The sequence below is a fragment of the Blastococcus xanthinilyticus genome, assembly GCF_008124835.1.
Taxonomy (GTDB): Bacteria; Actinomycetota; Actinomycetes; order Mycobacteriales; family Geodermatophilaceae; genus Blastococcus; species Blastococcus xanthinilyticus.
On sequence record NZ_VNHW01000001.1, the window covers coordinates 1 to 55,647 of the forward strand.

Below are 55,647 nucleotides of genomic sequence, written 5' to 3' on the forward strand. Positions count from 1 at the left end.
ATGAGCGAGCTGCGCGCCGTCCTCCCGCATCCCGACGCCGCCGCCTGCCGGGACGCCGTGGACCGGTACGCCCGCGCCGCCAAGGACGCCGGTGACCCCCGCCCGATCGGAATGCTGCGCGCCGGAGCGCTGGCCGATCTGCTGCTGCGCCCGTGGCAGCAGCGGCCGTCGGTGACCGCACACCTGACCGTCGTCGCGCCGCTGACCGCGCTCACCCCCGCCGGCTTCCTCGCCGCCGGCGCGCCGCTGCCGGCCGCCTTCACCGGCCCCGACCCTGCCCCCGACTCCGGCGCCCACACACCGCCCGCCCCGGCGGCGCCGGTCGGCGAGGTCGACGGGGAGCCGATCACCGCCGCCCACCTGCGCGAACTCCTCGCCCAACTCGACGCCCTCGGGGTGCGCGCCCCGGCCGGCGGGAGCCTCGAGCTCGCGATCACCGACGCCACCGGAAAGCTGCTCGCCCTCACCACCCCCGGCGAAGCGGCCCGGCTCGCCCGCCGCGGCTGCACCGCCCACCCCGACACCGCAGCCCGCCCAGACGCCGCAGCCCACCCCGACAGCACAGACGCCCCCGACCACGGCTGCGGCTGCCCGGTGATCGGCGTGCCCGACCCGGTCGACCGCTACCGGCCCTCAGCAGCCCAGCAGCGCTTCCTCACCGCCCGCGACCGCACCTGCCGCCACCCCGGCTGCACCGCCCCCGCCGCCCGGGCCGACCTCGACCACGTCATCCCGCACGCCGACGGGGGCGAGACCGCCTGCGACAACCTCTGCTGCCTGTGCCGCCGCCACCACCGGCTCAAGACCTTCGCCCCCGGCTGGACCCACACGATCAGCGACGACGGCGTGCTCACCGTGATCACCCCCACCGGCGTCACCCGGATCAGCCGACCACCCGGCTACCGCGTCCTCACCGGACCACCGCAACCACCGCCGGACCCGGCGGACGACCCGCCGCCCTTCTGACCCGACCGTTCCCGCGACCGCCTCAGCGGTAGCTGAGCAGGTGCCGGCGCGCGCCGGTGACGTGCGCGTGGTCGTTGAACGACAGCAGCGACAGCCCGCCGGCACCGGCCACCACCGAGGTGATCCCGACGTTGACCGCGGCCCGGTTCAGCGCGACCACGCCGTCGGCCGGCGCGGCGAGCAGCGCGGCCGTCACGGCGGCGATGACCCCGGCGGAGGTGGCGATCACCGCGTCCTGCCCGGGCGCCAGGCCGGTGACCACGTCGTCGACGGCGGCGAGCGCCCCGGCGGAGAAGGCCGGCCAGCCGTCCGCGTCCCCGGCGGCGATCCACGAGCGCAGCGCCGCATCGAGCAGCCGCTGCACCTGCCGCGACCGGGACTCCCCGGCCGGGGCGGCCCCGGGCGCGGCGTCCCCGGCCTCGATGGGGTACCGCTTCAGCAGGTCCAGGTGGTCGTACTCGTCCAGGCGGGGGTCGGGTGCGGGCGCCACCGCCCAGCCGGCCGCTCCGGCGAGCAGCTCCGCGGTGTCCCGCTGGCGGCGCAGCGTGCCGGAGACGACCAGCGGGTTCCGCAGCTCCCGCCGGCGCAGCTCCTCGCCCAGGCAGCTCGCCTGCTCCCGGCCCAGGTCGCTGAGCACGTCGTAGTCGTCGGCCCCGAACGAGGCCTGGCCGTGCCGGACGAGGCAGATCAGCGGCATCCGGACAGCTTCTCGGCGCGCTGGAGCAGGACGGCGGCGGCGATCCCGAAGTTCGCGAAGCGTGGGTTGGTGCTGTGCCCGGAGCTGTAGCGCGCCCAGATCTGCTGGATGATCACGGCCAGCCGGAAGAGGCCGAACACCTCGTAGAAGGTCCAGTTGTCCGTGCGCAGGCCGGTGCGGGCCAGGTACCGCTCGACCAGCTGCTCGCGGGTCGGCATCCCCGGCAGGATGCTCGGCTGGGTGGACACCAGCCCGAACTCCTCGTCGTCGTCGGCGGTCACCCAGTAGGCGAGGGAGGACCCGAGGTCCATCAGCGGGTCGCCGACGGTCGCCATCTCCCAGTCGAGGACGCCGGTGATCCGCGGGGCCCCCGAGAGGTCGAGCACCAGGTTGTCCAGCTTCCAGTCCCCGTGCAGCAGGCTCGCCCGCACGTCCGCCGGCTGGTGCTCGGCCAGCCAGCCCATGAGCTCCTCGGCCGCCGGCACGTCGTCGGTCCGCGCGTCGCGGAACCGCCGCGACCAGCCCTCCACCTGGCGGCGCACGTATCCCGGGCCGCGGCCCAGGTCGGCCAGGCCGGCGGCGTCGACGTCGATGGAGTGCAGGTCGGCGAGGGTGTCGTAGGCGGTCTCGCCGAGCACCCGCGCCCGCTCCGGCGGCAGCTGCACCCCCTCGGGCAGCCTGCGGGTGAGGATCGTGCCCTCCAGCCGCTCCATCACGTAGAAGTCGCTGCCGATGACCGCCGGGTCCTGGCAGAAGCCGTGGATCTCGGCGACGACGTCCAGGTGCGGTCGCAGCCGCTGCTGCACCCGCACCTCCCGGCCCATGTCGTGCGCCGAGGCCGCCTTGTGCCCGTGCGGCGGCCGCCGGAGCACCAGCTCCAGGTCGCCGTAGTCCAGCAGGTAGGTCAGGTTGCTGGCCCCGCCCGAGAACTGTCGCACCCCGGGTGCGGACCGCCCCGCCAGCGCCGGCACGCGCGGCGCCAGCCACGCGTGCACGGCCTCGACGTCGAAGGCGTCCTCGGGTCGGACCTCGCGCAGCCGGCTGGCGTTCTCGCTCATCGGCCCCATCCCACCACGGCCCGGCCGGGCGCCGCCGGGTCGGGGCCGGGACGCGGATCAGGCCGGATCCGGCCCGGAACTGCTAGCCTCGCGCCGGGTCGAGGTTACGGCCCGACCTGCGCCGTCAGGGTCCCGAGTGCGCCGGAGTGCTCCGGGCAGCACCCGCCCCAGGTGGGAGACCCGCATGGATCCGCACGATGCCGCGCCATCGGAGCTGCCCCCGTTCGAGCTCTCGGTCGATCTCCCGGCCGGCCGGGTGTGCGTGGCCGGGGAGCTCGACCGGGAGCAGGCGCCGCTCGTCCTCGACGCGCTCGCCGCCCTGTCCGACAGCCCCGGTGCCCGCTGGACGCTGGACGCCCGGCGGGTCACCTTCTGCGACGCCGAGGGCCTCCGCGTGCTCGTCACCGCCCACCGGCGGGCGTTCAGCCGCGGCAAGGAGCTCGCCGTGCTGCCGAGCCCGTGCATGCACCGGCTGGTGCTCATGGTGGGCCTCGACCAGCTGCTGCGGGTGCCACCCGCATCGGCGGCGGTCCTGGCCGACGTCGCGGCGAGCCGGCGGACGGTGCGGACGCTCGCCTCCGTCCGGGAGCACCGGCATCCGGCCACGACGCCGCCCCCGGAGGAGTCCACCGGCTGAGCCGGCCCGGCCGGAGGGCTGCCTGCTGGACCGGCGCGCTACTGGACCGGCGCGCCCGGAGGGGGCAACCTGTGGACGAGCTGCTCGTCGACCGACGCGACCCCGGCGACCGTGGTGAGCGCACCCAGGGCACCGTCGGGGGCCGAGCCGGTGATGATGCCGAGCGCGTCCAGCACCTGGTCGACCTGCATGCCGCGGGCGCGCAGGCCCTGCACGACGCCGTCGAGGGCCGCCAGGTGCCCGTCGTCGACGGTCACGCTGACGTGGGTCATGCCCGGGGAGGCTACGCGGCGCCGCGCGTCGCGGGAACCGCTTCTCCCGGAGCCACGCCCAGCCCGCTGCCCGCATCGACCGACGCCAGGAGCAGCCGCTCGCTCTCCTGGCACAGGGTCGCCCACAGCTCGAGCCCGCGCCGGCCGGTCGCCTCGGCCCAGAGCGCGGCCAGCCCCGCGACGTGCGGGGTGGCCATGCTGGTGCCGCTGATGGTGCGGTAGCGGTCGGGCAGCGGCCAGGCGGAGAACACCTCCCAGCCGGGCCCGGCGACGTCGACCTGCCCGCCGCGGCCCGGAAGGCTGCGCGCCGAGAAGTAGGCCATCTCCAGCGCCTGGTCCACCGCCCCGACCGCCAAGATCTCCACGCTGTTGGCCGGGGTGCCGACGAACCCGGGGTCGCCGGACCGCCGGTCGGCGTTGTTGCCCGCGGCCGCGACGATCAGCGAGCCCTGCTGCAGCGCCCGCCGCCCGGCGGCCGAGTACGGCGGGTGCACCGTCATCACGTCGGCCCCGAGCGACATCGAGATCACCGGGCAGCCGCTGGTCACCGCCCAGTTGATGCCGGCCAGGATGCCGGCGTCGGTCCCGCTCCCCCCGTTGCCGAGCACCTTCCCCGCGAAGATGTCCGCCTCCGGCGCGACGCCGTAGCGGGGGCCGCCGGCCGGCGTCCGCGGCCCGCACGCGGTGCCGATGCAGTGGGTGCCGTGCCCGTGCCCGTCCTGGGCGTCCTCCCCGGCGACGAAGGAGCGCGCGGTCACCGTGCGGCCGGCGAAGTCGGGGTGCGCGAGGTCCATGCCGGTGTCCAGCACCGCGATCCGGACGCCCCGGCCGGAGTACGGGGAGACGTCGGCGCGCACCGCCTGGATCCCCCAGGTGGCCTCGGGGGTGTCGGCGAAGCGGGCCGCCGGCTCCGTCGCCGGGCCGCCCGGCGCGAGCAACCGCCCGGTCAGGTCGGCGACCCCGTCCCGGTACCCGAGTACATAGCCGGGTTCGGGGTCCAGCGCTTGATGGACCAGTTCCGGTGACACCGAGAGCACCGGCCGGGACGACGCCGCCGCCAGGGCCCGCAGCTGCCCGTCGTCCGCGGCGACCACGGCGATGCCCAGGGCGGCGAAGACCGTGGCACCGGCTCCCCGGAGCGTCTCGGGGGGCACGTCGCCGTCGGTGAAGTCACGGGAGTCCGCGACGTCCCGGACCCCGGCGCGCGCCCAGTCCACCTGCTGGTCGCCCCCCGGCGCGTCGCCGAAGACGACGACCCGGCGGCCGGTGGTCAGCGCTCCGCCGCCGGGGAGCCCGGCCTCCGGAACGGCCGGTCGGCGCGGATCGTCCACTGTTCCCCCTCGGCGACGTGGCGGCCGCACCCTCACGGAACGTCGTGGTGCGGTCCTCCTCCGTCAGCGTCGTGCTGCCGCCGCTCCCGGGCAACCCGGAGCCGGCTGCCGGGCCGAACCCGGGCCGCTCAGCCCTGGGTGACCGCCGGGTCCATCCACATGACCTCCCAGACGTTGCCGTCGGGGTCGGCGAAGCTGGCGCCGTACATGAAGCCGGAGTCCTGGGCGGGGAGCCACGGCTTGCCGCCGGCCGCGATCGCCGCCTGCACGAGCCGGTCGACCTCCTCGCGGCTGCCGGCCGACAGGCAGTTGAGCACCGAGGTCGCCTGCGCCGGGTCGCCGACCGGGCCGGTGACGAAGTCGGCGAAGCGCTCGCGGGTGAGCAGCATGACGACGATGTTCTCCTCGACGACGTAGGAGACGCAGCGCTCGTCGGAGAACTGCTCGTTGCGGCGGAAGCCGAGCGCACCGTAGAAGGCGTCCGCGCGGTCGCGGTCGGACACGGGCAGGTTCACGAAGATCATGCGCACGAGGACTCCTCGGGGAGGGATGTCACCGCCCGCCGGCGGCGGAGCGGTCAGCAGGAGGGACCGGCGGTCCACGGAGAACTCATCGGTGCTCCGGTGGCACGGTGCCGTGCCGCCACGGGGCTCCACGGTGCTGTGGCGCGTGCCGCCCGCGCGGCACACCGGGTCAGCCGGGCAGCGCGGCGGGGCCCCCGGGCCGGGCGTGCACGTCCCGCGGCCCGGCGACCTCGTGGCCCTCGTCGCACCGCAGCGCCACCCGGACGGGAGCTCCGCACCCGCGGTGGTCGAGGGCCAGCGGCGGCGGGCCGTCGGCCAGGTAGCGGTCGCCCCACTCCATGAGCGCGACCAGCGTCGGGTACAGGTCCCGCCCCTTCGGCGTGAGCCGGTACTCGTGCCGCAGCCGCGCCCCCTCGGCCTGGTAGGGCTCGCGGCGGAGCACCCCCTCGGCCACGAGCGTGCCCAGGCGGTCGGTCAGCACCGCCTTCGGCGCACCGAGGGCCTGCTGGAAGTCGGCGAACCGGCGGACCCCCAGGAAGGCCTCGCGGAGGACGAGCAGGCTCCACTTCTCCCCCACCACCGCGAGCGTGCCGGCCACCGAGCACCGGGAGCGGTCGAAGGAGTCCTGGCTCACAGGTGTGAGCATAGCCATGCTGGGTTCGCTTGACGAACCTTGCTCGGCGGAACAGAGTTCAGGTTGCGAACCCAGGAGGCGGACGGTCTCCGGCCGGCCCGCCCGGCCCCCTGCAGCGCTCGCGCACCACCCGCTGCTCCGGAGAGGAACCCGTCATGACCCGCATCCGCACCGCCCTCGCCCGCCGGCACGCCGCCCGCACCCAGCTGCGCGACGAGCGCGCACTGGCCCGCGCACTGGCCGCGGCCCCCACGCTCGAGTCCGCCCACGAGATCGCCGTCCTCGGCGCCCGCCGCTGACCTCGGGCACGGGCTGACCGGCGCGCGCCGCCGGTCAGCCCCCTCGCGCCCGGCCGGGCAGCCGGCTCACTCCTGCGGCTCGACGATGGTGGCGTCGAGGAAGGGCTCGCCCTCCCAGTCCGCGTAGGCCTCGTCCGGCAGGTCGGCCCCGATGGCCTCCTCCACCTCGGCCAGCTCGAACTCCTCCCACGGCTGCGCCGCCACGGCCACGGTCTGCCCCGGCGCGAGGTTCCCCGGCTCCTCCTGCATCACCACGAGGATCGGCTCGACGCCGTCGGTCCCGGCGAGCGTGAACGCGATCGGGGACACGATCCGCTCCACCTCGCCCACCAGCGAGACCTCCAGCCCGTTGTAGCCCTCGAGGTCGTCGCGGAACTCCTCGGTGTAGGCCCCGTCGTACGGGTCCTCCAGGTCCTCGGCCGGGCGGACGTCGACGTCCGCCGGCGTGGTCGGCGAGGTGTCGTCCTCCCCGCACCCGGTCAGGACGGCGAGCCCGAGCGTCGCCGACAGCAGGGCGCCGGCCATGGCCGGCCGCCGGGTGGCGGGCGGGCGGATGCCGGTGGCGGCTGCCTGGGTCGATCGCCGGCTGGTCGTCATCGCCGTCGTTCCTTCCGTGCCGTGGTCCCGGCCGCGGAACCGCGCAGCCGGGTGGGTTCGCCGGTCCATGCCCCGATAGCACGCCGGTCCCCCTCCGCGGCCGGATTCGTCACCGCTTCGCAACAGGGGTAGCGCCCCCGGACGCCGGGCGTTGCGAACCGATGACAGGGCCCGCGGCGCCGCGTCCGACCGCCCGGGCGGTGGGCATGCCAGGCGCCTCACCCCGACCCCCGGAGGCCCGCCCACCGTGAAGCACTGGATCCGCCGCGCCGCCGCCGTCCTCGGTGGGCTGGTCGTGCTGCTGCTCGTCTACGGGGTCCGGATCGAGCCGCGGCTGATCCTGGACGTGGAGCGGGCCGACGTGCCCCTCCCCCGCCTCGACGAGACCGCCGACGGCACCAGCCTCGGGATGATCGCCGACCTGCAGGTCGGCATGTGGTGGTCCAACGACGGGATGATGAACCGCGCGGTCGAGGAGCTGGTGGACGCCGGGCCGGACATCGCGCTGCTCGGCGGCGACTACGTGTACAGCGAGGAACCCGGTATCGCCGAGCAGGTGGACACCGTCCTGGAGATCCTCGACCCGCTCCTGGAGTCGGGCATCCCGACCTACGCGGTGCTGGGCAACCACGACTACGCGGTCGGCGCCGCCGAGGAGCTGACCACCGCCTTCGAGGAGGCGGGGATCACCGTGCTCCGCAACGAGGCGGCCCCGGTGCCCGGCACCGGCGAGGGCGCCGACGCGCTCTGGGTGGTGGGGGTCGGACCGGTGTGGCCGGGCGAGACCGACATCGACGCCGCCCTGGCCGAGGTGCCCGACGGCGCCCCGCGCGTCGTCCTGAGCCACAACCCGACGGCCTTCCCCGACTTCCCGGCGGGCACCGCCCCGCTCGTGCTGGCCGGCCACACGCACTGCGGCCAGGTGGCTCTCCCCGGCACCCCCTCCTGGTCCTACCTCGGACTCACGGCCGAGGAGGAGATCGTCGCCGACGGCTGGGCCCCCGAGGGCTACGGCGCGGAGGGCAACCGGATGTACGTCTCCTGCGGGCTGGGCTTCAGCACCGTGCCGGTCCGCATCAACGCACCGCCGCAGCTCGTGCTCTTCGACCTCCGCGCCGGGGCCTGAGCCACGGCGGTCACGCCTCCCAGTCCCACCCGGCGTCCTCGACCAGCCGGCGCAGCCGGACCCGCCGCGGCGCGGCCTCCTCGACCGCGCACCGCCAGCTGCCGGCGTCGGCCAGGGGCATGCCCGCCGCGGCCAGCCGGCCGACCTCCGGCGGCGGCGGTGGCTCCTCCTCCTCGGCGGGCCCGTCGTGCCCGGCCGTCGCCGTCGCCAGGTAGCGGTCCACGACCCGCCGCACCTGGTCCACCGCCGGCCCGGGCGGACGCACGTGCTCGGCGACCGCGAACCGCAGCAGCAGCGCGGCGTCGTCGAGCCGCGCGATCGCCAGCGGCGCCTCCGCCTCGGCCCGGCGGCTCCGGAAGAAGTGCAGCACCGGGTAGGCCAGGTGCTGCTCGGCGACGGTGGCCAGCTGACCGGGGAGGGCCAGCAGCTGCTGGGTGAGGACGGGGTCGAACCGGTCGCCGTCCCAGCTGCCGAGGAGGAGGTCCTGGGCGCTGCCGCCGAGAGCGTGCAGCTGGGTCGCCAGGGCGCGCCGGGTGACGACGGCGGACATCACCGAGAACAGGTAGGTGATGGACAGCGTCAGCAGCGCCAGCCCGCTGAAGCTGGCCACCGCCGTCGCCACCCGCCAGCCCGGCACGGTGGAGACGAAGTCACCGACCCCGAGGCTCGAGACGGCGAAGCCGGCGTAGTAGAAGACGTCGGCCACCGACGCCGACCGGCCGCTGCTGAACTCGACCACCGAGCCGCTGCCGACGAACACCAGCGACCAGCCGGTCCAGAACGCACCCACCCAGAGGACCACCGTGGTCACCATGAGCACGGGGCCCCCGGCGGTGAGCAGCGACGCCCGCCCGTCCGCGCGCCCCCGGTGCAGCCGCATGAGCTGCCGCCACCCGGAGCTGAGCACCCGCCGCGTGAGCGGCCCCGCGCCCTCGCCCAGGGTCAGCGTCGTGGAGACGACGTCCCAGGCGACCAGGACGACGACCGCCGCGCCCAGGACGATGCAGAGCGCCGCGACGGCGGAGCTCACCGGGCGGCCCGCCCGGCTCGGGCCGGCCGGACGGCGGTCGCGGGCGTCCGCGCGGAGGGGCTGGGCGGTACGACGGGGGGCGTGCGCACGGTTCCTTCCTGGGCGCCGGGGACGGGGCCGGCGTCCTCGGGGCCGGTAGCCGGTGCCGCCCGCGACCACCCGGATGTCACCGGAACGTCATCTGCGTTCCGCCCGCCGTGACGGCCGTGCGGCGACCCGGCAGACTGGTGACATGTCGCGGTCTGTGCTGATCATCGAGGACGACCCGCGGATCCGGCGCATGCTGCAGCTGACCCTGCAGCGCGAGGGGCTCGAGGTGACCGAGGCGGGCAGCGGGGAGGACGCGCTCGAGCGGCTGGCCGAGCACACCTTCGACGTGATCCTGCTCGACCTCATGCTGCCGGGCAAGGACGGCTTCGAGGTCTGCCGCGAGATCCGGAAGACCTCCAACACCCCGGTCATCATGGTGACCGCGCGCGCGGACAGCCACGACGTCGTCGCCGGGCTCGAGGCGGGGGCCGACGACTACGTCTCCAAGCCCTTCGTCGTGAAGGAGCTCTCCGCCCGCATCCGCGCGCTCGCCCGGCGCACCCGGGCGCCGGAGGCCCGGGTCCGGCTCACCGTCGGCGACCTCGAGGTCTCCCCGACCGAGGGCACGGTCGTCCGCGACGGCGAGCAGCTCAACCTGACCCGCACGGAGTTCCGGCTGCTGTGCGAGCTGGCCGCCGAGGCCGGCCGCGTGCTCAGCCGCGAGGAGCTGCTCGAGCGGGTCTGGGGCTACGACTACTTCGGCGACTCCCGCCTCGTCGACGTCCACGTCCGCCGGCTGCGGAAGAAGATCGAGCCGGATCCGGCGAACCCCACGCTGGTCACCACCGTCCGCGGCATGGGCTACCGGGTCCCGGGGTGACCGCTCCGGCTCCGCCCGCCGACGGGGCGCCGCCGGCCGCCGCGGGAGCGGCTCCTCGCGGCACGTCGTCGGCGGCCCCTGCCGCCGCGGCCACGTCCGGCACGCGGGCCCGCCCCCCGGCGTTCCGGGTGCGCACGCTGCGCGCCCGCGCCACCGTGGCCTTCGCCGCGGTCACCCTGCTGCTGTCCACCGTGCTCGCCGTCGCCGTCTGGGTGGCCGTGTCCCAGTACCTGCTGGGCCAGCGGGAGCGGGTCACCCTCCACCAGGCGTCCAGCAACGCGGCGCAGGTGCAGCGGTCGCTGGCCACCCAGGGGCTCAGCATCCCGCAGCTGCTCAGCCAGCTGCCGCGCGAGACCGGCTCCACCTCGCTGCTGGTCGACGACGGCGCCTGGAGCACCACCTCGCTGCGCATCGGCCGGGACGACCTGCCCGAGGAGCTGCGCGAGACCGTCGTCGCGGGCACCCCGGTGCGGCAGCGGATCGAGGTGAACGGCGAGACGATGATGGCCGTCGCCGTTCCGCTCGCCGAGCTCCGCCAGGCCTACGTCGAGGTCTTCCCGCTGCAGGAGCTGGACAAGACCTACCGGGTGCTGGCCACCGTCCTCGCGGTGTCCGTCCTCGGATCCGTCCCGCTCGCCCTGGTGGTCGGCTGGTGGGTCACCGGGCCGACGCTGCGCCCGCTGGACCGGATCTCCGCCGCGGCGTCGGCGATCGCCGGCGGCGCCCTGGACACCCGCATCGACCCGCGCGGCGACCCCTCGCTCATCCCGATCGCGACCTCGTTCAACCACACCGCGGACACGCTGGAGGAGCGGGTGCGCAGCGACGCGCGCTTCGCCGCGGACGTCAGCCACGAGCTGCGCAGCCCGCTCACCACCATGCTCGGCGCGCTGGACCTGGTGGAGGCCACGGCCGCCCCCGGCGACGCCGACCAGGCCGAGGCGCTCGGTCTGCTGCGCTCGGAGGTCGTCCGGTTCGAGCGGCTGGTGGCCGACCTCCTGGAGATCTCCCGGGCCGACGCCGGCAGCAACGACGCCGCGGTGGAGCCCGTGCGGCTCTCCGCCCTCACCCGCGAGGTCATGTCCCGGTACCGCGGCGACGGCGCCGGGGGCGCACTGCTGACGGTGGCACCGGATGCCGAGGAGGTGCTGGTCTGCGCCGACAAGCGACGCCTGGAGCGGGTGCTCAGCAACCTCATGGAGAACGCCGACAAGTACGCCGGGGGCGTCACCGCCGTCGCCGTCCTCCGGGCGGGCGAGGTGGCACGGATCCTGGTCGACGACGCCGGACCGGGCGTCCCGGAGGCCGACCGGACCCGCATCTTCGAGCGGTTCGCCCGGGGTGCGGGGAGCATCCGGACACGTACCGAGGGGTCGGGGCTCGGCCTGGCCCTCGTCGCGCGGCACGTGCGCGCGATGGACGGCCGGGTGCACGTGGAGGACAACTCCTCCGGCGGTGCCCGGTTCGTCGTCGAGCTGCCGATCGAGGAAGGCCCGTGAGGGCCCTCCTCGCGCTGCTGTGCGGCCTGGTGGTGCTCGCCGGGTGCGGCGTCGAGCCGCAGCCGGTGCCCGAGCCGCTGCCCATCCCGGCGCCCCCGGTGCCCGAGCAGGGGCTGCCCGAGGGGGAGACCAGCACGGTCGTGACGGTCTTCTTCGTGCGCGGCGCCGAGCTCGTGCCGGTCGAGCGCCCGGTCGAGCGGGTGACCCCCGCGGAGGCGCTGGCCGTGCTCACGGCCGGCCCCACCCGGAGCGAGGTGATCGCCGGGCTGCGGACCGCCCTCGCACCCCAGCCGCTGACGGTCGACGTGGGCCTGCCCGGCGGGATCACCTCGGTGGACGTGACCCCGGAGTTCACCGGCATCACCGGCGGTAACCAGCTCCTCGCGGTCGCCCAGGTGGTCTGGACGCTGACCGGCCTGGAGGACACCAACCAGGTGCGGTTCCTCCTCAACGGGGTGCCGGTCGAGGTGCCCACCGACAGCGGCCTCACCAACGACCCGGTGGGCCGGGACCACTTCCCCTCCGTCGTCCCGGTGCCCGAGTGACGCGCGCCCTCCGGCGGGTCTGGCAGTTGGCCAGCGGCTCGCTGTGGCCGATCCCGCTGGCCGGCGTCACCGCCGCCGTCGCCCTCGGCATCCTGATGCCCCTGGCCGACGCGCTGCTGGGCACCGCGGGCACCGCCTCCCCGGTCTCCGTGCTGTTCGGGGGCGGGCCGGCCGCGGCCCGGGACCTGCTGGCCGCCATCTCCGGCTCGCTGATCTCGGTCACCGGCGTGACCTTCTCGCTCACGGTGGTCGCGCTGCAGCTGGGCAGCAGCCAGTACTCGCCCCGGCTGCTGCAGACGTTCGTCACCGACCGGGTGGTGCAGGTGACGCTGGCCCAGCTGGTCGGCACGTTCGTCTACGCGCTCACCGTGCTCCGGACGGTGCGCACGGCCGACGAGTCCGGCGGCGGCGGCACGTTCGTCCCCCGGCTGTCGATCACCCTGGCCTTCCTCTTCGCCCTCGGCTCCGTCGCCGCCCTCGTGGTCTTCCTCGGGCACCTGGCGCGCTCGCTCCGGGTGGAGACCATGCTGCGCAACGTCCACGACGAGGCGACGCAGGCGGTCCGGCAGATCGACGACGACCAGCCGCGCCACAGCGGCGAGATCCCCAGGGAGCCGGGCACCCCGGTCGAGGCGATCCGCAGCGGGTTCGTCGTCGACGTGGACGTCGAGCGCCTGCTGCGAGCCGCCCGGGACGCCGGCGTGGTCATCGCCCTGTCGCCCCGGATGGGGGACGCCGTCGTCGTGGGCACCCCGCTGGCCGAGGTGTGGCCGGCCGGGGACGGCCCGGTGCCCGACACGACCTCGCTGCACCACGCGATCAACCGCAGCGTGCGGCTGTCCTACGAACGCACGCCCGACCAGGACGCGGCGTACAGCCTCCGCAAGATCGTGGACATCGCCGGCCGGGCCCTCTCGCCGGGCATCAACGACCCGACGACGGCGGTGCACGCGCTCTCGCACGTCTCGGCGATCCTCGGCGACCTCCTCCCCCGCCGCACGGCCGTCCGGGCCTGGCGGGACGACGCCGGGGCGGTGCGGGTGCTGCTGCCCCGCTGGACCGCGGAGGAGCTGATCACCGTGGGGCTGGAAGAGCCCCTGCAGTACGCCTCCGGTCAGCCGGCGGTGCTGCGCCGGATCGCCGGCCTGCTGCAGGAGGTGGCCTGGCGGGTGCGCGGGGAGGGCCTCGACGAGGTGCTCCGCGGGCTGCTCGACCGGGCCGTGGAGCAGGCCCTGGAGACGACGTCGATCGGGCCGCGGGAGACCGACGCCTGGCGGTCGGCGGTCGAGGACGCCCTCACCGGCACGTGGGCACCGGCGCGCCGGCTCAGCCCCCGATCGCCGACATCGGGCGAGCCGGCCGGCTGAACGCCGGCGCAGGCGGTCACAGCTGCGGGCGCACCCCGGCCTCCTCGACCAGCTCCTCCGGAGCCAGCGGCCCCTCCCCCGCCATCGCGGACCGGCCCGGCCCGCGGCGGCCCAGGGGCAGCACCGTCTTCTCCTGACCGCCCTCCAGCTCCAGCGCGAGCGCGGCGTAGAGCGCCAGCGCCGCGAGCGCCACGCCGACCCACCCCGCGGTGGCCTTCCACGCCGAGGACGACGTGAGCTCGTAGACGCCGGTCACGATGAACCTCGTACCGGCCAGGCCCATCACGGCGGCCGGCACGATCTTGCTGCTGAGCGCGACGACGGCCGGGACGAACATGGCCGCCCCGGCCACGATCAGCAGCACGCCGAGCCCCTGGCTGGCGGCGCCGGGCGGGTTGGTCAGGGTGGTGAGCCCGGCGATCGCCCAGGTGCCGCTCAGGATCCCCATCCCGGTGGCCGCGACGGGGTCGCGGCTGAGGAACCCGAAGACCGAGGCCAGCAGCTGCAGCGGGACGGTGGCGAACAGCGCCGTGTAGCTCGCCACCCGTCCCTGGTCGGCGTCGATCCAGCCCAGCTGCACCGCGCTGAACATCGTGGTCGCCAGCGCGAGGGCGAGGAACCCCAGGGGCAGCGGCGTGGCCAGCGGCCGCAGGACGACCCGCGTCCCGGCCGCGCCGGCTGCGCCGTCGGCGGTCAACCGACCAGCACCTGGGTGGCCGACTCCTTGAGCTTGCCGTTGGCCCAGCGCACCTGGCGCAGGGTGTCGGGGTGGCAGCGCTTCGCCAGCTGCAGCAGCTCCTGCTTCCGCGCTCCCTGGGCGGCCTGCGCGAGCAGCTCCCAGTCCAGCGAGACGCCGGAGGCCTCGCGGTAGACGTGCCGCAGGTCGGCCAGCAGGAGCAGGCCCGGGGCGCTGCTGCGGCCCATCAGGTCCGAGGCCTTCTGCCGGGCCTTCTCCAGCACCGTCGGGTCGCCCTTCGGCTCGGGGTCCAGGTCGAGACCGAACTCCTGCCCGGCCGCGGCCAGCCGCTGCACGTGGTCCTGCGACCAGCGGGCGATGTCCCGGGCCACGTGGAAGACCTCGTGGTCGGCCTTGTGCCGGTCCGACATCGCCAGCAGCACCCCGGCCAGGTGGTTCTCCGAGCGGTGCAGCTCCTCGATCGCCAGGTCCAGCTTCATCGGGCACCTCCGGCCACGGTCGCGATCTCCTCGGTGCCCAGCGTCTCGGTGCTCAGCGTCTCGGTGGACATGGCGGCCGGGCCGCCGGTGGTGGGCGGCACCCCGTCCACGACCGGCCGGGAACCGGTGGTCGTGGGCGCCGCCGACGGGCCGTCGGCCTTCGCCAGCCGCCGCACCGCGGCGGCCGCGGTCTTGAAGATCGGCTGCTTGGACGCCGGGTCCCAGTCGGTGATGGTCAGCTCGTTGGCCGCTCGGCCGCGCTTGCCGTCGGGCTCGTGCCCGGAGGGCTCGTCCCAGTAGCCGTAGTGGAAGGGCAGGAAGATCGCGCCGGGACGGATGCCGCTGATCCGGAGCTTCGCCTCGACCCGTCCGCGGGCGGTGCTGACCTCGAGCAGGTCGCCCTCGGCGAAGCCGCGGTCGGCGGCGTCGCTCGCGGACATCTCGACCCAGACCTCCGGTGCCGCCTTCTGCAGCTGCGGCGCCCGCGCGGTCTTCGTGCGGGTGTGGAAGTGGTAGAGCGTGCGCCCGGTCATCAGCTGGAACGGGTAGTCCTGGCTAACCACCTCGTGCGGCGGCAGGTACTCGGCCGCCTTGAGCACCGCCTTGCCGCTGGGGTTCATCGCCTTGTACTCCACCGGCGACAGCGGCGCGCCGGTGACCAGGTCACGCCCGTAGCTCTCGCAGTAGTCCGGAGCCGACCAGAACTGCCCGTCGACGTAGATGTGCTCGGTGCCGTCGGGGTGCTCGTCGTTGCACAGCCACTGGATGCCGGAGCCGCCGCGCAGCTTGTCGTAGCTGAGGCCGGTGTAGTCGCACGGCCGGCCGCGGGTGCACTCCTTCCAGCCCTCGAACGCCTCCTCGGGGGTCGACCACTTGACCAGCGGCCGGCCGTCCTTGTCCTTCAGCCCCATGCGGCGGGCGAAGTCGAGGAAGATGTCCAGGTCCGGCTTGGCCGCACCGGGCGGCTCGACCGCCTTCTCCGACAGGTGCACGGTGCGGTCGACGTTGGTGAAGGTGCCGGTCTTCTCCCCCCAGGTCGCGGCCGGCAGGACGACGTCGGCCAGCTGGGCGGTCTCGGACAGGAAGATGTCCTGGACCACCAGGAAGAGCCGGTCCTGGGCGAGGATCTCGCGCATGCGGCCTAGCTCGGGCATCGACACCGCGGGGTTGGTGGCCTGCACCCACATGAACCGGATGGAGCCCTCCTCCGCATACCGGAACATCTGCATCGCGTGGGTGGGCGGCGAGTAGTGCGGGATGTCCATCGGGTCGATGTTCCAGACCCGTGCGAGGTCCTCGACGTGCTCCTCGTTCGACCAGTTGCGGAAGGCCGGGAGGTCACCGTCGGCGCCGCACTCGCGGGTGTTCTGCGCCGTCGGCTGGCCGTTCATCTGCAGGATCCCGCAGCCCGGCTTGCCGAGCATGCCGCGCAGGATGTGGATGTTGTTGATCTGCACCGCGGCGGCCGTGGACTGGTTGGCCTGGTAGAAGCCCTGCAGCGCCGAGGACAGCAGCCGCTCGGCCGTGCCGATGATGCGGGCGGCCTCCCGGATCTGCGCCACGGGCACGTCGCAGATCTCGGCGGCGAGCTCCGGCGGGTAGTCCTCGACCCGCTGCACCAGCTCGTCGTAGCCCACGGCGTGCGCCTTCACGTACTCGGCGTCGATCCAGCCGTTGGCGAGGATCTCGTGCAGCAGGGCGTTCATGAGCATGACGTTCGTGCCCGGCCGCGGGGCCAGGTGGACCGTGGCGTGCCGGGCCACCGGCGTCTGGCGCGGGTCGACGCAGATGACCTTCGGCGGGTTGGGCCCGGCCAGCCGGTCGAGGATGCGGGTCCACAGCACCGTCTGCGTCTCGGCCATGTTGTGGCCGTAGAGGGCGATGACGTCGGCGGAGTCGATGTCGGTGTACGAGCCCGGCTGCCCGTCGCTGGCGAAGGACTCCTTGAGCGCCGCCGCGGCGGTGGCGGTGCACAGCCGGGTGTTGCCGTCGACGTGGTTGGTGCCGATGCCGCCGTGCGCGATCAGGCCGAGGGTGTAGTACTCCTCGAGGAAGAGCTGCCCGGTGGTGTAGAAGCTGATCGCACTGGGCCCCTGCTCGGCGAGCAGTTCCTTCGCCCGCCCGACGACCGCGTCCATCGCGGTGTCCCAGTCGGTCTCGACGAGCTTGCCGTTCCGCCGGATCAGCGGCGTGGTCAGGCGATCCGGGGAGTTGTTGGCCTGCCAGCCGAAGAGGTCCTTCGGGCCCAGCCGGCCGTGGTTGACCCGGTCGACCGCCCGGCCGCGGACGCCGACGATGCGGTCGTCCTTCACGGCGATGTCCAGGCCGTCCCCGTTCGAGTGCAGGATCGACGCCGACTGCTCCCAGCGGTCGACGTCGTCCTCGGTCAGCCCGTCGGCGAGATGGACGTCCACCCGGGTGGGCCACTCCTCGCCCGGTCCGTACGGCGTGCGGGTGCCCCAGGGCTCCGCGATCCGGTCGGTGCGCGCCACAGTGCCTCCTCCAGGAGATCGGTGTCGTGCGAGCGGTGCCTCCGTGCCCCCGGCCGCCCCGGCTCGAACCGCCCCCGTCGGAGAAAGCCGGTGCGTGACACAACTTCGTCATGTTCTGCCGGGCACCCGGTGGACACGGGCCGACATTCCGACCGGTGCATGACGGCCGCGCGCCGGGCTTCCCCGCGCGTGCCGCGGACATGGTCCGCGGCACGGTCGAGGCGCTGCGCCGCAGTGGTCACGAGACCGTCCTGCTCGATCTGCGCGGGGTGCGGCAGGTCGACATCGACGGCATGCGGACCCTCCGCACGCTGCAGGAGGCGGTCGGTTCCACCGGCGGCCGGTCGACCGTGGCGAACACCCCGGCCCCTCAGGCCTGGGCGCCGCGGGAGACGTCCTCGGCTCCCATGACCCCCTCGAGTGCGGAGCCGGTCCCGTACTTCTTCGCCGGGATCACGCTCAGCGAGCCGTCGCTCTCCAGCACGACGGCCGCCACGTCGGCCAGGTCGCCGGCACCCGAGGAACGCACCGCCTGGTGGATCTCGCTGACGCCCACCCGCACCTCCCGCATCCGGTCGTGCAGCGGCTCGCCGTCCCGCAGCACCAGCGTCGGCCGGGAGGTGACCACCGTCCGGAGCCCGGGCCACCGGACCGTCAGCCACGCGACCACCGCCTGCAGCAGGGCGAGCAGCCCCAGGGCGACGGCACCCTCCGTCCAGGCGACGTCGCTGCTGAGCAGGATGGTGGCGAGGGTGGAGCCCAGCGCCACGGTGACCACCAGGTCGAAGGCGTTGAGCTTGGTCAGCGTCCGCTTGCCGGACAGCCGCAGGATCACCACCACGGTGGCGTAGGCCGCCGCCCCCACCAGCAGTACCCGGATGACATCGGACCACGTGTCGAACCACATGCAGGGCCCCTACCCCTCCGCACCCGGCGATGACGCGGAACGCTGCCGATCGTCATCCGGGCCCCCGTCGCCGCCTTCCTTGCCGCCACCGTCCTCGTCGCTGCCCTTCGGGCGCGCGACCTTCCGGTAGAGCACCCGCCCCGGCGTCGCCGTCAGGCCGTGCACCACGGTGCTCACCGCGACGACGAGCGAGCCGGCCACCAGCACCACCGGGTCGATCGGCAGCCGCTCGGACTCCAGGGTCAGGTAGAACAGCGCCGACACCCCGATGGGGCCGAACCAGCCGAGGTAGACGGCGTCCGGGCGGTCCAGGTGCAGCGGGCGGCGCAGCAGGGAGACCACCGGGGGCCGTCGGAGGAGCAGCACGGCGACCGCGAAGAGCAGCCCCGCCCAGCCGAGCGCGTGCCACTCCGCCCAGGGCAGGATCGCGCCGAAGGCCAGGAACAGCGGCAGGACGACGAACCGGTTCACCGCCTCGTCGATCCGCACGTCGGCCGACCGCTCCCGGCCGGTGCTCACGGCGTTGAAGGCCAGCCCGCAGATGAAGACGGCCAGGATGCCGTCGACGTGGATCAGGCCGCCCACGCCGAGGGTGGCGAACGCCAGCACGACGGTGAACACCAGCTCCGGCCCGGGGTCGGTCGCGCCGTGGTCGGCGCCGGCCCGGAGCGCCTGGCCGCCGAGCCAGCCGAGCAGCGCGCCCAGCAGGACCGCTCCGGCGACGTCCCAGAGCGACTCGAGCAGTGCATCCCCCATGGCGAGCGGCCCGGCCAGGGCCACCGCGACGAGGACCAGCGGCAGGGCGAGCCCGTCGTTGGCGCCGGACTCCAGCGACAGCACCTGCCGGTCGCGCCCGGGCAGGTCCTGCTCGGCGGGCTCCCCGGTGGTGACGGTGGAGGCGAGCACCGGGTCGGTGGGCGTCAGGGCGGCGCCGATGAGGGCCGCGGCCCCCAGGCCGACGCCGAGCGCGAGCGCGGCGAGGCCCGCGGTCACGACCGCCATGACGGGCATGACCACGGCGAGCAGGAGCAGCACCGGCCGCCAGCGCCCCCGGGCGGTCCGGAAGGGGTACCGCAGCGCGACGGACATGACCGAGACCGCCAGGAGCAACCGGGCCGCGGTGTGCAGCCACGCGTGGTCCTCGAGCAGCTCCGGCAGGTCCAGCACCCCGAGCACGGCGGGGCCGAGCAGCACGCCGAGGGCCAGGGCGAGCAGCGGCTCGCTGACCGGGATGCGCCGGATCCGCTCCGACCACGCGGCAGCGACGAGCGCGAGCGCGCCCGCCGCCGTCAGCAGGATGTCGACGGTCACCGTCGCTCCCCCGGCGTCGGCGAGAGCGACCTCATCCGGCTCAGCCCAGCGAGCTGATGAGGTCGCGGCAGGCGGCCTCGCAGCGGCGGCACGCCTCGGCGCAGACCCGGCAGTGCTCGTGCATCTCGGCGTGCTGCCCGCACTCGTCGCCGCAGGCCTTGCACGCGGCCGCGCAGGCCTCGAGGACGGCGCGGGTCAGGTTGGCGTCGTAGCCGGTGTGCCGCGACAGCACCCGGCCGGTCGTGTCGCAGACGTCGGCGCAGTCGCTGTTGGTGCGGATGCACGTCGTGAGCTCGGCGACCATGTCCTCGCTGAGGCAGGCGTCCGCGCAGGCGGTGCACGCCTGGGCGCACTCGACGCAGGCCTCGATGCACTCGAGGAGCTTCTGCTTGTCCACCCCACCGAGGTCCTTCGGGTACGTGTCGAGCATCTGTGCGGCGACGGTCACGGGTTCTCCTCCGGTCGATCGGCCCGGTCCGCGGGTGCGGCCGGGGCTGCGCTCCCGGCCCCCTACCCGGGTCCGCGCCGGCTCTCCATGACGATCACGTGACGACCGCCCTGTGGCCCCGTCGCGGTCAGCCCCGCTCGGCCGGCTCCGCCGCGGCCTCCTGCGCCGAGGGTTCCGGCCGGTCCTTCAGGAACAGGTACCAGTACGACGTCGCGACGAAGACGACGGCGCCGACCAGGTTGCCGGCACCGGCGAGCAGCCAGTTGAGCCCGACGTCGCCCCAGCCGATGTCGTCGACCCCGGCGAAGATGGCGGCCGGGAGGAAGAACATGTTGGCCACGACGTGGTCGAAGCCCATCGCGACGAAGGCCATGATCGGGAAGAAGATCGCCAGGATCTTCCCCGACACCGACGTGGCCGCCAGCGACATCCACACCGCCAGGCACACCAGCCAGTTGCAGCCGACCGCGCGCAGGAAGGTCTGCCACGGCGACTCCCCCAGCGCCTTGCCCTCGGCGATGCCGGCCAGCCGCTCGAAGGTGAGGGCCGCGGTGCCGGTCGCGTCCGCGTCGCCGATGACGCCGGTCTGCACCGCGAGGAAGTAGGCGACCACCAGGGCACCCAGCACGTTGCCCAGCAGGACGAGGGTCAGGTTCCGCGCGACGTCGCCGAGCCCCAGCTTGCCGTGCATCGCGCCCAGCGGGACCAGCAGCATGTTGCCGGTGGCCAGGTCGGAGCCGGCGATGAGCACCAGCACCAGGCCCAGGGTGAACGCCGCGCCGGTGAACAATGTCGGCAGCGTGCCCCAGGTGGCGGGGTCCAGCCCCGAGGAGACGGTGATGGCCACGAGCCCGCCGAAGGCGATGTAGGCCCCGGCGAGGAAGGCGCTGACCAGGACGCGGTCCCAGGTCCGGTGCACCTTCTTGGCCCCGGTCGCGACCGCGACCTCGGCCATCTCCTGCGGATCGCGTGCCGCCATCGTCGCCCCCTCCGGTGGTGCCAGCCCTCCGGGCAGCCTCCCGCCGGGCGGCCCCGGCAGCAAACCGGGACGGCCGGCGCCCGGCTCACGCCAGAGTCACGGCGACTCCTCGGGAGCGCTCAGCCAGCGGCGCAGCTCCGCCCCGTGCTCGTCGAGGCCCGGCGGCGGCAGCCGGTAGGCCGGCGGCGTCCCCGAGAAGGTGATCGGGTTCCGGACCGTCGGGACGGCGGCCGCGCCCTCCCCCACCGGGACCACGGGCTCCAGCCCCACCTCCTCGGCGAAGGCGACCCCCTGGTCGACGGTGTTGATCGGCCCGCACGGCACCCCGGCGGCGATGATGTCGCGGAACCACTCCTGCTTGCTGCGGGTCCGGAGCCGGTCGGCGAGCAGCGGCCGGAGCTCGTCGCGGTGGGCCGTGCGGTCCTCGTTCCGGCTGAACCGCGGGTCGTCGGCGAGCTCCGGCACGCCGAGCACCTCGACCAGCCGGCGGAACTGCCCGTTGTTGCCGGCCGCGATGATCAGGTCGCCGTCGGCGCAGGGCAGCGGTTCGTACGGGTACAGGCTCGGGTGGCCGTTGCCCATGCGGAAGGGCACGACGCCACCGGCGACGTACGCGCTGGTCTGGTTGACCAGCCCGGACAGCGCCGAGGACAGCAGGTTGACCTCGACGTGCTGCCCCTCGCCGGTGCGGTGCCGGTGGTTGAGCGCCGAGAGGATCCCGACCGTGGCGTGCAGGCCGGCCATGACGTCGAACAGCGCGACCCCGCCCCGGTAGGGCGAGCCGTCGGGGTCGCCGGTCAGGCTCATGAAGCCCGAGATCGCCTGCACGATGAGGTCGTAGCCGGGCAGGGCGGCCCCGCCGGGACCGCTGCCGAACCCGCTGACCGAGGCGTACAGCACGCCCGGGTTCGTCTCGGCCACCGTGTCGTAGTCCAGGCCGAACCGGGCCAGGCCGCCGGGCTTGAAGTTCTCCACGAGCACGTCGGCCCGCCGCGCCAGTTCGCGGGCGACGGCGACGTCGCCGGGGTCGGCGAGGTCGAGGGCGATCGACCGCTTGTTGCGGTTCGTCCCGATGTAGTACGTGGAGACCCCGTCGCGGACCGGAGGCTGCCAGGTGCGGGTGTCGTCGCCGTGCGGCCCCTCGACCTTGATCACCTCGGCGCCGAGGTCGGCCAGCAGCATGGTCGCGTACGGCCCGGCCAGGATGCGGGAGAAGTCGGCGACCAGCAGCCCGGCGAGCGGTCCGGGAGCGGCCGCCCCGGTGTCGTCGGGCCCGGTTCCGTCGGCAGTCATCGGTGGTCGGCACCCCTCGTCGTCCGGATCGAGCGGACCGCTGTCCGCATCGCGGGCAGTGTCCGACGGCCCGTCGCGCCCTGTCCACCGCACCGACCTGCCGGAGGAGGGCGGCGGATGTGCCAGGGTGCCTGTCGTGACCGCCGTCCTGAGCATCCAGTCGCACGTCGCCTACGGCCACGTGGGCAACTCCTCCGCCGTGTTCTCCCTGCAGCGCCTCGGGGTGGAGGTGTGGCCGGTGCACACCGTCCAGTTCTCCAACCACACCGGCTACGGCGCGTGGACCGGCCGGGTCTACGACGGGCAGTCGATCGACGAGCTGGTGCAGGGCGTGGCCGACCGCGGGGTGCTGGGGAGCTGCGACGCGGTGCTGTCGGGCTACCTGGGCTCGGCCGACATCGGCCACGCCGTGGTGGGCACCGTCGCGCGGGTGCGGGAGGCCAATCCGCAGGCGGTCTACTGCTGCGACCCGGTGATCGGCGACGTCGGCCGCGGGGTGTTCGTCCGCCCGGGCATCGCGGAGTTCATGCGGGAGGTCGCCGTCCCCGCCGCCGACGTCGTGACGCCGAACCACTACGAGCTGGACCTGCTCTCCGGCGCGACCACCCGCTCGCTGGCCTCGGTGAAGGACGCCGTCGCCGCCGTGCAGGCGCTGGGCCCGCGGGCGGTGCTCACCACCTCGCTGGTCGCCGAGGACACCCCCGACGACGCGGTCGACCTGCTGGCGTCGGAGGGCGGCCGGCACTTCCGGGTGCGCACGCCGCGCCTGGGGGTCTCGGTCAACGGGGCGGGCGACGCCATCGCGGCGCTCTTCCTCGCCCACTGGCTGGACACCCGCTCGCCGGCCGAGGCGCTCGGCCGGGCGGCGGCCTCGGTGTTCGGGCTGCTCCAGCGCACGGAGGACGCCCGCTCCCGGGAGATCCTGCTGATCGCGGCGCAGGAGGAGCTGGTGGCGCCGTCCCGCTCGTTCCCGGTCGAGGAGGTCTGACCCTCGCTCAGAACTCGGCGAGGGTGGCCTCGATCCGGGTGATCGTCGGCTCCTCGACCGGCAGGTGGGGCAGCACGCTGGTCACCTCGTCGGGCTCCAGCCCCGCGTCGCCGAGCGCGGCCAGCAGCAGGTCGGCCTCCTCCGGGGGCACCGGCACGGTGGCGCCGGAGGAGTCCAGCGCCGCGCGGGCGAGGAAGAGCGCGCCGGCCAGGCTCTCGTCGGGGCCCGGCGGGGGCTGCGGTGCCGCGGCGCGGGTGGCCGCCTCCGCGGCGCGGGTGGCCGCCTCCGCGGCGCGCACCAGGGACAGGGGCAGCCCCTCGGCCTCCACCGCGATCAGCGGGGCGTCGCGGAGCGCGGCGAGCACCAGGTGCTCGGCGTCGATGCGCAGCGGCGCCGCCCAGCCGCCGGCCCGCACGACGTCGGCCACGTCGGCCGGGTCCTCCCCCAGGTCGTCGGCCAGCTCCGCCCAGTCCGCCGGCCGGTCCGCCCGCGCCCGCTCCCCGGCCAGGCGGCAGGTCTCGGCCACGAACGGCACCAGCACCTCGTCGTCGAAGCGCTCGGCCTCCAGCCGGCCGTCGGGGCCGATCATGGTGAGCGCATCCAGGAAGCTGCCCGGGCGGGCGTCCTCGAGGTCGACCCGGGCGTCCTCCTCGCCGCCCAGCGGTTGCCCGCCGGCCGCGCGCTCGCCCACCGTCAGCCCGCTGGGCACCACCCGCCCGGAGCGGCGCCGGTAGTGCGGCCGGTCGGAGAGCCCCACCGCCCAGGCGCAGCTCTCGGCGATCAGCGCCGCCCCGCGCTCGCGGAGCACCTCGCGGGTCAGCAGTCCCATCCAGTCGACGTCGAACACGCGCTCCACTGTCCCCGACCGGTCAGCCGGTGGCACCTGTCGATTCGGTCACCGGGAGCAGGACCTGGAAGCGCGTGTCCCCGGGCACCGAGGTCACCCGGAGGTCCCCGCCGTGCCGCTTGACGACGATCCGCCACGACACGTCCAGGCCCAGCCCGGTGCCCTGCCCGACCGGCTTGGTGGTGAAGAAGGGCTCGAACACGCGGGGCCGCAGCTCGGCCGGGATGCCGGGGCCGGTGTCGGCGATCTCCACCAGCGCGCGGTCGCCCTCCCGGGCGGTGCGGACGGTGAGGGTGCCCGAGCCGGCCATCGCGTCCAGGGCGTTGACCACCAGGTTGGTCCACACCTGGTTGAGCTCGCCCGCGTAGGCCGGCACCTCGGGCAGCCCGCGGTCGTAGTCCCTGACCACGGTGACGCCCGGGCCGATCTTGCCGCCGAGCATCACCAGGGTCGCGTCGAGGCCCACGTGCAGGTCGGTGGGCCGGTGCGGCGTCCGGTCCATCTGCGAGTACTGCTTGGCCGCGTCCACGAGCTCGGAGATCCGCCGGGTGCTGTCGGTGATCTCCAGCAGCAGCGTCTCGGTCTCGACGGTGTAGGCCAGCCAGCGCAGCGCCGGCTCCAGGAAGCCCGGGGCGAGGGCGCCGGCCACGCGGTCGAGGTCCACCGACCCCAGCCCGGCAGCCACGAAGACGCCGGCCAGCTCCCACGGGCGGGCCACGCCGTGCCCGTCCAGCCAGTCCCCGAGCGCGTCCTCGAGGTCGGAGCGCTCCAGCGCGGACAGCTCCCGGGACCCGGCGATGCGCCCGACGAACTCCTCCTGCAGCCCGGTCAGCGACCGCAGCACCTCGCCGTCGAGCGTGCCCTCCGACAGCAGCGCCAGCTTGTGCCGCATGCCGGCGAACCGGTCCCGCAGCGCCTCGGTGGCCCGGGCGGCCGCGGCGGCCGGGTTGTTCAGCTCGTGCGTCAGGCCCGCGGTGAGCTTGCCGAGCGCGAGCAGCCGCTCCCGCTGGCCGACCAGCTCGGCGGCGTTGCGCTGGCCCACGAACATGCCCTCGAGCAGGTGCACCGCCATCGGGTACCACCGCCGGAACACCGCCGCGAACGGCCCGGCCGGCAGCGCGAGGAAGCGGCAGTCGGTTGCCGCGCGGACCGTCGCCGGGTACCGCTGCTCCAGCCGGTCCTCGAAGTAGAACTGCACGGCGCCGGAGTACACCCCGCGGGCGGACGTGCGGACGGTCTCCACCTCGGCCCCGCCGACGAGGCGGGACATGGTCATCGTGCCGTCGAGCAGGACGAAGAAGCACTCGGCCGGCTCGCCCTCGACCGACACGTCCGAGCCGGCCGGGCAGTCCACGACGTCGCCGTTGGCCGCCACCCAGGCCAGCTGGTCGTCGTCCAGGTCCTCGAACAGGAACAGCTCGCGCAGCTCCTCGGGCGGGAGCCGCCGCTCCGTCGTGGTCACCGCTCCCCCAGGTACCGGTGCACCAGCGTGACCGCCATGGCCCCCTCGCCGACGGCGGAGGCCACGCGCTTGACCGAGTCGGAGCGGGCGTCGCCGGCCACGAAGACGCCCGGCAGGCTGGTCTCCAGGAGGTAGGGGTCCCGGTCCGGTGCCCACCCCGCCGGCCGCCGTCCGTCGGTGAGCAGCGCCGGGCCGGTCGGGATGAACCCGTGCTGGTCGCGGACGACGGCACCGTCGAGCCACCCGGTCCGCGGCGCGCCGCCGATGAAGACGAACAGGTGGCTGGCGGGCAGCGTCTCCCGCTCCCCCGTCGTCGAGTCCTGGACGGTGACCGCCTCGAGGTGCCCGTCGCCCTGCGCGCCGGCGACCGTGCAGCAGGTCCGCACCGAGATGCTGGGGATGCCGGCGATCTGCTCGATGAGGTACGCCGACATCGAGGCCTCGAGCGATCCACCGCGGACCAGCAGGCACACCGACCGGGCGAAGCGGGACAGGTACACGGCGGCCTGCCCCGCGGAGTTGGCGCCGCCGACGACGAAGATGTCGCGGTCGGTGCACTCCACGGCCTCGGTCATCGCCGACCCGTAGTAGACGCCGCGCCCGGTGAGGTCGTCGACGCCGTCCACCCCGAGGCTGCGGTAGGAGATCCCGGTGGCCAGGACGACGGCGTGCGCGGCGAGCACCCGGCCGTCGTCCAAGCGCACCACCCGCTTGGGACCGTGCGCCTCGAGCGCGACGACGTCCCGGGTCAGCAGCAGCTCGGCGCCGAAGCGCACCGCCTGCCGGCGGGCGCGGTCGGCCAGCTGTCCACCGGAGACGCCGTCCGGGAAGCCGAGGTAGTTCTCGATCCGGCTGCTCTGCCCGGCCTGCCCGCCCGTCGCCTCGCGCTCCACGAGCACGGTGCGCAGGCCCTCCGACGCCCCGTACACCGCGGCGCCCAGGCCGGCCGGCCCGCCGCCCACCACCACCAGGTCGTAGAACACCTCCCGCGGGTCCACGGCCAGGCCGGCGACGGCGGCGAGCTCGGACTCGGTGGGGTGCAGCAGCACCTGCGCGTCGGGGGTGACCACGACCGGGATGTCCTCCCTGCCCGCCCCGGCGGCGGCCAGGATCCGCTGGCCCTCCGGCTCGTCGACCGAGAACCAGGTGTAGGGCACGGCGTTGCGGGCGAGCAGGTCCCGGGCCCGGAACGACGGCGCCGACCAGCGGTGGCCGACGAGCTTGACGCCCTCGACCTCCGGGTCGGGCGTCTCCCGCCACGCCGCCAGCATGGCGTCGACGACCGGGTAGAGCTTCTCCTCCGGCGGGTCCCACGGCTTGAGCAGGTACGCGTCGACGTCGACCACGTTGATCGCCGAGATGGCGGCGTCGGTGTCCGCGTAGGCGGTGAGCAGCGCGCGGCGGGCCCGCGGGAACAGGTCCATCGCCATCTCGAGGAAGTCGATGCCGTTCATCTCCGGCATCCGGTAGTCGGCCAGCAGCACCGCCACCGGGTCGCCGCGCAGCTTGAGCTCGCGCAGCGCCTCGAGGCCCTCCGCGGCCGACGACGCCCGCAGCACGCGGAACTCCTCGCCGTACCGCCGCCGGAGGTCGCGCGCGACGGCCCGGGAGACCCCGGGGTCGTCGTCGACGCTGAGGAGCACCGGCTTGCCCATCACGACTCCCCTCGGCAGCTGCCGGGCAGGACGCTAGTCGGCCGTGGTCCCCCGGCACAGCCCCGCCTCCGGACCGGCCGGTGCACCTGGACAGCGGTCGTAGCGTCGTCCCCGTCGACCTCGCCCCTCTCCCCGGAGTCCAGCCATGACCGAACCTCCCATCGATCCCGCGGCCCTCCCCAGCGGCCCGGGCTGCGTCGAGTGCGAGCAGACCGGCGGCTGGTGGTTCCACCTCCGCCGCTGCGCGCGCTGCGGCCACATCGGGTGCTGCGACTCCTCCCCCCAGCAGCACGCGCGGGCCCACGCGGCGTCCACCGGGCACCCGGTCATCCGCAGCTTCGAGCCGGGAGAGGACTGGTTCTGGCACTTCGGGGAGGAGCGGGCCGTGGCCGGGGCGGCACTGGCCCCGCCCCAGCACCACCCCCACGACCAGCCCGCGCCGGGGCCGCGCGGCCGGGTGCCCGCCGACTGGGCCACCCGGCTGCACTGAGGGGCGCCGGCACCTACTCCGCGGCGGACCCGGCGGTGCTGCGCTCGGCCTGCTCGCTGCTCGGGCCGCCGACCCACACCGTCTTGGCGTTCATGAACTCCCGCATGCCCACCCCGGTCAGCTCCCGGCCGTAGCCGCTCTGCTTGATCCCGCCGAAGGGCAGCTCCGGGTAGCTGGCGGTCATCCCGTTGATGAAGGCCATGCCCGAGGCGATGTCGCGGACGAACTGCGCCCGCTCGTCCTCGTCCTCGCTCCAGAGGTTGGAGCCCAGCCCGTACACGTGGCTGTTGGCGATCCGGATCGCCTCGTCGAGGGAGTCGACCGAGTAGAGCGCGGCGACCGGCCCGAAGACCTCCTCCGAGTGCACCTTCATCTCCGGGGTGACGCCGGTGAGCAGCGTGGGGGCGTAGAACCAGCCGGGCCGGTCCAGCCGCTGCCCGCCGACCGCCACCGTCGCGCCCTTGGCGCGGGCGTCCGCCACGTAGTCCTCGACGTCCTGCACGCCGGACTCGGTGGCCAGCGGGCCCACCTGGGTGTCCTCCGCCATCGGGTCGCCGACGGTGAGCGCACCGATCTTCTCGGCGAACAGCCGGGTGAACTCCTCGGCCACGTCGCGGTGCACGAAGAACCGCTTGGCGGCGATGCAGCTCTGCCCGTTGTTCTGGTTGCGGGCGGTGGTGGCCACCTCCGCGGCCCGGTCCAGGTGCGCCGAGGGCATCACGATGAACGGGTCGGACCCGCCGAGCTCCAGCACCGTCTTCTTCAGCGCGTCCCCGGCGATCGCGGCCACCGACTGCCCGGCCGGGCCGCTGCCGGTGAGGGTCGCGGCCACGACCCGGTCGTCGCGCAGCACCTTCTCCACGGTCGAGGAGCCGATGAGCAGCGTCTGGAAGACGTCGTCGGGGAAGCCGGCCTTGCGGAAGAGCTCCTCCATGTACAGGGCCGTCTGCGGCACGTTGCTCGCGTGCTTGAGCAGGCCGACGTTGCCGGCCATCAGCGCCGGGGCGGCGAAGCGCATCGCCTGCCAGAGCGGGAAGTTCCACGGCATGATCGCCAGCACCACGCCCAGCGGCTGGTGGACGACGTAGGCGCGCTGCGCCCCGACCGCGCCGGCGTCCTTCTCCTCCGGCTCGAGGAAGGCCGGGCCGCGCTCGGCGTACCAGCGCAGCGCCGTCGCGCACTTGCCCACCTCGGCCTTGGCCGAGGCGAGGGTCTTGCCCATCTCGGTGGTCATGAGCTCGGCGACGGAGTCGGTGTCGGCCTCCAGGACGTCGGCGGCGGCGGACAGCCACCCGGACCGCTCCTGCGGTGAGGTCGTGCGGTAGCTCGCGAACGCGCGGTCGGCCCGGGCGATCTTCTCCTCGAGCGCCTCGTCGGTGAGCGGCTCGAAGGTCGCGAGCGTCTCTCCGGTGGCCGGGTTGATCGTGGCGATGGCCATGGTGTTCTCCCCTCCTGGTCGGTCCGTGCCCTGCCCGTACGAGGCCCGCCGAAACCGCCCGCCGGGGGCCCGGGTGCCCGGCGGGCGGCGCCCCCGGGGAGACCCGGGGCAGGGACTGGCCTACCGTGGTGCCACGGTCCAGCAGGGGGCGGACAGCGGGAGCACACGTGGACGGGACGACGACGGGCGGAGCCGGGCAGCCGGCTCCGGACGAGTTCCCGCACCAGTTCCCGCACGAGTTCCCGCACGAGGCCCTCCTCTACGACTCGACCGACGAGCTGGTCGCGATGGCCGCCCCGTTCCTGCGCGAGGGGCTGGAGCGCGGTGAGGCGGCCGTGGTCGCCGCCCGGCCGGACTCGGCCGCCGCCCTGCGCGAGGCCCTCGACGACGACCCGCGGCTGCTGGTCGTCGATCGGCACGAGGTCTACCGGCCGCGCACCCCGGAGGCCATCACCACCTTCCGCCGGCTGGCGGCGCGGTGCACGGCTGCCGGCGCCCCGCGGGTGCGGGTGCTGGGTGAGGTCGACTACGGCCTGACCGAACGCGAGTGGCTGGAGTGGGAGCGCTACGAGTCGGTCATCAACGTGGCGCTCTCCGGCTGGCAGCTCTGGGGCGTCTGCGCGTTCGACACCCAGCGGCTACCCGGGCCCGTCGTCGAGTCCGCCGGCCGAACGCACGGCTGGCTGGCGACGCCGGACGGGCACCTCCCGAGCCCGGGCTTCACCGATCCCGCCTCGTACCTGCGGGCGCTGCCGGTGCCCGACGAGCCGCTGGAGCGCACTCCCCCGCTGCTCGCCGCCGCGGACGTCGCCGACTTCATCGGACTGCGGCACACCGTGGGCGCGGCGCTCGCGACGGTCGCCGCGCCGGCCGACCTGGTCGAGGACTTCCTGCTCGCCGTCGACGAGATGACCTCCAACGCCGTCCGGCACGGCGTGCCGCCGGTGGGGCTGCGGCTGTGGACCGCGCCCGACCGGATCGTCTGCACGATCAGCGACGGCGGCCCCGGCTGGGACGACCCGTTCGCCGGCTACGGCCCCGCCCACGGCGCGGACCTCTCCCGCGGCGGGATGGGCCTGTGGCTGGCCCGGCAGCTGTGCGACCACGTCGACATCTCCGGCGGGCGGCACCACCCCGGCGACGGCGGGGTCGGCGTCCGGCTCACCACGCTGCTGCCCTGAACCGGGGCCTCAGCCGAACAGGTCGCCCAGGAACGACTCCTTCTTCCGCCGCTTCGAGTACGGCGACGAGTGCGACGAGTGCGAGGCGCCCTGCACCTGCCGGAGCACCTCGCCCACGACGCCGCTCAGCCCGGCGGCGGACCCGGCCCCCGGCTGGGAGCCGGTGTGCTGGCGGCCGTGCTCCCCGTGCTCCCGGTACTCGCGCTCCCGGTACTCGCCCTCCCGGTGGTCCCGCTCCCGGTGGTCCCGCTCCCGGTGGTCCCGCTCCCCGTGCTCGGGGCGCCGGGGGGCGTCGTCGCCGTGCCAGGCGTTCTCCGCGTCGATCAGCCGGTCCAGCTCCCCCCGGTCGAGGAAGATCCCCCGGCAGTCGGCGCACTGGTCGACGTGCACGCCGTTGCGCTCGTAGGTCCGCATCGCCCCGTGGCACTTCGGGCAGGTCAGCTCCATGCCCGCGCAACGGGCTCCGGTCCGCCGGAGTTCCCGGGGCGGGCGCCGGGCGCATTCCGTCCAGTGGGCCTCCGCGTCGTCACCGCCGATCCCGGCGTAGATACTGGCCGGACCGCAGCCGGACCGATGGGAGCAGTTGGTGGATCGGACGCACACGCACTCGCCCCGGGTGGCCGTTCCCCCGGCTCCGCCCACCCGGGAGGCCTGACGTGGACAAGGTCGTAGCGACTCCCCGCGATGCCGTGGCCGACATCACCAGCGGATCGGTGCTCGCCGTCGGGGGCTTCGGGCTGTGCGGCGTGCCGTTCCAGCTCATCGACGCGCTCCTCCAGCAGGGCGCCGACGAGCTGACCACCATCTCCAACAACTGCGGGGTCGACGACCAGGCCCTCGGCGTGCTGCTCTACGCCGGCCGCATCCGCCGGACGATCAGCTCCTTCGTCGGCGGAAACGCGGAGCTGGCCCGGCTGTACCTCTCCGGCGAGCTGGAGGTGGAGCTCACTCCACAGGGGACGCTCGCCGAGCGGCTGCGCGCCGGCGGCACCGGCATCCCCGCCTTCTACACGCCCACCGGCGTCGGCACGCTGGTCGCCGAGGGCGGCATCCCGGTGCGCTACGACGCCGAGGGAAACGTCGTCCAGACCAGCGCGCCCAAGGAGGTGCGCGTCTTCGACGGCGAGCAGTACGTGCTCGAGACCGCGCTGACCGCGGACTTCGGGCTGGTGCGCGCGGCGGTCGGCGACCGGCACGGCAACCTGGTCTTCGCCGAGTCCGCGCGGAACTTCAACCCGCTGGCCGGCATGGCCGCCCGCGTCACCGTCGCGGAGGTCGAGGAGCTGGTCGAGCCCGGCGAGCTCGCCCCGGGCGACGTGCACCTCCCCGGGGTCTTCGTCGACCGCGTCGTGGTCGTGGGCGGTGCGGACAAGAAGATCGAGAAGCGGACGACGCGGCCGCGCAGCCAGGCCCAGCTCGACGCCCCCGCCGCCGCCGGCGACGAGGGGCCGACCGACCCGACCTTCGGAGGACGTGCCTGATGGGTCTCACCCGTGAGCAGCTCGCCGCCCGGGTGGCGCTGGAGCTGGAGGACGGCCAGTACGTGAACCTGGGCATCGGCATGCCCACGCTGGTGCCGAACTACGTGCCCGACGACGTCCACGTCGTCCTGCACTCGGAGAACGGCGTGCTCGGGGTCGGCCCGTACCCCTTCGAGGGCGAGGAGGACCCCGACCTCATCAACGCCGGCAAGGAGACCGTGACGATCCTGCCGGGCGCCAGCTTCTTCGACTCGGCGCTGTCGTTCGGGATGATCCGCGGCAAGCACCTCGACGTCGCCGTCCTGGGGGCGATGCAGGTCAACCCCCGCGGGGACCTCGCCAACTGGCTCATCCCCGGCAAGATGGTCAACGGCATGGGCGGCGCCATGGACCTGGTCCACGGCGCGCGGCGCGTGATCATCATGATGGAGCACGTCGCCCGGGACGGGTCGCCGAAGATCGTCGAGGAGTGCACCCTGCCGCTCACCGGCAAGGCGTGCGTCGACCGGGTCGTCACCGATCTCGCCGTCATCGACGTGACGCCCGACGGCCTGGTCCTCCGGGAGACCGCCCCCGGCGTGACCGTCGACGAGGTGGTGGCGGCGACCGGCGCCCCGCTCACCGTCGCCGACGACGTCCGCGAGATGCCGCTGCCCGCGTCGGTCTGAGCACCCGGCCGCCGGGGCGGTGCCCTTCCGGCCACGGCATGATGCGGGCGGGGAACGACCGCGGCCGCACCGGGCCCACCAGCGGCGCGCCGTTCCAGGGCACGGCGGAGGGCTGATGACGGAGCGCGGTGCGGGGGCGTCCCCGAAGCCGCAGGACCTCCTCTTCGCGCTGGGGGGCGCGCTGGTCCTGGAGCACCTCGACGAGCCCGTGCCGACGCGGGTCTTCCTGGAGGTGCTCGGCAACCTCGGGGTTGGGCAGGCAGCCACCCGGGCGACGCTGACCCGGCTGACCGAGCGCGGTTTCCTGGCCCGCAGCCAGGAGGGGCGGGTGGTCAGCTACGCGCTCACCGCCTCCTCCCGGCGGCTCCTCGAGGAGGGCCGGGACCGGGTCCGGGCGGAGGCCCCGTTCCACCAGGAGAGCAGCGACTGGACGCTGCTGAGCTTCTCCCTGCCGGAGGCGCACCGCGACGTCCGGCACCGGCTGCGCTCCCGGCTGGCCTGGGTCGGCTTCGGGTGCGTGCGGGACGGGCTGTGGATGGCGCCCGGCCAGGTGCCGCTCGACCGCGTGCTCACCCTCCCGGTGACCGACGAGAGCGTGCAGATCGACGGCTTCGTCGTCCGCCCGGCACCGGGTACCGATGTCGGCCGCCTCGTCCGGCGCGCCTGGGACCTCGACGCGCTGCGCCGGGAGCACGAGGCCTTCATCGCGCGCTGGGAGGGGCCCCCGGCGCGCGACCTGGACCCCGTCGCCGCCTACACGCTGCTCGGCGCGCACTGGATCCGCCTGCTGCGCCAGGATCCGGTCCTGCCCCAGGTCCACCTCGGCGAGGACTGGCCCGCCGCCCGGTCCGCGGCGGTCCACCGGAGCGCCTCCGAGGCCCTGGAGCCGTCCGCGCGGGCGGCCTTCACCGAGCTCATGGCGTGGGCCCGCACCCTGCGCTGACCAGCGCTCCCGCCCCGGCCTCCCGGACGGCGATCCGGGCAGCTGCGCCGGTCGCGCCGCTACGGTGACCGGGTGCCCATCCCCGGCGTCACCCCCTTCGCGATCTCCGTGCCCGACGAGGACGTCGAGGACCTCCGGCGCCGGCTGCGCGCCACCCGCTGGCCGGACCCCGCCACCGTCGGGGACTGGTCGCAGGGCGTTCCGCTGGAGTACCTGCGGGAGCTGTGCCGCTACTGGGCCGAGGACTACGACTGGCAGGGCCGGCAGGCCCGGCTGAACGCGGTCGAGCAGTACACGACCGATGTGCAGGGCCTGTCCGTGCACTTCCTGCACGCGCCGTCGGCCCACCCCGGCGCGCTGCCCCTCGTGCTGACGCACGGGTGGCCCGGGTCCGTGGCCGAGTTCCTCGCGGTGCTCGGCCCGCTGACCGATCCGGCCGCGCACGGCGGGGACCCGCGCGACGCGTTCACCGTGGTGGCGCCGTCCCTCCCCGGGTTCGGCTGGAGCGGCAAGCCCACCGGGCCGGGCTGGGGGATCCCCCGGGTCGCCGACGCCTGGGCCGAGCTCATGTCCCGGCTCGGTCACGAGCGCTTCGGCGCGCAGGGCGGGGACCTGGGCTCGTTCGTGTCGGCCAACCTGGCCGCCCGGCACCCCGACCGCGTCGTGGGCATCCACCTCAACATGGCGATCGGCGCACCCCCGGCCGGCCGGACGGAGTTCAGCGAGCGGGAGCAGCGCGCCAACCGGGCCGCCGAGCGCTTCCGCACCGTCGACTCCGCGTACCACATGCAGCAGCGCACCCGGCCGCAGACGCTGGCCTACGGCCTTGCCGACTCCCCCGCCGCGCAGTGCGCGTGGATCCTGGAGAAGTTCTGGTCCTGGTCCGACTGCGGCGGCGACCCGGTCGCCGTCCTCGGGGCCGACCGCATCCTCGACCACGTGGCCACGTACTGGTTCACCGGCTCGGCCGGCTCGTCGGCGCGGATGTACTGGGAGATGGCGCAGGACCCGGCGAGCCGCGCTCCCACCGTCGACGTCCCCACGGGGGTCTCGCTGTTCCCCCACGAGATCCTGCAGCCGACCGAGGAGTGGGCCCGCGCCCACTACCGCGACCTGCGCATGTGGCACGAGCACGACCGGGGCGGGCACTTCGCCGCCATGGAGGAGCCCGACGTCCTGGTCCGCGACATCCGGGGGTTCTTCCGCCCGCTGCGGTAGCCGGGCCGCCGGCGCGTCACGCTGGACGCACCGATGACGGGCGTCAGCGCGACGGCGAGTGACGGCGGGGTGTCAGCCCGCCACCGCGCGGCCCAGCTCGTCGTCGAGACCGCGTGCGGCCGCGGGCAGGAGCGCCTCGTAGCAGCGGCGGTAGACAGCGGTGCTCTGGGCTGCGGGCCAGTCGGCGGAGAGGTGGCGCGCCGGGAGCCCCGGATCGGTCCGCAGCAGCTGGAGCCAGTCGGCGCCGAGCCGGGTGATCTGGCCCAGCGGGTCGCCCTCGTGCGGGCCGGCCCACCAGGCGGCGATGAACTGGTCGTGCCGCTCGCGGATGCGGTCGACCGACCAGGCCCGGCGGATGAGCTCGTCCACGCGCACGCCCGGCAGCGGCGTGGCCGCGAACCACTCCGCGAGCTCGGTGACCTCCTCGAGCCCGCCCTCGGCGAACACCTCGGCCACGTCCACCGTCCCCGGGGCGATCCAGACCCCGTCGCGCAGGCCGCCGAAGCCCGCCCAGGTCAGCGCGGCCCGGACGCGGTGCCGCAGGTCCCGGCGGCTCTCCGGCATGGAGTAGCTCAGCAGCGTCCAGGTCTCGTCGGGGTGCTCGAACGGCGTCGCCGAGGCGACCCGGACCCCGGCCCGCTCCACCAGCGCGCTCGTCTCGGGACTGAGCCGGTAGTACGCCGCCCGGCCGACCTGGGTGCGCTCCAGCAGGCCCTTGCGGGTCATGCGGGCCAGCGTGGCGCGGGCCGCCGCCTCGGCGACCCCCAGCCCGTCCAGCACGCGCAGGAACACCGACGAGGGGATCGGCGGGGCGTCCTCGCGGCGGAGCACCACCCCGCCGAAGAAGCTGAAGACCAGCGCCTGCGGCCGGTGGGGGCCGGCACCCTCCGGGTCCGCCCCCGCGCCGTCCGGCCCGCCGCCCCGGCCGCCGGCCGCGAGGTCGTCCACTGCCGTCATCTCTGCCTCCTGTCGAGGCGATGGGCCTCGAGATAGACGTTAGACACCTTCTTGACGTACGTCACTACCGGCTCTACCTTTCTTGTGACGCCCGACACGAAGGGGCGTCGCGGCCGCAATCCTGCGGGTCCGTCCGGGACCACCGTCTGGAAGGCTCCCCCGTGCCCGATCCGATCCTGACCGTGGACGACCTCGCCGTCGCGTACGACGGCGCCGTCCAGGCGCTCCGCGGCGTCTCGCTGCGCGTCGACACCGGCTCCGTGGTGGCCGTCCTGGGCAGCAACGGAGCGGGCAAGACCACCCTGCTGCGCGCGATCTCCCGCTCGCTGGGGGCCGTCGGGGGCGCGGTCACCGCCGGCACCATCCGCTTCCAGGGCGAGGACCTCGCCCGGCGCGACGCCTCCTGGGTCGTGCGCGCCGGGCTCGTCCAGGCGCCCGAGGGCCGGCGGATCTTCCGCGACCTGACCGTGGAGGACAACCTGCGCGCCGGCGGCTACACGGTCCGCGACGCGGTCGCCCGCAAGGAGGCCGCCGACCGGGTCTTCGACCTCTTCCCGATCCTGGCCGAGCGGCGGCACCAGCGCGGCGGCCTGCTCTCCGGCGGCCAGCAGCAGATGCTCGCCATGGGCCGGGCGCTGATGACCTCGCCCACGCTGCTCCTCCTCGACGAGCCGTCCCTCGGCCTGGCGCCGCAGCTGGTCGAGCAGATCGGCGACATCATCGCCCAGATCCACGCCCAGGGCACCTCGGTCCTGCTGATCGAGCAGAACGCCGCGATGGGGCTGCGGGTGGCCGACCGGGCCTACGTCCTCGAGGTCGGTGCGGTGGCGGCCGAGGGGTCCTCGGCCGAGCTGGCCGCGACCGACGACATCCGGGACCGCTACCTCGGGGTGAGCGTCGCCGCCCCCGCCGCCGACGCTCCCCCCGCCGCCGACGCTCCCGCCGCTCCCGACGCTCCGGCGCCCCCGGCTCCGGCACCGGGCGCCGTCCACCTCCAGCGGTCCTCGGCCGCTGACGCCCGGCAGCTCCGGGTCGCCGACCTCACCGTCCGGTTCGGCGGCATCACCGCCCTCGCCGACGTCTCCTTCACCGTCGAGGCCGGGAGCATCCACGCGCTGATCGGGCCCAACGGCGCCGGCAAGTCGACCTGCATCAACGTCCTCGGTGGGGCGTACCGGGCCACCAGCGGCACGGTGCACTACGGCGATCAGGTGCTGAGCACGCTGCCGGCCCACCGCATCGCCGACCTCGGGATCGCCCGCACCTTCCAGAACATCTCGCTGTCCCTGGACGCGAGCGTCGAGGACAACCTGCTGGTCGGCCGGCACCGGGTGATGCGCGCCGGGACCCTGTCGCAGGCGCTGCGCCTGCCGCGCGCCCGCCGGGAGGAACGTGCCGAACGGGACGCCGTCCGCCGCATCGCCGCCCTGCTCGGCATCGAGCGCCTGCTCGACCGCTCGACGCACACGCTGTCCTACGGCGACCGCAAGCGGGTGGAGCTGGGCCGGGCCCTCGCGGCCGAGCCCACGCTGCTGCTCCTCGACGAGCCGGTGGCCGGCATGACCCACGGGGAGTCGACGGTCATGGCCGACGCGATCCGCGCGGTGCAGCAGGAGCTCGGCCTGTCGGTGATCCTCGTGGAGCACGACATGCCCTTCGTCATGGGCCTGGCCGAGCGCGTCACCGTGCTCGACTTCGGCCGGTGCATCGCCGAGGGGACGCCGCGGGAGGTCCAGCGGGACCCCGAGGTGCTGCGCGCCTACCTCGGGACGGAGGCGGCGGCGTGAGCTACCTGCTGACCCAGCTCGCCAACGGGCTGTCCTACGGGCTGGTCCTCGGCCTCATCGCCGTCGGGTTCGTCATCGTCTTCACCGCGACCGGCGTGCTCAACTTCGCGCACGGTTCGGTGCTGCTCGCCGGGGCCTACCTGGTCGCGGTGCTGCAGCCCACCGTCGGCTTCTGGGCGGCGGCGGCCGTCGGGATCGCCGGCGCCGCCCTGCTCGGGGTGCTGATCAACGCCGTGCTGGTGCGGAACCTCGCCGAGGCCAACCCCGGGACGGCGGCCATCCTCATGCTCGGGGTCGACATCCTGCTGCTCACCGAGCTCACCCGCCGGATCGGCAACCGGGTGATCCCCATGGGCGCCCCCTGGGGCGCCGACCGGGTGGAGTTCGCCGGGGTGAGCCTGCCGACCAGCCGGGCACTCGCCGCCCTGGTGGCGGTGGTGCTCTTCGCCGCGCTGTGGTTCCTCTTCGCCCGGACCCGCACCGGCGTCGCCATGCGGGCCGCCGCGGCCGACGGGGACACCGCCTCCCTCATGGGCATCCGGCTCTCCCGCACCGGCGCCGCCGGCTGGGCCCTGGCCGGGGCACTGGCCGCCATCGCCGGCATCTTCCTGGCCTCCTTCCCGGCCCCCGGCGTGGCCCCGACGGTCGCGCTGAGCGCCTTCGCCGCGATCCCGGCCTGGGTCCTCGGCGGCTTCGACTCCGTGGTCGGCGCCATCGTCGGCGGCCTGGTGGTCGGCGTGGCCACCGCGCTGGCCGTCGGCTACGAGGCCGAGCTGCACGTCCTCGGCAGCGGTTTCGGCGAGGTCGTGCCCTACCTGGTCATGATCCTCGTCCTGCTGGTCCGCCCCTCCGGTCTCTTCGGCAGCAAGGAGGCCGTCCGTGTCTGAGCCCGTCCGCAGGATCGGCGGCGCCCTCGCGCTGCTGGCCGCGCTGGCCCTCCCCCTGCTGCTCGACGACTTCTGGCTGCAGACCGGGCTGTTCGTGATGGCCGCGGTGGTCGGCGCCATCGGCCTCACGCTGCTGGTCGGCCGCGCCGGGCAGCTCTCGCTGGGGCACGCGTTCTTCGCGGCGCTCGGCGCCTACACCTACGCGTGGACCGCCGGGGAGAGCGGCGGCCGCGCGGCGGGGCTCGGGCTGCCGCCGGTGCTCGCGCTGGTGCTCGCCGGGCTGGCCGCCGCCGTGGCCGGCGCCCTCTTCAGCCCGATCTCCGGCCGGCTGCGCGGCATCTACCTGGGCCTGGCGACCATCGGGCTGGTCTTCCTGGCCCGCCACCTGATGGTCAACGCGGAGACGATCACCGGCGGGTTCAACGGGCGCGCGGTCGAGTCGTTCGCCGTCCCCGGGTTCAGCTTCAGCAACAGCGACCCGGACTACCTCGCGGTGGCCGGCGTGGAGCTGGGCGGCCTGCACCGGCTCTGGTACCTGTTCCTCGCGGTCGCCCTCCTCGCGGCCTGGATCGCCACCAACCTGGTCCGCAGCCGGACCGGCCGGGCGCTGGCCAACGTCCGGGACAGCGAGGTGGCCGCGGCCGCCATGGGGATCAACGTGGCGCGGGCCAAGGTGACCGCGTTCGTCGTCTCCTCTGCCTACGCCGGCATCGCGGGTGCCCTCATGGCCCTGGCCTACGGGCGGATCGCCCCGGACGTCTTCGGGCTCCAGCTGTCGATCGACTTCCTGGTGATGATCGTGCTGGGCGGGCTCGGCTCGATCGGCGGCGCGGCCGTCGGCGCGGTCTTCGTCGTCTCCCTGCCCCTGGTCCTGACCCAGTACAGCTCCGACCTGCCGTTCCTCGCCGCCCCCGGCTCGGGCGGGCTGGACGCCGCGACGGTCTCCCGGCTGCTCTACGGAGCCGCGATCATCGCCGTCCTCCTCTTCCTGCGCGGCGGCCTCGCCGGGGCCTTCGACCGGCTCGCCTTCCGCTCCGCCGCCGCCCCGGATCCGAGCGGGCTGCCGCCGGCACCCGCTCCGCGCACCGGCGCCGAGACCACCCCGACCGTCCCGTCCCCCGGCGTTCCCACCAGGTCGAAGGAGACCACTCCATGAAGCACCGGACCCGCACCGTCCTCGCAGTGGCCAGCTGCACGCTCGCGCTCGCCGCCTGCTCCACGACCGACCCCGACGCCGCAGGTACCGACAGCGGCGATGGCGGCAGCGACGTGGAGACCGGCGCCGGCGTCACCGACGAGACCATCGGCATCGGCATGCTCACCGACCTGTCCGGCCCCTTCGCCGCGGGCGCCGCGGTGCAGGTGGCCGAGACGCAGGGCTACTGGGACCGGGTGAACGCCGACGGCGGCATCTGCGGCCGGGACATCGAGCTGCAGGTCCAGGACCACGGCTACGACCCGCAGAAGGCGGTGTCGCTCTTCCGCAGCATGTCCTCCGACGTGATCGCCCTGCAGCAGGTCCTCGGCGGCCCCACCTCGGCGGCGGTGCTGCCGCTGGCCCAGCAGGACGGGATGTACCTCGGCGGCCACGGTTGGGCCAGCGTCGCCCTGGAGTACGAGAACGCGCAGATCCCGGGCACCACGTACAGCGTCGAGAGCGCCAACGCGGTCGACTACCTGGTCGACGAGCTGGGGCTCCAGGAGGGCGACAAGATCGGCGTCGTCTACTTCGTCGGCGACTTCGGCAGCGACTCGCTGGCCGGCGCGCAGTACGCCGCCGCCGAGCGCGGCCTGGAAATCGTGCCGGTGGAGATCACCCCGCGCGACACCGACCTCTCGGCCCAGGTCTCGGCCCTGCAGGAGGCCGGGGTGCAGGGCGTGATCCTCGGCGCCGCCCCGGCCCAGCTCGCCTCGCTGGCCGGCGTGATGGGCTCGCTCGGCATGGACATCCCCATCATCGGCAACACGCCGACCTTCGGCCCGTCGCTGCTGGAGACCACCGCGGGGCCGACGCTGCTGGAGAACTTCTACACGACCACCAGCATCGCGCCCTACAGCTCCGACGAGCCCGGCCCGCAGGCCGCCGCCGAGCTGTACGAGGAGGTCGCGCCGGACGGCGAGCTGGGCTGGGAGGTCCCGCTGGCCTACGCGCAGGGAGAGCTCCTGCGCGACGCGATCGAGGGCGCCTGCGAGGCGGGCACCCTGACCCCGGAGGGCGTGGTCACCGCGATGCGGGAGACCTCGGACCTGGAGACCCAGGGCCTGTTCGCCACCCCGCTGGACTACACCGAGGTGACCGAGCCGCCCACGCGCACCGTCTACGTCTCCCGCGCCGACGCCGACGCGCCGGGGGGCCTGGCCGTGGTCGACACCTTCGAGGGACCGAGCGCCGCCAGCTACGGCTTCGAGTGAGCCGTGCCGTCCACCGTGGAGCGATGTGAGCTGATCGCGCCGCCCGCCGCGGACCTGGCGGAGCACGCCGTGGGTGACGTGCTCCGCCGGGCCGCCCGGCTGGGGGGCGGGGACCCGCTGCTGCGGGTTCCCGGCCCGGCCGGGGACGCCGTCTGGACGGCGGCCGAGCTGCTGGCCGACGCCGAGCGGGTCGCGACCGGGCTGCTGGCCCGGCACGCCCCGGGCACGCGGATCGCCACCTGCCTGGCCAACGGGCCCGAGGCGGTGCTGCTGCAGCTGGGGGTGGCGCTGGCCGGCATGGTGCTGGTCCCGGTGAACCCGCGCAGCAGCGCGCCGGAGCTCGAGCACGCGCTCGCGCTGTCGGGCGCGGCGTCGGTCCACGCCGCCGTGGAGGTGGCGGGCAGCCAGGTCGCCGAGACGGCCGCCGCGGTCGCCCGGCGCCTCCCGCACGAGGTGCTGGTGCATCCCTGCGCCGGGGACTGGCGGGCCCTGCTCGCCGGCGGGGGCGACCGGCCGTCCGGCCTGCCCGACGTCGACCCCGGGAGCCTGGCCCAGATCCAGTTCACCTCCGGGACGACCGGCCGGGCGAAGGGCGTCCGGATCACCCACTCCGGCATGGTCGCCACCTCCGCGGCCTTCGTGGCGCGGATCGGCCTGCCGTCCGGCGGGGTCTGGATCGATCCGATGCCGCTGTTCCACACCGCCGGCAACGTGCTGGGCGTGATGGGCGCCCTGTGGCAGCGGGCCGAGCACGTGGTGGTGGCCTTCGAGCCGGCCCGCGTGCTGGCCCTCGTCGCGCAGCGGCACGCGACGCTGCTGTCGGCGGCACCGACCCTGCTCGACCTGCTCATGGACCGGCCGGAGATCGGCACGAGCGACCTCAGCAGCCTGCGCGTCGTCTTCACCGGCGGCCAGACCGTGCGCCCGTCCTTCGTCGACCGGGTGGAGCAGACCTTCGGCGCACCGCTGATCACGACGTTCGGCATGACCGAGACGTGCGGCTCCGCGCTGCTGCCGTCGCCGGGCGATCCGGCCGAGGTGCGCCGGACGACGGTCGGCCGGCCGCTGGCCGGGACGGACGTGCGGATCGCCGGTCCCGACGGCGATCCCGTCGCGCCGGGCGAGCCCGGGGAGCTGTGGCTGCGCGGGCCGCGGCTGACCCCCGGCTACCACGACGACCCGGCGGCGACCGCGGCCGCGATCGACCCCGAGGGCTGGCTGCACACCGGGGACCTGGCGGTCATGGATCCCACGGGCGCCTGCCGGATGGTCGGGCGGCTCAAGGACATGATCAAGACCGGCGGGGAGAACGTCTCGCCCGAGGAGGTCGAGGAGGTCCTCGCCGGCCACCCCTCGGTCGCCCGCGCGGCCGTCGTCGGCGCACCCAGCGAGCGCTGGGGTGAGCTGGTCGTCGCCTTCGTGGTGCCGGCCGCCCAACCCGGGATCGATGCCGCCGGGATCGATCCCGCGCAGCTCGAGCAGCACTGCCGGAGCCGGCTGTCGCCGTTCAAGGTGCCGCGCTCCTGGCGGGTCGTCGACCAGCTGCCGATGACCGCCTCCACGAAGATCCAGCGGGCCGAGCTGCGCCGGATGGCCGCCGCCGACCCCGCGCCGGCGTCCGGGCGGCCCTCGTGACCGCGCCCCTGCTCGCCGGGTTGCTGCGCGACCTGGCCGAGGAGGGCCACGGGCTCGACGGGCTGGTGGCCGGGCTGCCGGACGGCGCGTGGGCCACGCCGACGCCCGCGGCCGGCTGGACCGTCGCGCACCAGATCGCCCACCTCGCCTGGACCGACCAGGTGGCGGCCGACGCGGTGCGGGAGCCGGCGCGGTTCCGGGCCGAGCGGGACGCGGCGCCCGATCTCGCCCGGGCGGTGGACGACGCCGCGGCGCAGGGCGCGGCCGCCCCGCCCGCCGAGCTGCTGGACCGGTGGCGGACGGCGCGCGCCGCGCTGGCCACGGCGCTGGCCGGCCTGCCGGCCGGGACGGCGATCCCCTGGTTCGGGCCGGACATGAGCGCGGCCTCCATGGCGACGGCCCGCCTCATGGAGACCTGGGCGCACGGCGTCGACGTGCGCGACGCCCTGGGCCGGGACACCCCCGCCACCCCCCGGCTGCGCGCCGTCGCCCACCTCGGCGTCCGCACCCGCGACTTCGCCTTCCGGCAGCGCGGCGAGCCCGTCCCGGAGCACGAGTTCCGGGTGGAGCTGACCGGTCCCGGCGGGGAGCTGTGGACGTGGGGGCCGGCGGACGCCGACCAGCGGGTCCAGGGCCCCGCGCTCGACCTCTGCCTCCGGGTGACCCGCCGCCGGCACCGCGACGACCTCGCCCTCCGGGCCCGCGGTCCGGACGCCGACCGGTGGCTCGACCTCGCCCAGGCCTTCGCCGGCCCGCCGGGAACCGACCGGCCGGCCACGGCGGCGCCGCGCCCCTGACCGCACGTCCCTGACCGCACTCCCCCGCACCGCAGCCGTCCTCCCGACGGGCCCGCACCCGCACAGTCCGCACCGCACCAGCACATTGAGGAGCACCGCAGTGGATCTCTCCGGCAAGGTGGCCATCGTCACCGGCAGCGGTCGGGGCCTCGGCCTCGCCTACGCCACCGAGCTCGCCCGCGCGGGCGCCACCGTCGTCGTCAACGACGTCGACGCAGCGGTCGCCGAGGCCGCGGTGAGCACGATCACCGACGCGGGCGGCTCCGCCGTCGCCGAGGTCGTCCCCGTCGGCACGTCCGAGGCCGCCCAGGCCCTGGTCGACCGCGCGGTCGGCGAGTTCGGCCGGCTCGACGTCCTGGTGAACAACGCCGGCATCCTGCGCGACACCACGCTGTGGAAGATGACCGACGAGCAGTTCGACGCGGTCATCGGCACCCACCTGCGCGGCACCTTCACCTGCACCCGCGCCGCCGCGATCCGGATGCGCGAGCAGGGCGAGGGCGGCCGGGTCATCTGCGTCGGCTCCCCCACCGGGCAGGTCGGGAACTTCGGCCAGACCAACTACGCCGCCGCCAAGGCCGGCATCGTGGGCATGGTCCGCACCTGGGCCATGGAGCTGGCCCGCGCGCAGATCACCGTGAACGCGATCGTGCCGGTCGCCGTCACCGCCATGACCGAGACGGCGCCCTTCCTGCAGCCCTACATCGAGGCGCTGGAGACCGGTGGGCCGCTGGCCGGCTTCGCCCGCCGGGAGCTCAGCCTCGGCTCGCCGCAGGACGCCGCCGGCCTCGTCGCCTTCCTCGCCTCCGACGCCGCCGCCGGCATCAGCGGCCAGGCCATCGGCATCGGCGGGGACCGGCTGGCGCTGTGGAGCCACCCCGGCGAGGTCGTCGTCGAGTTCGCCGACGGCAGCGGCTGGTCGGCCGACGCCATCTCGGGCGTGTGGGCGGAGAAGTTCGCCGGCGCGCAGCAGAAGGTCGGCCAGCAGTTCCCGGAGCCCCCCAGTGCGAAGGCGGCAGGCGAGTGAGCATCGCAGGGAGCGCCAGCGACCGAGGAGCGGAGCGAGACCCGAGCCGAGCCATGGACGGAGTGACGGGGCAGCTGGACCTCGACGCCCTGGTCGCGATCGACGTGCACGTCCACGTGCACGCCGACGCGCACGGCCACCTCGCCCTGGACGACGAGCTGAACGCCGCGGCGGCGAAGTACTTCAAGGGCGACCCCTACGACCCGACCGTCGACGACATCGCCGCCGACTACCGCGAGAAGAAGATGGCCGCGGTGATCTTCACCGTCGACGCGGAGGCGGCCACCGGGCAGATGACGCTGTCCAACGAGGAGATCGCCGACATCGCGGCGCGCTATCCCGACGTGCTCATCCCGTTCGGCTCCATCGACCCCGCCCGCGGCAAGGCCGGCATCCGGGCGGCCCGGCGCCTGGTCACCGAGCACGGCGTCCGGGGGTTCAAGTTCCACCCCAGCTTCCAGGACTTCCTGCCCAACGACCGGTCGGTGTACCCGCTGTACGACGAGCTGCAGGACCTCGGCGTCCCGGCGCTGTTCCACACCGGCCAGACGGGCATCGGCTCCGGGCTGCCCGGCGGGCGCGGGATCAAGCTGCGCTACTCCGACCCGATGCTCCTGGACGACGTCGCCGCCGACTTCCCGGGCCTGACGATGATCATGGCCCACCCGTCGGTGCCCTGGCAGGACTCGGCCATCGCGGTGGCCCAGCACAAGGCGAACGTCTTCATCGACCTGTCGGGCTGGTCCCCGAAGTACTTCCCCCCGCAGCTGGTCCGCGCCGCCAACACCCTGCTCAAGCACAAGGTGCTCTTCGGGTCGGACTACCCGCTGATCCGGCCCGAGCGGTGGATCCGCGACTTCGAGCAGCTGGAGATCCGGGACGAGGTCAAGCCGCTGATCATGAAGGAGAACGCCGTGCGGGCGCTGAAGCTGCGGTGAGGAACGCGGGCCTGGGCTCCTGGCCGGAACGCCGGCTGCGCATCTCCCCGCACAAGCCCGCGCTCTGGTTCGAGGGGACCACCACCACCCACGGCGAGTTCGCGCACCGGGTCCGGCGGGCGGCCGCGGCGCTGGCCGCTCTCGGGGTCGGGCACGGCGACCGGGTGGCGTGGCTGGGCGCCAACCACCCCGCGGCGCTGGAGAGCCTCTACGCCTGCGGTCAGCTCGGGGCGGTGTGGGTGCCGGTGAACGCCCGGTTCACCGCACCGGAGGTGCGGTACGTCCTCGAGCACTCCGGCGCGAGCCTCGTGGTGCACGGCCGGGAGCACGGGACGACGGCGGACACGCTGCGGCCCGAGCTGCCAGGGGTCCGGGAGTGGGTCGCCGTGGAGGCCCCGACGGCCGGCGGCGCCGGCTCGCTGGACTGGCAGCGTCTGCTGGCCGACGCCGAGCCGGTGCTGCGCGACGAGCCGGTCACCCTCGAGGACAACTGCCTGATCATGTACACGTCGGGCACCACCGGCCGGCCGAAGGGCGCGGTGCTGACCCACGGGAACATGACGTGGTCGTGCATCAACCAGGTGCTGGGCTTCGACTTCACCCCCGACGAGCGCACCCTCGGGCTGGCGCCGCTGTTCCACATCGGCGGCCTGAACGGCACGCTGAACCCGACCCTGCTGCGCGGCGGGTGCGTGGTGCTCGTCCGCGGCTTCGACCCGCCGGCGACGCTGCGGGTCATCGCCGAGCAGCGGGTGACATCGTTCTTCGCCGTCCCGACCATGCTCGACGCGCTCAGCCGGCAGCCGGACTTCGGCACCGTCGACCTCTCCGCGCTGCGCACCATCGGCGCCGCCGGGGCACCGCTCCCCCTCCCTCTGCTTCGCACCTGGCTGGACCGCGGGATCACCGTCCAGCAGGCCTACGGGATGACGGAGTCGGCCCCGGCCGGCACCGCCCTGGACAGCGCCGACGCGGTCGCCAAGGTCGGCTCGGCCGGCAAGGCGCAGTTCTTCGTCGACGTCCGGGTGGTGCGGCCCGACGGCACCGAGTGCGACCCGCACGAGATCGGCGAGGTCGTGGTCTCCGGGCCGAACATCATGGCCGGCTACTGGAACGCCCCGGAGGCGACCGAGGCCGCGATCGTCGACGGCTGGTACCACTCCGGCGACGCCGGCTCCACCGACGAGGACGGCTACCTCTACATCCGCGACCGCTACAAGGACATGATCATCTCCGGCGGCGAGAACGTGTACCCGGCCGAGGTCGAGTCCACGATGCTCGAACTGCCCGAGGTCGCCGAGGTGGCCGTCATCGGCGTGCCCGACCCGACCTGGGGCGAGGTCGGGCTGGCCGTCGTCGTCCCGGCGCCGGGCAGCGACCCCGACCCCGAGCAGCTGCGCGCGGAGCTGCGCCGGCGGCTCGCGGGGTTCAAGGTGCCCAAGTACGTGGAGTTCGCCGACGAGCTCCCGAAGACCGCCACCGGCAAGGTGCGCAAGCCCGACCTGCGCACCTCCTACGCCCCGACCGACAACGCCCCGCCCGACAACGCCCCGACCGATCACGCCCCGACCGAGGAGACCACCCCATGACCACCACCACCACGCTGGCCGAACTGCCACAGCTCAAGGGGCAGGAGCTCGGCCAGAGCTCCTGGATCGAGGTGACGCAGGAGCGCGTCGACACCTTCGCCGACGCCACCGGCGACCACCAGTGGATCCACGTCGACGTCGGGCGGGCGAAGGCCGAGAGCCCCTTCGGCGGGCCGATCGGGCACGGCTACCTGACGCTGTCCCTGCTCATCCCCCTGTGGTCGGAGGTCCTCACCGTCACCGACTCCCCGATGGCGGTGAACTACGGCCTGAACAAGGTCCGCTTCCCCTCCCCCGTGCCGGTCGGCTCGAAGATCCGGCTGACCGCGACGCTGAAGGACGTCGAGGAGGTCGCCGGCGGGCTGCAGATCACCGTCGCGGCGGTCATCGAGGCCGACGGCGCCGCCAAGCCGGTGTGCATCGCGGAGCCGGTCTTCCGGATCTACGCCGGCTGATCCGCCGGTCCCCGGGGCGGCAGCGAGCGGCTGACGCCCCGGGCCGCGGCCAGCAGGGCCGGGACCGCGGCGGCCGCCCGCTCGTCGTTCGGGACGATCACCGACAGCGCCGCGACGACGTCCCCGAGGCCGTTCCGCACCGGCACGGCGATGCCCGTGGCGTTCTCGTGGACGTGCCCGGCCAGCAGCGCGTACCCCTGGCGGCGCACCTGCTCCAGGACCGCCCGCATCCGCTCGGGGGTGGTGATCGTCGCCGGGGTGCGCCGCTCCATCGGCCGGGCCAGGACCCGGTCGCCCAGCTCCGGCGGCCCGTAGGCGAGGAGGACCACGCCGGACGAGGAGATGTGCAGCGGGAGCCGGCCGGCGACCCTGGAGTAGTTGACCACGGCGTCCCGCGCGCTCAGCCGCTCGAGGAACAGCACCTCCTCCCCCTGCAGGACGGCGAGCTGCACGTGGTGGCCGACGACCGCGTGCAGGTCCTCCAGATAGGGCATCGCCGCATCCCGGAGCGACCGCGTCGGCGAGGCCCGCGAGGCCAGCTCCCACATCCGCACGCCGATCCGCACCCGGCGGTCCTCGCCGCGGCCGAGCAGCCCGTGCGCGGTGAGCTGGCCGACGATCCGGGACGCCGTCGCCACGTGCAGCCCCGACCGGCGGGCGAGCTCGGAGACGGTCGGCTCCGGCTCCTCCGGCGTGAACGCCTCGAGCACCCGGACGGCGCGGGCCAGCGAGGACTCACCGGTCGCGGCTCTGGGCACGACCGCAGTGTCCCGCACCTCTCATCCATTGAGAAGGTGTTCCCCAGGTCACAGTGTGGCGGTGCACCCTGGCCGCATGACCGCACCGGCGCCCGCAGTGACCGCCGCCGACGTCGCCACGCTGCGCGTCACCGGCAAGCAGCGGCGGGCCGACGGCGTGCTGACCCTCGACCTGGCCTCGCCGACGGGGGGCCGGCTGCGCGACTGGACGCCCGGCTCGCACGTCGACCTGCTGCTCCCCAACGGCCTCACCCGGCAGTACTCGCTCTGCGGCGACCGCTGGGACCCCACCACCTACCGGGTGGGCGTGCTCCGCGAACCGTCCGGGCGGGGCGGCTCCGCGTTCGTCCACGACGAGCTGGCGGTGGGCGACCTGGTCGGGGTCGGCGGCCCCCGCAACAACTTCCCGCTCGTGCCGTCGGAGCGGTACCTCTTCGTCGCCGGCGGGATCGGGATCACCCCGATCCTGCCGATGGTGCACCAGGCGGAGCTCCTGGGCGCCGACTGGCGGCTGCTCTACGGCGGCCGGCGGCGGGCCTCCATGGCCTTCCTCGACGAGCTGGCCGGCTACGGCGACCGGGTGCTCGCCCGCCCGGAGGACGAGCACGGGCTGCTCGACCTCGCGGGCTTCCTCGGCGAGCCGCGCACCGGGGTCCGCGTCTACGCCTGCGGCCCGGCTCCCCTGCTCGCCGCGGTGGAGCGGGCCTGCGCGGGCTGGCCCCCGCACGCCCTGCGCACCGAGCGCTTCGTCGGCGCGGAGCTCGGCGCCCCCACCCGGGACGGCGCGTTCCAGGTCGAGCTCGCCCGCAGCGGGACCACGGTGACCGTCTCCCCGGGGACGACGGTCCTGGACGCGCTGGCCGGAGCCGGCGTGGAGGTGCTGTCCTCCTGCCGCGGCGGCGTCTGCGGCACCTGCGAGACCGGCGTCCTGGCCGGTCGCCCCGACCACCGGGACTCCCTGCTGGACGACGACGAGCGGGCCGCGAACGACTGCATGTACGTGTGCGTCTCCCGCTCCCGCGACCCGCGGCTCGTCCTCGACCTCTGACCCGCCCCGCCCGTCCCGGCACCCCGGAGGATCCCGTGACCACCACCGCCCGGCCCACCAGCGCCGTCCCGACCAGCGACATCCCGACCAGCGACATCGACCCGTTCAGCCACGAGGTGCTCGAGGACCCGCTGCCCATGCACGCCGCACTGCGCGAGGCCGGACCGGTGGTCCACCTGAGCCGCTACGACGTGCACGCGATGGCCCGCTACGACGAGGTGCACGCGGCACTGGTCGACTGGCAGGGGTTCCAGTCGGCCGCCGGGGTGGGGCTGTCGAACTTCCGCTACGAGAAGCCCTGGCGGCCGCCGAGCATCGTGCTCGAGGCCGACCCGCCACGGCACGACGCGCCCCGTCGCGTGCTGCAGAAGGTGCTCGGCCCGCGGGCGCTGCGCCGGCTCCAGGACGGCTGGGCAGCCGACGCCGGGTCGCTCGTCGACGAGGTGCTCGCCCGCGGGACCACGTTCGACGCCGTCGCGTCCCTGGCCGCCACCTTCCCGCTGCGCGTCTTCCCCGACGCCGTCGGCATCCCCCAGGCGGGGCGGGAGAACCTGCTGCCCTACGGCGACCACGCCTTCAACGCGTTCGGGCCCGACAACGACCTGGTGGCCAAGGGGGCGCCGCGAGTGGCGGAGCTCTCGGCCTGGGTGACCGAGCAGTGCCGGCGGGAGGTGCTGGCGCCGGTCGGTTTCGGCGCGGACATCTGGGCCGCCTCGGACCGCGGCGACATCACGCCGGAGCAGGCGCCGCTCGCCGTCCGGTCGCTGCTCACGGCCGGCGTCGACACGACGGTGCACGGCATCTCCGCCGTCCTCTACGCCTTCGCGACCAACCCCGCCCAGTGGCAGCGGCTCCGGCAGGACCCGGCGCTGGCCCGGGTGGCGTTCGACGAGGCGGTGCGCTGGGAGTCGCCGGTGCAGACCTTCTTCCGGACGGCGACGACCGACGTCCGCGTGGGGGACGTCGTGATCCCCGAGGGGCACAAGATCCTCATGTTCCTGGCCGCGGCCAACCGCGATCCGCGGCGCTGGCCCGACCCGGACGCCTTCGACCTGTCGCGCGACCCGTCCGGGCACGTCGGGTTCGGCATGGGCATCCACCAGTGCGTCGGCCAGCACGTCGCCCGGCTGGAGGCCGCAACCCTGGTGACGGCGCTGGCCCGCCGGGTGCGCACCATCGAGCTCGACGGGCCGACGAAGCGCCACCACAACAACACGCTGCGGGCGTGGGAGAGCATCCCGGTACGGGTGACCCTCGACTGAGCGGCTCAGGTGGGGGTGCCGCGGAGCTCCTCGAGGATCGGGCCGGCCACCTTGAACGCGTGGTTGGCCGCCGGCACCCCGGCGTAGACCGCCGCGTGCTGGATGACCTCGCCGATCTCGTCGTCGGTGAGGCCGTTGTTCACCGCCGCCCGCACGTGCAGGGCGAACTCCTCCCAGTGCCGCAGCGCGATGGTGACGGCCAGGGTGAGCAGGCTCCGGTCGCGGCGCGACAGCCCCGGCCGCTGCCACACGTCGCCCCACGCGGTGCGCGTGATGAAGTCCTGGAAGCCGGCGGTGAACGGGGTGGTGCCGGCGACGGCGCGGTCCACCCACGCGTCGCCGAGCACCTCGCGGCGGGTACGCATGCCCGCCTCGCGGCGGGCGTCGTCGGTGTCGGGCAGCTCGCTCATCGGGCTCCTTCAGCCGTGCCACCACGGCCGGGTCCTGCCGCGTCCAGGTGGCCGAGCAGCGCGCCGGTGGTCTCGAGCGTGCGCTCGAGGTTGGCCAGGTGCGCCGCCGGGCTCAGCGTCAGCAGGTCGGCGCCGGGGATGCCGTCGGCGATCAGCCGCTGGTGGTCCGGCGGGAGGGCCGGATCGTCGGCACCGGAGACGACGAGGGTCGGGGCGGCGATCCGGCCGAGGTCCGCGCGCAGGTCCATCCCGGCCACGACCTCGCAGCAGGCGGCGTAGCCCTCGTCGTCGGCGCCCTCGATCATGGCCGCCAGCCGGGCCACCAGGTCGGGGTGCTCCGCGGCGTGGCCCGGTGTCAGCCAGCGCTGCACCACCGTCGGAGCGAACTGGGCGGTGCCGCCGGCGCGAGCGGCGGCCGCCCGGTCCAGGAAGCCCTGCGGGTCCGCCTTCGCGGAGCTGCACAGGACGGCGAGGGACCGCACCCGCTCGGGTTCCCGGGCGGCCAGGCGCATCGCGGTCATCCCGCCCAGCGACAGCCCGGCGACGTGCGCCTGCCGCACGCCGAGCCGGTCCAGCAGCGCCAGCACGTCGTCGACGAGGTCGTCGAGGGTGTAGGGGCCGGCGGGCGCCGGCGACTCCCCGTGCCCGCGGGTGTCGTAGGTGACCACCCGGTAGCGCTCGGCCAGGGCGGGGACCTGCGGGTCCCACATCCCCCGCGTCGCGCCCAGGGAGTTGGACAGGACGACGACCGGCGCGCCGGCCGGCCCGTCCTCGGTGTACGCGACCTCGACGGCGGTCATGCCTCTCCTTCGGTCAGTGCCCGGTGCTCGGCCAGGACCGCGTCCACCTGCGCCCCGGCCTCCCCGACGTCCGGGCCGGTGCGCAGCTGGGCGGGGTCGAGACCCGCCCCCTCGGCGAGCAGGTCGGCGAGCGGGCGGCCGGTCGCCGACGCCGTGCGCACGGCCTCCGCGACGAGCTCGTGGGCGGCCCCGCGGCCGAGCCGCTGGGCGAGCAGGTCGGTGGCCGCCGCGGCGAGCACCGGGGCCTCGGCGGCCGAGACCGTCGCCGCCATCCGCGCGGAGTCCGGGCGCAGCGACGCCAGGCTCTCGGCGAGCCACGCCGCCCCCGACCCGACGGTGGCCAGCAGCGCGGTGAGCGTCGGCCACTCGCTGTGCCAGGCACCCGCGGCCCGCTCGTGCTCCTGCTCCATCGCCCCGAGCAGGGTGGCCACCAGGCCGGGCGCCCGGCGGGCGCAGGCGCGGGCCGAGATCGCCGCCACGGGGTTGTTCTTGTGCGGCATCGCCGACGATCCGCCGCGCTGCTCGCTGACCTCGGCGACCTCCGCCACCTCGCTCTGCGCCAGCAGCACGACGTCCAGCGCCACCGACGCCACGACCCCCGCCGCGGCACCGAGCGCACCCGCGAGGTCCGCGACCGGCAGCCGCCCGGTGTGCCAGGCGACCGGCGGGGTCGTGAGCCCCAGCTCGGCGGCCAGGGCCGCCCGCAGCGCGGTGCCCGATCCGTCCAGCCCGGCGAGGGTGCCCACCGCGCCGCCGAACTGGACCGGCAGCCCCGCGTCCACGGCGCGCAGGCGGGCGCGGGCGCCGTCGAGGCCGCTGAGCCAGCCGGCGGCCTTGAGCCCGAAGGTGGTGGGCAACGCCTGCTGCATGAGCGTGCGGCCCATGACGACGTCGTCCCGGTGCGCACCGGCCAGCCCCGCCGCCGCCGCGGCGGCCAGGGCGAGGTCGCGGTCGATGGCCGCACCGGCCCGGCGCGCCAGGAGCACCAGCGCCGTGTCCAGCACGTCCTGGCTGGTCGCCCCGACGTGCACCGCCACCGCGTCCCGCGCCCCCACCGCCGAGCGGAGCACCCGGACCAGCGGCGGCACCGGGTTGCCGGCGTCGGCGGCGTGCGCGACCACCGTGGCCAGGTCCAGCCCGGCCGGCTCGGCGCAGGCGCGGGTGACCGCGTCGGCGGCGGTGGTGGGCACCAGGCCCAGCCGCGCCGCCGCCCGCGCGAGGGCCGCCTCGACGTCGAGCAGCGCGTCGATCCAGGCGGCGTCGGACACGGCCGCCGCCGCGCCGCCGCGGGCGAAGGTCCCGTCGAAGAGGCCGGTCACGGGACGTTCCTACCGGACCGGCCGGCCGCGCACCGGCTCATACGGCGAAGAACACCGTCTCCCCGTCGCCCTGCAGCCGGACGTCGAAGCGGTAGCCGTCCTCGCTCGGGGTGGCGATCAGGGTGCGGCGGTCCTCGTCCGACGGCAGCGCGCGGAGGACGGCGTCCTCGGCGTTGGCCGCCTCCTCGTCGGCGAAGTAGATCCGGGTGACCACCCGGTCCAGCAGGCCGCGGGCGAAGACCGAGACGTCGATGTGCGGCGCCTGCAGGCCGCCCGCGCCGTCGGGCAGCCGGCCCGGCTTGAGCGTGTGCACGGCGTACTCGCCGGAGAGCGTCTGCGCGCGGGCGTAGCCGCGGAAGCCCGGGTAGGTGGCCGCGCCGCGCGGGTCCTCGGGCGAGGCCAGGCCGCCGTCCGGATCGGCCTGCCAGGTCTCGATCATCGCGTCGGGGACGACCTCCCCGGCGCCGTCGAACACCCGGCCGCGGATCCAGAAGGCGCCCGGGGTGCCCTCGTCGGCGGCCAGCTCGCCGTCCTCCCAGGTCAGCCCGATGGCCAGGTACGGGCCGACGGTGGCGCTCGGCGTGAGCCCGAGCTGGAAGGGGTCGGTCAGGAAACCGGTCCCGCGCTGCCCCGAGCGGGGCTGGAACGGGTCGGCCGGGTTCGGGGGGACCTCCAGCGGGTTCGCGGTCACGCCACATCTCCGTCGTCGTCGGTCTCGAACGGCGTCTGGTCGGCACCGCGCAGCACGATGTCCCACTCGAACGCCAGCGCCCAGTTGTCCTGGGTGCGCTCGAGGGAGTACCGGCTGATCGCCCGGTGCCGGGCGGCGGCCGGGATGGCGTTGAAGATCGGGTCCTGGCCGAACAGCGGGTCGTCCGGGAAGTACATCTGGGTGACCAGCCGCTGGGTGAAGGCCCGCCCGAAGAGGCTGAAGTGGATGTGCGCCGGGCGCCACGCGTTGTGGTGGTTGCCCCACGGGTACGCGCCGGGCTTGATGGTGAGGAACTCGTAACGGCCGAGGCTGTCGGTCATCACCCGGCCGAGCCCGTCGAAGTGCGGGTCCAGCGGCGCCGGCCAGTTGTCCACCACGTGCCGGTAGCGGCCGCCCGCGTTGGCCTGCCACACCTCCAGCAGCGCGTGCGGCACCGGGCGGCCGTCGCTGTCGAGCACCCGGCCGTACACCAGGATCCGCTGGCCCTGGGCCTCGCCGTCGCTGCGCCAGGTCAGGTCGGAGTCGCGGGGCAGGACGCGGTCCTCCCCCAGCACGGGGCCGGTGATCTCGGTCAGCCGGTGCGGCAGGTCGACCGGCGTCCGGAGGGGGGCGCGCAGCCCCGTGCTCCGGTACCCGGGGAAGGCGAGGGGGGTGCGCGTCGCGTCGGACTCGCGCACGTACCGCGGCAGCCGCAGGCCGCCGGACGATGTGGTCCCGGTCATGCCGGGACGGTACGACCGGCGGGCTAGGCTCCCAACCCCACACTTCCACTGGACGGGAGCACGCGGATGGCTGGTCGGAGCGCGACGCCGGGGCGGTCGGTCACGTCCCGGGCCCTGGGCATCCTCGACGCCTTCGGCAGCGACGCACCCCGGCTGTCGCTGTCGGACATCGCCGAACGCACCGGCACCCCGCTGACCACCGCGCACCGGCTGCTCGGCGAGCTCACCGAGTGGGGGGCGCTCGCCCGCCGGGCCGACGGCCGGTACGAGATCGGCCGCAAGCTGTGGGACCTCGGGCTGCTGGCCTCGGTCCAGCTGGGGCTGCGGCAGGTGGCCGCGCCGTTCCTCCTCGACCTGCACACCACCATCCGCGACACCGTGCACCTGGCCGTCCGCGAGGGCCGCTCGGCGCTCTACGTCGAGCGGGTCTCCGGGCGGGAGTCGGTGCCGATCGTCAGCCAGGTGGGCACCCGGCTGCCGCTGCACGCCACCGGCGTCGGCAAGGTGCTGCTGGCCGCCGCGCCCGCCGACGTCGTCGAGGCGGTGCTCCGCGACCTGCGGCCGGTCACCCGGCACACCGTCGTGGACCCGGCCCGGCTCACCCGGGAGCTGGCCGAGATCCGCCGGCGCGGATACGCGCGCACCGTCGAGGAGATGTCCCCCGGAGCCGCCTCGATCGCCGTCCCCGTGCAGGTGGAGCGGCCCGGCGGCGCGCTCGCCGTGGCCGCGCTGGGCATCGTGGTGCCACCGCACCGGCGCGACCTCGCCCGGCTGGTGCCGGCCCTCGAGATGGCGGCCCGCGGCATCGGCCGGGAGCTGGCGAGGTCACCGGAGTTCCACTGAGCGGGAGCTCGGGGTACCGCCGCCGCGGCCGGCGAGGCCACACTCGTCGGCGTGCGCACCCAGGTAGGCATCATCGGGGCCGGCCCCGCCGGCCTGCTCCTGTCCCGGCTGCTCGCGCTGCGCGGCATCGACTCGGTGGTCCTGGAGAACCGGTCCCGGGAGTACGTCGAGGCGCGCATCCGCGCCGGCATCCTCGAGCAGCACACCGTCGACACGCTCACCGACGCCGGCCTGGGCGACCGGCTGCGCCGCGAGGGCCTGGAGCACCGGGGCATCCACCTGCAGCACCCCGGCACCCGGCACACCCTCGACTTCCCGGAGCTGTGCGGCCGCACGGTGTGGGTGTACGGGCAGACCGAGGTGGTCAAGGACCTCGTCGCCGCCCAGCTCGCCGGCGGCCCGCCGCTGCTGTTCGAGGTCTCCGACGTCCGGCCGGAGGACGTCGACGGCGACGCGCCGCGGATCCGGTTCACCGACGCCGACGGCACGCCGCAGGTGCTCGAGTGCGACGTCATCGCCGGCACCGACGGCTTCCACGGCGTCTCCCGCCCGGTGGTGACCGAAGCCGGCGGCCGGCTGTGGGAACGCACCTACCCCTACGCCTGGCTGGGCATCCTGGCCGACGCGGCACCGGCCACCGACGAGCTGATCTACGCCTGGCACCCCGAGGGCTTCGCCCTGTACTCGATGCGCTCGCCGTCGGTCTCCCGGCTGTACCTGCAGGTGGACCCGGCGGACTCGATCGACAACTGGTCCGACGACCGCATCTGGGACGGCCTCTCCCGCCGCCTGGACATCGACGGCTGGACGGTCAGCACCG

56 protein-coding genes and 1 pseudogene (1 of these 57 only partly in view) are annotated in these 55,647 nt (G+C 74.9%); 29 read left to right on the forward strand and 28 right to left on the reverse strand.

Annotation, left to right across the window (positions count from 1 at the left end):
* On the forward strand, positions 1-966 hold a 966-nt coding region (locus BD833_RS00005; protein ID WP_166531084.1), incomplete at its 5' end, for an HNH endonuclease signature motif containing protein.
* A gap of 22 nt (positions 967-988) precedes the next feature.
* On the opposite strand, the gene BD833_RS00010 is transcribed toward BD833_RS00005, so the two are convergent.
* Entirely contained in the window at positions 989-1,663 is a 675-nt protein-coding gene (locus BD833_RS00010; protein WP_166531085.1) for a histidine phosphatase family protein, read from the reverse strand.
* Complete coding sequence (locus BD833_RS00015) at positions 1,654-2,721, reverse strand: phosphotransferase family protein (protein WP_166531086.1); 1,068 nt, start codon at positions 2,719-2,721, stop codon at positions 1,654-1,656. The genes BD833_RS00010 and BD833_RS00015 overlap by 10 nt, the downstream gene beginning before the upstream one ends.
* Positions 2,722-2,905: 184 nt before the next feature.
* Here BD833_RS00015 and BD833_RS00020 point away from each other — a divergent pair, with 184 nt between their 5' ends.
* Entirely contained in the window at positions 2,906-3,358 is a 453-nt protein-coding gene (locus BD833_RS00020) for an STAS domain-containing protein (protein WP_166531087.1), read from the forward strand.
* Positions 3,359-3,396: 38 nt separating this feature from the next.
* Here the strand turns inward: BD833_RS00020 and BD833_RS00025 are convergent, their stop codons facing one another.
* The 4 genes from BD833_RS00025 to BD833_RS00040 all read right to left on the reverse strand — a co-directional run bounded on the left by BD833_RS00025 (position 3,397) and on the right by BD833_RS00040 (position 6,119).
* The gene (locus BD833_RS00025; RefSeq protein ID WP_166531088.1) at positions 3,397-3,630 is read right to left on the reverse strand and encodes a ketohydroxyglutarate aldolase; all 234 of its coding nucleotides are present in this window, start codon (positions 3,628-3,630) and stop codon (positions 3,397-3,399) included.
* Positions 3,631-3,641: 11 nt separating this feature from the next.
* Positions 3,642-4,961, reverse strand: coding sequence for a S8 family serine peptidase (locus BD833_RS00030; protein WP_166531089.1), 1,320 nt, complete (start codon positions 4,959-4,961; stop codon positions 3,642-3,644).
* 128 nt (positions 4,962-5,089) lie between these two features.
* Positions 5,090-5,485, reverse strand: coding sequence for a VOC family protein (locus BD833_RS00035; RefSeq protein ID WP_243737407.1), 396 nt, complete (start codon positions 5,483-5,485; stop codon positions 5,090-5,092).
* A gap of 169 nt (positions 5,486-5,654) precedes the next feature.
* Positions 5,655-6,119, reverse strand: a complete 465-nt coding sequence (locus BD833_RS00040) for a winged helix-turn-helix transcriptional regulator (RefSeq protein ID WP_243737351.1) — start codon at positions 6,117-6,119, stop codon at positions 5,655-5,657.
* A 155-nt stretch (positions 6,120-6,274) separates the two neighbouring features.
* On the opposite strand from BD833_RS00040, the gene BD833_RS00045 reads away from it, so the two are divergent.
* Positions 6,275-6,418, forward strand: coding sequence for a hypothetical protein (locus BD833_RS00045; protein ID WP_166531092.1), 144 nt, complete (start codon positions 6,275-6,277; stop codon positions 6,416-6,418).
* Positions 6,419-6,484: 66 nt separating this feature from the next.
* Here BD833_RS00045 and BD833_RS00050 read toward each other — a convergent pair whose 3' ends face one another.
* Entirely contained in the window at positions 6,485-7,015 is a 531-nt protein-coding gene (locus BD833_RS00050) for a hypothetical protein (protein ID WP_166531093.1), read from the reverse strand.
* 247 nt (positions 7,016-7,262) lie between these two features.
* Between BD833_RS00050 and BD833_RS00055 the strand changes: the two genes are divergently transcribed.
* A complete protein-coding gene (locus BD833_RS00055; protein WP_166531094.1) occupies positions 7,263-8,141 on the forward strand; it encodes a metallophosphoesterase in 879 nt (292 codons plus the stop codon).
* A 10-nt stretch (positions 8,142-8,151) separates the two neighbouring features.
* On the opposite strand, the gene BD833_RS00060 is transcribed toward BD833_RS00055, so the two are convergent.
* Entirely contained in the window at positions 8,152-9,171 is a 1,020-nt protein-coding gene (locus BD833_RS00060; RefSeq protein ID WP_166531095.1) for a potassium channel family protein, read from the reverse strand.
* Between the two features lie 232 nt (positions 9,172-9,403).
* Between BD833_RS00060 and BD833_RS00065 the strand changes: the two genes are divergently transcribed.
* From BD833_RS00065 to BD833_RS00080, 4 genes are read left to right on the forward strand one after another with little or no spacing between them, the layout of a single operon-like run.
* Complete coding sequence (locus tag BD833_RS00065; RefSeq protein WP_166531096.1) at positions 9,404-10,081, forward strand: response regulator transcription factor; 678 nt, start codon at positions 9,404-9,406, stop codon at positions 10,079-10,081.
* The gene (locus BD833_RS00070; protein ID WP_166531097.1) at positions 10,078-11,580 is read left to right on the forward strand and encodes a HAMP domain-containing sensor histidine kinase; all 1,503 of its coding nucleotides are present in this window, start codon (positions 10,078-10,080) and stop codon (positions 11,578-11,580) included. Before BD833_RS00065 ends, BD833_RS00070 begins: the two co-directional genes overlap by 4 nt.
* Entirely contained in the window at positions 11,577-12,125 is a 549-nt protein-coding gene (locus BD833_RS00075; RefSeq protein WP_166531098.1) for a GerMN domain-containing protein, read from the forward strand. The genes BD833_RS00070 and BD833_RS00075 overlap by 4 nt, the downstream gene beginning before the upstream one ends.
* Positions 12,122-13,492 carry a DUF2254 domain-containing protein gene (locus BD833_RS00080; RefSeq protein WP_166531099.1) on the forward strand — a complete coding sequence of 457 codons (1,371 nt, stop codon included), beginning with the start codon at positions 12,122-12,124 and terminating at the stop codon, positions 13,490-13,492. The genes BD833_RS00075 and BD833_RS00080 overlap by 4 nt, the downstream gene beginning before the upstream one ends.
* 16 nt (positions 13,493-13,508) lie before the next feature.
* Here BD833_RS00080 and BD833_RS00085 read toward each other — a convergent pair whose 3' ends face one another.
* The 8 genes from BD833_RS00085 to BD833_RS00120 form a co-directional block, all read right to left on the reverse strand.
* Positions 13,509-14,189, reverse strand: coding sequence for a GPR1/FUN34/YaaH family transporter (locus tag BD833_RS00085; RefSeq protein WP_166531100.1), 681 nt, complete (start codon positions 14,187-14,189; stop codon positions 13,509-13,511).
* Entirely contained in the window at positions 14,186-14,668 is a 483-nt protein-coding gene (locus BD833_RS00090) for a hypothetical protein (RefSeq protein ID WP_166531101.1), read from the reverse strand. Before BD833_RS00090 ends, BD833_RS00085 begins: the two co-directional genes overlap by 4 nt.
* The gene (locus BD833_RS00095; RefSeq protein ID WP_166531102.1) at positions 14,665-17,160 is read right to left on the reverse strand and encodes a molybdopterin oxidoreductase family protein; all 2,496 of its coding nucleotides are present in this window, start codon (positions 17,158-17,160) and stop codon (positions 14,665-14,667) included. The genes BD833_RS00090 and BD833_RS00095 overlap by 4 nt, the downstream gene beginning before the upstream one ends.
* 370 nt (positions 17,161-17,530) lie before the next feature.
* Complete coding sequence (locus tag BD833_RS00100) at positions 17,531-18,067, reverse strand: DUF421 domain-containing protein (RefSeq protein ID WP_166531103.1); 537 nt, start codon at positions 18,065-18,067, stop codon at positions 17,531-17,533.
* A gap of 9 nt (positions 18,068-18,076) precedes the next feature.
* A complete protein-coding gene (locus tag BD833_RS00105) occupies positions 18,077-19,378 on the reverse strand; it encodes a cation:proton antiporter domain-containing protein (protein WP_166531104.1) in 1,302 nt (433 codons plus the stop codon).
* Between the two features lie 40 nt (positions 19,379-19,418).
* Positions 19,419-19,826: a four-helix bundle copper-binding protein gene (locus BD833_RS00110; RefSeq protein ID WP_166531105.1), complete on the reverse strand. Its 408-nt coding sequence runs from the start codon at positions 19,824-19,826 to the stop codon at positions 19,419-19,421.
* Between the two features lie 127 nt (positions 19,827-19,953).
* On the reverse strand, positions 19,954-20,805 hold the full coding sequence (locus BD833_RS00115; protein WP_166531106.1) for a formate/nitrite transporter family protein: 852 nt from the start codon (positions 20,803-20,805) through the stop codon (positions 19,954-19,956).
* A gap of 96 nt (positions 20,806-20,901) precedes the next feature.
* The gene (locus BD833_RS00120) at positions 20,902-22,098 is read right to left on the reverse strand and encodes a CaiB/BaiF CoA transferase family protein (protein WP_166531107.1); all 1,197 of its coding nucleotides are present in this window, start codon (positions 22,096-22,098) and stop codon (positions 20,902-20,904) included.
* A 136-nt stretch (positions 22,099-22,234) separates the two neighbouring features.
* Here BD833_RS00120 and pdxY point away from each other — a divergent pair, with 136 nt between their 5' ends.
* Positions 22,235-23,086 carry a pyridoxal kinase PdxY gene (gene pdxY / locus BD833_RS00125; protein WP_166531108.1) on the forward strand — a complete coding sequence of 284 codons (852 nt, stop codon included), beginning with the start codon at positions 22,235-22,237 and terminating at the stop codon, positions 23,084-23,086.
* Positions 23,087-23,093: 7 nt separating this feature from the next.
* On the opposite strand, the gene BD833_RS00130 is transcribed toward pdxY, so the two are convergent.
* Genes BD833_RS00130 through BD833_RS00140 form a run of 3 tightly spaced genes read right to left on the reverse strand, consistent with a single transcriptional unit; the run spans position 23,094 to position 27,050 of the window.
* The gene (locus BD833_RS00130) at positions 23,094-23,933 is read right to left on the reverse strand and encodes a hypothetical protein (protein WP_166531109.1); all 840 of its coding nucleotides are present in this window, start codon (positions 23,931-23,933) and stop codon (positions 23,094-23,096) included.
* Between the two features lie 22 nt (positions 23,934-23,955).
* The gene (locus BD833_RS00135) at positions 23,956-25,395 is read right to left on the reverse strand and encodes an ATP-binding protein (protein WP_166531110.1); all 1,440 of its coding nucleotides are present in this window, start codon (positions 25,393-25,395) and stop codon (positions 23,956-23,958) included.
* Complete coding sequence (locus tag BD833_RS00140; RefSeq protein WP_166531111.1) at positions 25,392-27,050, reverse strand: FAD-dependent oxidoreductase; 1,659 nt, start codon at positions 27,048-27,050, stop codon at positions 25,392-25,394. The genes BD833_RS00135 and BD833_RS00140 overlap by 4 nt, the downstream gene beginning before the upstream one ends.
* Before the next feature lie 145 nt (positions 27,051-27,195).
* Between BD833_RS00140 and BD833_RS00145 the strand changes: the two genes are divergently transcribed.
* The gene (locus BD833_RS00145) at positions 27,196-27,540 is read left to right on the forward strand and encodes a UBP-type zinc finger domain-containing protein (RefSeq protein WP_166531112.1); all 345 of its coding nucleotides are present in this window, start codon (positions 27,196-27,198) and stop codon (positions 27,538-27,540) included.
* Between the two features lie 13 nt (positions 27,541-27,553).
* On the opposite strand, the gene BD833_RS00150 is transcribed toward BD833_RS00145, so the two are convergent.
* Entirely contained in the window at positions 27,554-28,978 is a 1,425-nt protein-coding gene (locus BD833_RS00150; RefSeq protein WP_166531113.1) for an NADP-dependent succinic semialdehyde dehydrogenase, read from the reverse strand.
* A 167-nt stretch (positions 28,979-29,145) separates the two neighbouring features.
* Between BD833_RS00150 and BD833_RS00155 the strand changes: the two genes are divergently transcribed.
* Positions 29,146-30,159 (forward strand): anti-sigma factor RsbA family regulatory protein, encoded by a 1,014-nt coding sequence (locus BD833_RS00155; RefSeq protein WP_166531114.1) that lies wholly within the window; start codon positions 29,146-29,148, stop codon positions 30,157-30,159.
* A 9-nt stretch (positions 30,160-30,168) separates the two neighbouring features.
* Here the strand turns inward: BD833_RS00155 and BD833_RS00160 are convergent, their stop codons facing one another.
* Positions 30,169-30,606 (reverse strand): TFIIB-type zinc ribbon-containing protein, encoded by a 438-nt coding sequence (locus tag BD833_RS00160; RefSeq protein WP_208092252.1) that lies wholly within the window; start codon positions 30,604-30,606, stop codon positions 30,169-30,171.
* Between the two features lie 209 nt (positions 30,607-30,815).
* On the opposite strand from BD833_RS00160, the gene BD833_RS00165 reads away from it, so the two are divergent.
* From BD833_RS00165 to BD833_RS00180, 4 genes are all read left to right on the forward strand, one after another.
* Complete coding sequence (locus tag BD833_RS00165) at positions 30,816-31,640, forward strand: CoA transferase subunit A (RefSeq protein WP_166531115.1); 825 nt, start codon at positions 30,816-30,818, stop codon at positions 31,638-31,640.
* Complete coding sequence (locus BD833_RS00170; RefSeq protein WP_166531116.1) at positions 31,640-32,308, forward strand: CoA transferase subunit B; 669 nt, start codon at positions 31,640-31,642, stop codon at positions 32,306-32,308. Before BD833_RS00165 ends, BD833_RS00170 begins: the two co-directional genes overlap by 1 nt.
* A 115-nt stretch (positions 32,309-32,423) precedes the next feature.
* Positions 32,424-33,251: a PaaX family transcriptional regulator gene (locus tag BD833_RS00175; RefSeq protein ID WP_166531117.1), complete on the forward strand. Its 828-nt coding sequence runs from the start codon at positions 32,424-32,426 to the stop codon at positions 33,249-33,251.
* Positions 33,252-33,323: 72 nt separating this feature from the next.
* Positions 33,324-34,469 carry an epoxide hydrolase family protein gene (locus tag BD833_RS00180; RefSeq protein ID WP_166531118.1) on the forward strand — a complete coding sequence of 382 codons (1,146 nt, stop codon included), beginning with the start codon at positions 33,324-33,326 and terminating at the stop codon, positions 34,467-34,469.
* A 72-nt stretch (positions 34,470-34,541) separates the two neighbouring features.
* On the opposite strand, the gene BD833_RS00185 is transcribed toward BD833_RS00180, so the two are convergent.
* Positions 34,542-35,426 (reverse strand): PaaX family transcriptional regulator, encoded by an 885-nt coding sequence (locus BD833_RS00185; RefSeq protein WP_166531119.1) that lies wholly within the window; start codon positions 35,424-35,426, stop codon positions 34,542-34,544.
* Between the two features lie 161 nt (positions 35,427-35,587).
* Between BD833_RS00185 and BD833_RS00190 the strand changes: the two genes are divergently transcribed.
* The 10 genes from BD833_RS00190 to BD833_RS00235 all read left to right on the forward strand — a co-directional run bounded on the left by BD833_RS00190 (position 35,588) and on the right by BD833_RS00235 (position 46,953).
* Positions 35,588-37,213 (forward strand): ATP-binding cassette domain-containing protein, encoded by a 1,626-nt coding sequence (locus tag BD833_RS00190; protein ID WP_243737352.1) that lies wholly within the window; start codon positions 35,588-35,590, stop codon positions 37,211-37,213.
* Positions 37,210-38,100: a branched-chain amino acid ABC transporter permease gene (locus BD833_RS00195; RefSeq protein WP_166531121.1), complete on the forward strand. Its 891-nt coding sequence runs from the start codon at positions 37,210-37,212 to the stop codon at positions 38,098-38,100. The genes BD833_RS00190 and BD833_RS00195 overlap by 4 nt, the downstream gene beginning before the upstream one ends.
* Positions 38,093-39,256 carry a branched-chain amino acid ABC transporter permease gene (locus BD833_RS00200; protein ID WP_166531122.1) on the forward strand — a complete coding sequence of 388 codons (1,164 nt, stop codon included), beginning with the start codon at positions 38,093-38,095 and terminating at the stop codon, positions 39,254-39,256. Before BD833_RS00195 ends, BD833_RS00200 begins: the two co-directional genes overlap by 8 nt.
* Positions 39,253-40,512 carry an ABC transporter substrate-binding protein gene (locus tag BD833_RS00205; protein ID WP_166531123.1) on the forward strand — a complete coding sequence of 420 codons (1,260 nt, stop codon included), beginning with the start codon at positions 39,253-39,255 and terminating at the stop codon, positions 40,510-40,512. The genes BD833_RS00200 and BD833_RS00205 overlap by 4 nt, the downstream gene beginning before the upstream one ends.
* 69 nt (positions 40,513-40,581) lie before the next feature.
* Positions 40,582-42,147 carry a class I adenylate-forming enzyme family protein gene (locus tag BD833_RS00210; protein ID WP_243737353.1) on the forward strand — a complete coding sequence of 522 codons (1,566 nt, stop codon included), beginning with the start codon at positions 40,582-40,584 and terminating at the stop codon, positions 42,145-42,147.
* Complete coding sequence (locus BD833_RS00215) at positions 42,144-42,944, forward strand: TIGR03084 family metal-binding protein (RefSeq protein WP_243737354.1); 801 nt, start codon at positions 42,144-42,146, stop codon at positions 42,942-42,944. The genes BD833_RS00210 and BD833_RS00215 overlap by 4 nt, the downstream gene beginning before the upstream one ends.
* A gap of 100 nt (positions 42,945-43,044) precedes the next feature.
* Positions 43,045-43,971, forward strand: a complete 927-nt coding sequence (locus tag BD833_RS00220; RefSeq protein ID WP_166531125.1) for an SDR family oxidoreductase — start codon at positions 43,045-43,047, stop codon at positions 43,969-43,971.
* A gap of 53 nt (positions 43,972-44,024) precedes the next feature.
* Positions 44,025-44,909 (forward strand): amidohydrolase family protein, encoded by an 885-nt coding sequence (locus BD833_RS00225; protein ID WP_208092253.1) that lies wholly within the window; start codon positions 44,025-44,027, stop codon positions 44,907-44,909.
* Positions 44,906-46,498 carry an acyl-CoA synthetase gene (locus BD833_RS00230; RefSeq protein WP_166531126.1) on the forward strand — a complete coding sequence of 531 codons (1,593 nt, stop codon included), beginning with the start codon at positions 44,906-44,908 and terminating at the stop codon, positions 46,496-46,498. Before BD833_RS00225 ends, BD833_RS00230 begins: the two co-directional genes overlap by 4 nt.
* Positions 46,495-46,953, forward strand: a complete 459-nt coding sequence (locus BD833_RS00235) for a MaoC family dehydratase (RefSeq protein ID WP_166531127.1) — start codon at positions 46,495-46,497, stop codon at positions 46,951-46,953. The genes BD833_RS00230 and BD833_RS00235 overlap by 4 nt, the downstream gene beginning before the upstream one ends.
* Here the strand turns inward: BD833_RS00235 and BD833_RS00240 are convergent.
* A complete protein-coding gene (locus BD833_RS00240; RefSeq protein ID WP_166531128.1) occupies positions 46,941-47,711 on the reverse strand; it encodes an IclR family transcriptional regulator in 771 nt (256 codons plus the stop codon). The genes BD833_RS00235 and BD833_RS00240 overlap by 13 nt on opposite strands.
* A 49-nt stretch (positions 47,712-47,760) precedes the next feature.
* On the opposite strand from BD833_RS00240, the pseudogene BD833_RS00245 reads away from it, so the two are divergent.
* Together BD833_RS00245 and BD833_RS00250 are read left to right on the forward strand one after the other, a co-directional pair.
* Positions 47,761-48,759: pseudogene (locus tag BD833_RS00245) on the forward strand (PDR/VanB family oxidoreductase); the annotation flags it as partial.
* Between the two features lie 35 nt (positions 48,760-48,794).
* Positions 48,795-50,021 carry a cytochrome P450 gene (locus BD833_RS00250; protein WP_208092254.1) on the forward strand — a complete coding sequence of 409 codons (1,227 nt, stop codon included), beginning with the start codon at positions 48,795-48,797 and terminating at the stop codon, positions 50,019-50,021.
* A 5-nt stretch (positions 50,022-50,026) separates the two neighbouring features.
* Here BD833_RS00250 and pcaC read toward each other — a convergent pair whose 3' ends face one another.
* Genes pcaC through pcaH form a run of 5 tightly spaced genes read right to left on the reverse strand, consistent with a single transcriptional unit; the run spans position 50,027 to position 53,984 of the window.
* Positions 50,027-50,431 (reverse strand): 4-carboxymuconolactone decarboxylase, encoded by a 405-nt coding sequence (gene pcaC, locus BD833_RS00255; protein WP_166531130.1) that lies wholly within the window; start codon positions 50,429-50,431, stop codon positions 50,027-50,029.
* Positions 50,428-51,231 carry a 3-oxoadipate enol-lactonase gene (pcaD, locus tag BD833_RS00260; RefSeq protein ID WP_166531131.1) on the reverse strand — a complete coding sequence of 268 codons (804 nt, stop codon included), beginning with the start codon at positions 51,229-51,231 and terminating at the stop codon, positions 50,428-50,430. The genes pcaC and pcaD overlap by 4 nt, the downstream gene beginning before the upstream one ends.
* Positions 51,228-52,550, reverse strand: coding sequence for a 3-carboxy-cis,cis-muconate cycloisomerase (pcaB, locus tag BD833_RS00265; RefSeq protein ID WP_166531132.1), 1,323 nt, complete (start codon positions 52,548-52,550; stop codon positions 51,228-51,230). Before pcaB ends, pcaD begins: the two co-directional genes overlap by 4 nt.
* Positions 52,551-52,587: 37 nt before the next feature.
* The gene (gene pcaG, locus BD833_RS00270) at positions 52,588-53,241 is read right to left on the reverse strand and encodes a protocatechuate 3,4-dioxygenase subunit alpha (RefSeq protein ID WP_208092255.1); all 654 of its coding nucleotides are present in this window, start codon (positions 53,239-53,241) and stop codon (positions 52,588-52,590) included.
* Positions 53,238-53,984 (reverse strand): protocatechuate 3,4-dioxygenase subunit beta, encoded by a 747-nt coding sequence (gene pcaH / locus BD833_RS00275; RefSeq protein WP_166531133.1) that lies wholly within the window; start codon positions 53,982-53,984, stop codon positions 53,238-53,240. Before pcaH ends, pcaG begins: the two co-directional genes overlap by 4 nt.
* A 66-nt stretch (positions 53,985-54,050) precedes the next feature.
* Here pcaH and BD833_RS00280 point away from each other — a divergent pair, with 66 nt between their 5' ends.
* Positions 54,051-54,827, forward strand: a complete 777-nt coding sequence (locus BD833_RS00280; protein ID WP_166531134.1) for an IclR family transcriptional regulator — start codon at positions 54,051-54,053, stop codon at positions 54,825-54,827.
* Positions 54,828-54,878: 51 nt separating this feature from the next.
* Positions 54,879-55,647 carry the 5' portion of a 4-hydroxybenzoate 3-monooxygenase gene (locus tag BD833_RS00285; RefSeq protein ID WP_166531135.1) on the forward strand. The gene runs 401 nt beyond the window's last position, so only the first 769 of its 1,170 coding nucleotides appear in the window; the start codon lies at positions 54,879-54,881; the stop codon falls past the right edge of the window.

Excerpts from the sequence above, each read along its gene's own strand:
- BD833_RS00010 (WP_166531085.1), bottom strand. The coding sequence starts at position 1,663 with ATGCCGCTGATCTGCCTCGTCCGGCACGGCCAGGCCTCGTTCGGGGCC.
- BD833_RS00015 (WP_166531086.1), bottom strand. The coding sequence starts at position 2,721 with ATGAGCGAGAACGCCAGCCGGCTGCGCGAGGTCCGACCCGAGGACGCC.
- BD833_RS00020 (WP_166531087.1), top strand. The coding sequence starts at position 2,906 with ATGGATCCGCACGATGCCGCGCCATCGGAGCTGCCCCCGTTCGAGCTC.
- BD833_RS00025 (WP_166531088.1), bottom strand. The coding sequence starts at position 3,630 with ATGACCCACGTCAGCGTGACCGTCGACGACGGGCACCTGGCGGCCCTC.
- BD833_RS00035 (WP_243737407.1), bottom strand. The coding sequence starts at position 5,485 with ATGATCTTCGTGAACCTGCCCGTGTCCGACCGCGACCGCGCGGACGCC.
- BD833_RS00045 (WP_166531092.1), top strand. The coding sequence starts at position 6,275 with ATGACCCGCATCCGCACCGCCCTCGCCCGCCGGCACGCCGCCCGCACC.
- BD833_RS00050 (WP_166531093.1), bottom strand. The coding sequence starts at position 7,015 with ATGACGACCAGCCGGCGATCGACCCAGGCAGCCGCCACCGGCATCCGC.
- BD833_RS00065 (WP_166531096.1), top strand. The coding sequence starts at position 9,404 with ATGTCGCGGTCTGTGCTGATCATCGAGGACGACCCGCGGATCCGGCGC.
- BD833_RS00090 (WP_166531101.1), bottom strand. The coding sequence starts at position 14,668 with ATGAAGCTGGACCTGGCGATCGAGGAGCTGCACCGCTCGGAGAACCAC.
- BD833_RS00100 (WP_166531103.1), bottom strand. The coding sequence starts at position 18,067 with ATGTGGTTCGACACGTGGTCCGATGTCATCCGGGTACTGCTGGTGGGG.
- BD833_RS00115 (WP_166531106.1), bottom strand. The coding sequence starts at position 20,805 with ATGGCGGCACGCGATCCGCAGGAGATGGCCGAGGTCGCGGTCGCGACC.
- BD833_RS00120 (WP_166531107.1), bottom strand. The coding sequence starts at position 22,098 with ATGACTGCCGACGGAACCGGGCCCGACGACACCGGGGCGGCCGCTCCC.
- BD833_RS00140 (WP_166531111.1), bottom strand. The coding sequence starts at position 27,050 with ATGGGCAAGCCGGTGCTCCTCAGCGTCGACGACGACCCCGGGGTCTCC.
- BD833_RS00145 (WP_166531112.1), top strand. The coding sequence starts at position 27,196 with ATGACCGAACCTCCCATCGATCCCGCGGCCCTCCCCAGCGGCCCGGGC.
- BD833_RS00150 (WP_166531113.1), bottom strand. The coding sequence starts at position 28,978 with ATGGCCATCGCCACGATCAACCCGGCCACCGGAGAGACGCTCGCGACC.
- BD833_RS00160 (WP_208092252.1), bottom strand. The coding sequence starts at position 30,606 with ATGGAGCTGACCTGCCCGAAGTGCCACGGGGCGATGCGGACCTACGAG.
- BD833_RS00170 (WP_166531116.1), top strand. The coding sequence starts at position 31,640 with ATGGGTCTCACCCGTGAGCAGCTCGCCGCCCGGGTGGCGCTGGAGCTG.
- BD833_RS00175 (WP_166531117.1), top strand. The coding sequence starts at position 32,424 with ATGACGGAGCGCGGTGCGGGGGCGTCCCCGAAGCCGCAGGACCTCCTC.
- BD833_RS00185 (WP_166531119.1), bottom strand. The coding sequence starts at position 35,426 with ATGACGGCAGTGGACGACCTCGCGGCCGGCGGCCGGGGCGGCGGGCCG.
- BD833_RS00205 (WP_166531123.1), top strand. The coding sequence starts at position 39,253 with ATGAAGCACCGGACCCGCACCGTCCTCGCAGTGGCCAGCTGCACGCTC.
- BD833_RS00225 (WP_208092253.1), top strand. The coding sequence starts at position 44,025 with ATGGACGGAGTGACGGGGCAGCTGGACCTCGACGCCCTGGTCGCGATC.
- BD833_RS00235 (WP_166531127.1), top strand. The coding sequence starts at position 46,495 with ATGACCACCACCACCACGCTGGCCGAACTGCCACAGCTCAAGGGGCAG.
- pcaC (WP_166531130.1), bottom strand. The coding sequence starts at position 50,431 with ATGAGCGAGCTGCCCGACACCGACGACGCCCGCCGCGAGGCGGGCATG.
- pcaD (WP_166531131.1), bottom strand. The coding sequence starts at position 51,231 with ATGACCGCCGTCGAGGTCGCGTACACCGAGGACGGGCCGGCCGGCGCG.
- pcaH (WP_166531133.1), bottom strand. The coding sequence starts at position 53,984 with ATGACCGGGACCACATCGTCCGGCGGCCTGCGGCTGCCGCGGTACGTG.
- BD833_RS00280 (WP_166531134.1), top strand. The coding sequence starts at position 54,051 with ATGGCTGGTCGGAGCGCGACGCCGGGGCGGTCGGTCACGTCCCGGGCC.